Here is a 57671-nt window from a genome sequence, read left to right on the forward strand (position 1 = left end):
CATGATTGATATTGATTTCTTTAAGCAATATAACGATCACTATGGTCACCCAGCGGGTGATCTGGCACTGCAAACGGTTTCCAACACACTCAAGAGTGTATTTTTGCGGCTGACTGATTTACCTGCTCGAATCGGCGGAGAAGAATTTGCCGTTCTGCTGCCCAATACCGACGAAGCCGGTGCCCTACAAATTGCCCGCACGTTGCAAGCCAGCCTCAAACACTGCGCAATCCCTCATAAAGCTTCTAAAGTCAGCAATATACTAACTATCAGCATGGGCCTAGCTATCCACAGGCCACAACAAGCACAAACTGCTGCAGAACTTATTGCACACGCAGATCAGCTGCTTTATCAAGCAAAAAAGGCAGGCCGTAACCAAATCTGTACTCACTTAAATGACCCAAGCCTAGATTCAATCAGCTAGCTTATTTTTTATCTAAAAATCATTAACTTAACATTACAAAAAATAAGTATGCCTTGTAGATATTTACACAATAATGTACTTGTACTACGTAATTTACACCTATATTATTTGTAGTAATACTACATATTTTCGAGAGTTATCATGATGAACTTACTAAGCAGCCTATACAATTTATTCTTTTCTGCATCACAAAACATTGCAATCCATAGCCGGGTAAATCGGATTGCCACAGTAGATGGCTCAGAAAAAATTGATGGCTTAGTAATGAAGATAGAAGGTAATAGTGCGCGGGTTTGCTGGAGTAAGGGCGAGAAAACACAGGAAAACATTGGCAATCTAGTGGCCATTATTGATTAATGAGCAAGGCACAGCATGCCGTATGCCTACATTCTGCTCACAAAAAAGGCTGATAAAAATCAGCCTTTTTTATATTTAAGAAACCGCTTTTACCCTTCTTGCCATCCATATCGCTGCTAAGCCAAAGACGCAGCTTAAATATCCAACCCAATCAAAATTTAAGATTCGGCCATCTGCGGCCTGAGTCATGATCAAGCCAGCTAAAAGAGCCGCGAAGCCAGAGGCAAAGTTCTGTGTTGCCGAATTAAACGCCATCAAGCGCCCGCGCATTTGTGGTGCAGTTGCCCCCGTAACCATCGCCGTTGCAGGAATAAACCGGCCACTGACAAAAATAAAAAAGAGTGTTGAAAACAGCAACTGCCACGCCACAGAAAGCGAAAAGGTTTGCGTTACCAAGATCAAGGGAATAAAACTTGCCAGCACCAAGTAAGCCAAAATACGCCGTGGGCTATGCCGATCAATCAAGCCACCAATCACCGGCCTAGAAAACAAAGTTGCCACCCCGCCTAGCAAATACATATAAACCAAATCATGCGTACTTAAACCAGAATTGCTGACCATCGTTGAGGCAATGTAGGGAATCACGCAAAAACCCGATAAGGTGAGTAAAGCCGTTACCCCACACGCCCACCAGTGATTACGATCTGCAAATAGCTCTTTATACCCAGCCAACATGCCCTGTGCAGACGGCCCCTCACTCAAATGCCCTTTCACAGCGGGCAATAGGTAAAAAACACCAACCCAGATTAAAGTGCACATCACCGATAAAGCCACAAACGGCATCCGCCAATTAGAGTGCGCCGCAATAAACAAGCCCAATGGCACACCCGCCACTGCCGATAAAGAAAAGCCTAGCATCACCCAACTCATGGCCCAACCGCGCCGCTCAGGTGGGATTAAATCGCCCACGATGGCAAAGATAATCGAACCAATCACTCCGCCAAACACACCCGCTAAACATCGCGCGAGCAGGAGGCTGTAAAAGCCCGTAGCTAAAGAGCAAGCAAGCGTAGCCAGCACCAAACCCGCATAGCAAAACAATAAGGCCTGCCGCCGATCAAAACGATCCGCAAGCGATGCCGCCAATAAAGACGCCACACCAGCCGCCAAAGAATAGGCTGAAACCAACAAACCAAAACGCGCCGTATCAATATGCATTTCGTGCATTAAATCTGGGGCCAGCGGCATCAAAATCATAAAGTCGGCGATGGAGGTAAACATCACCAGCATCAAAACCAAAAGCATGGCTTGAGTGCGGCGTTCTGGGTTAAGCGATTTCAGCATGCAAAAAGTCCTGAAAAAAATAAATAAAACAGTAACTGCCATTCTAGCAGCCTGTTAAGGCTAAGACGGTTTGGCTCATTGTTCAAAATGAGTAACTGCCTAAAGAATCCCACCACTCCGCCGATAAGAGATAAAACCCCACTGAGAATTGGCCATGAATCCACTCTCCCAACTCAATAGCCGCATGGCTCCTAGCTATATGCCAAGCAGCTCGGCGGCAAACAAACCTGCGCCTACGGAGCAAGCACTACAGAGTGGTAGCGATCTTCTGGCCAAGCGTAGCCAAGAGCTAGGTAGCGCCACCACCGATCTGGCACAAAACCTAATGCAAAGCTTTGCTAAGCAACTGTTTGGTGATGCTGCCAAGGGCATGACTTTTAGCTTTGATAAAACCGAACTAAGCAGCTCCTCTAACTTTGCCGCCGCCACACAGCAAAGCGCTGAAGGCTCAGCAGCAGGATTTAGGCTAGAGGACAGCAGCCACTTTAATGGCAAAGGTAAACTCTATACTGCAGATGGCCGCCAATTTGATTTTGAAATAGACGTGCGTTACCAATCGATTGTAGAAGCCGCTTCAGCCAGCACCGCCACACAGCAAGCTAAGCAGCCAAGCACAAACCCAAACCCAAACCCAAACAATGCCTTGAGCGGAATCAATCAACAATTTGCCGGCACAGCCGAAGACTTGCTCAAGCACTTAAGTAGCAAGCCAAGCTACCAACCCTTCCAGCTTCTGCAGCAGAGTGATGATGGGCAATCGCTATTAAAATTACTGGGGGAAATGAGTATGCAATTACTTAATCTACCCGGTGGAGCAAGACACCTAGATTTATCAAATAAAGCGGCAGGACCGCGTTTTCAAGAGCAAGCTTAGCTCGGCGCACTAGCGCTCTTCTACCCTAGGCATTCCGTGCGCTACCTTGGCATGCACGTAAGCAGCGCCCCATATTATTCTACAAATAAGTAAATTGATTCTTATCCTCAGTTTAACTTAATTGAGTCAATATTAGAAATGATTCTCAATACGATAATATGGCGTACAGCTATAAAATACTAATGCCGCTGCCTACCCCCTCCCCTGCTCTGCCCACCCTTTTGCTTGGCAAGGAAAATTCTGCGCGGCTGCGAAGGCCAATCAGCATGGCCGCCCTCTGCTTATTCTGCAGATTCGCAAAAAATAATAGTTACTGAATACTCCGTTGAGGTACGGCACAAAATTTTTAATAGCTATCAAATCGAGATTCAGCAACTTACTTGGCCATATTATTTAGCCAAAGTGCAAAAAGGGGGTATTACCCAGCCACTTGAATGACCTTGTCCCACGATGGCTCATTACCAAAGCGCTCAGCCAAAAAATCTAATAAGCTGCGCAAAATAATCGGCATATGCCGGCGCGATGTATACAAGCCATAAATACCAAGCTCATCCGAATGATAATCAGCTAAAAGCTGCACTAATTCACCCGACTCTAAATAAGGTGCTGCACTAAAGGTGGGTTGATGGGCAATGCCAGCCCCTGCCAATGCAGCTTGCAAAATAACATTTGCATCATTCGCGCTAATTGCACCACTCACAGGCACCAAAAAAGCTTGGCCATCCTTAGAAAAGCGCCAACCATTTTTACCAAAAAATGCATGATTTAAGCATTGATGCCGTAATAAATCATCAGGCTGCTGCGGCATACCGTGCTCAGCAATATACGCTGGGGCTGCGCAGACGACGGAGCGACAAATACTTAATTTTCGGGCAATCAGATTAGGGTCTAGATCATTGGTGATGCGAATCGCCAAATCGATGCGCTCATCCACTAGATTAATACTTCTATCTCCTACAATCAGCTCAAGCTGCGTTTGCGGATACTTGGCGACAAACGCAGCGGCGGCGGCAGCCAAATGTGATTGTGCAAATGAATTACTACTCGCCACGCGAATCAAGCCATGCGGTGCAGCATTTTGATTCAGGGTGATTCCCTGCACATCTTCGGCCAATTCCAGCATTTTACGGCAACGTGGCAAAGCTTCTTGCCCGGCACTACTTAAGCCAACGCTACGCGTAGAGCGATGCAATAAGCGCACCCCTAGCCAGCTTTCCAACTCCGCCAAATAACGCGACACCATCGCCCGCGACATATCCAGCTTATCCGCCGCTGCCGTTAAGCTACCTTGATCCACCACCTCAATAAACACCCGCATCGCGCTTAATCTATCCATCCCCAGCCGCCCTTGAAAACTTCGATTAGATCGAATTATGCAACAAACTAGCGCCTGATTTGGGGTTTTTCTGCGCACGGTATACAACTAATCTAGCGTCCATTGCTAGACCACACTTAATACAGGAAATACACCATGTTCAAACCAGCCGCTGTTTTATCCACACTCGCACTTGCGCTTGGCGTAGCCACCACGGCTCAAGCCGCTGAAGCACCTTTGAAGCTAGAAGTTTATGCCAACCCAGATCCAAGCACCTTTGGTGTAGCGTCTACCCTGATCACAGGTAAAACAGAAGCCATTCTGATCGATGCTCAATTCACTTTGGCCGATGCGCACCGCGTGGTGGCTAATGTGTTAGCCAGCGGCAAAAAACTGACTACGGTTTACATCAGCCATGGTGACCCTGATTACTACTTTGGCTTAGAAGTCATTACCCAAGCATTTCCAGGTGTAAAAGTGGTGGCGAGCGCACCAACCATCGCGCATATCAAACAAACCCTAGCAAAGAAAATTGCTTACTGGGGCCCAATCTTAGGCACAAATGCACCTACGAAACCCCGTGTTCCTGATCAGCTATCAGGTAATACATTGACTATTGATGGCGAAAAACTAGAAGTAATGGGCTTAGATGGCGATAACGCAGAGCACAGCTTTGTCTGGATTCCATCAATCAGAACCATTGCAGGTGGCGTATCGGTATTTGGTAATTTCCACCTATGGACAGCCGATGATGCATCCGTGGCTAAGCGCGCTCAATGGCTAAAAGTGCTAGATAAGATGGAAGACCTGAAGCCTGAGGTGGTGATTCCTGGCCACTTTAAAGCCGGCACTACTTTCACCGTTGAGCACTTGCAATACAACCGTGAATACCTCAAAGCCTACGATCTTGAATTAGCCAAAGCAAAAGATTCGGCGGCACTGATTGCGGCCATGAAAAAACGCTATCCAAATGCTGGCCTTGGCATGGCACTAGAAATTGGCGCTAAAGTAAACAAAGGCGAAATGAAGTGGTAAAACCACGGCTTAATTAGTTTAAGCCATGTAAAAGGCCCAGCAGTAGCTGGGGCTTTTTGCTGAACAAGTAATATTACGCAGCATGAGGGTTTCTTATTCAGAATGGGCGCAGCAAACGGCGCCCCTACGATATTTACAGGTCTTTCGATGGCATGTAGACCGTGTTTTTATGCACTGCGTTTTATCAGCATGCAAGCTAGCTTAATGGTGTGCCAATGGGCTCACTTCTTTGGGCCGCGCTTTAATCACGGCTGAATGCACGGCATCGTCTTGCAAACCTTTCCAGAAAACATGCGCTGCCACGGCGTGGCTATGATCGTTAATTTGCTGCCAAGCCCTTACCGCGTCGCTCGCTAGCTCAAACATCACAATGGAGTGATGCACCTCCACCGCCTGTGCAACCGTGATCATTCCTGCATCACTTAGATAATCAATTAAAGCACTGCGAGATTTTGTAGTGCGCTCATCTGTTGTATCGTAGGTAAGGAATAAAACAGCATCGCTCATCGTTGAGGATGCCATACGAATAAATTCAACGCGGGACATAATACTGACATTGCCACGTGGACTCTTAATATCCATGATAAATCTCCCTAAAAAGGAACAACTCTTACTATGTTCTAGCAGATTTAAACTCCCCCACCGTGAATGAGAAATTAACCCATTCACCCCGCAAGAGATTTATGGCATTGCAGCAAGATTTATCTAAAGGTATAAGTAAGGAAACCTTTCAAAAGAGACAGTTATGGCACGCACAGCATTAATCATTAGTGGAGGCGCACCCAACGCCACCTTGCTTGCAGGCGCTTTAGAAGCCTTTCATGAGCTAGGTGTTCATGTTGATGTGATCTCTACGGCGGGGGCAGGCGGTTTACTGGGTTTAATGTATATTGCCCCGAAGAACGGTGATGTTGTAAGCACTTTGCGTAGCTTAAAAGAAATGGGTGTAGCAGACTTTATCTACCGCGCTTTTCCAGTGAATTTCAAGGTTTTTCATAAGCCTGGCCCAATGGCAGAAGCATACCGCCAAGCACTTAACACCAATCCAGTACTGCAAATGATGCAGCAATGGCCTGCAACTCATACCTTGGCACAAACGCTTAAAGATGGAGCCAGCCTTGCACTCGCTAGCGCTAGCCCAAGTAATTTAAGCAGCGATTCACTTGGCCTGTGTGCCCATATTCCCTTTGCCGACCAAATCATCGACTTTAATGCCCTGCAGCAAGCTGGCCCCGATTTTTGGATAAATGCCTATAACCTTAGCCAGCATCAAATGGAAAACTGGTCGCGCAGCCAAATAGATGTACTCCATTTACAAGCCGCTCTATCTTTCCCCTATTTATATCCACCCACTGAAATAAACGGTGATTTCTATATTGAAGGTGCAGCGATTGATTGCTTAAATTTTAAAGATTTACGCAAAAACTACCCAGAATTAGAAGAAATTATTGTTTTTGATTTATTGGGTGCAGAAAAACTGTTGCGTAAACCTAAAGACCTTTACGACGCTTGGGTGATGTCTATTATTACCCCGCTGGTAGAAATTGCCCGTGATGATATTAAATTATTTGAAGCATTACATAGTGATGGCATTACCTTACACAAGGTGCCTTTGATCGATGCCATTGCTGAAGAGCACTTACCCGATGTGTTTGATTGGTCAAGAAGCAATATGGATAGGCTTTATCAAACTGGATATGAAGCGGCTAAGCGCTATGCCAAAAAAAATCTAGAGCATTTATTTAAATAAATGACTTTATACTTTCATTACCCTGATTATGCCTCTTACTCAATAAATGCACGGATTTCACCCGCCCTACGATATTGATGATGAAGGTGAACAAGAGACATAATCAGCTTCATGATTAAAATAAGCGGCACTGCAAAGTATTTGCCTGTGCCGCTTATAACAATCAATAAAAAAATTATTAATAATCACTTATCCTCATTAAACATCAATCACTTCCCATAAAACTGACATTGCGCTTAGTCAGTTTAAGCAGGACTCTCACCCATTAATTCTATTGCCCGATGATAGATGAAGCTAAAATAAATCATCCTTTTAGCCGCTCAGAGCGTAATTAACGCAAAGACTACATACAGTTTTGTCTAGGATAAAAGTTCAGCATCATCTAGGTGTCTCACGCGATGAACTACTTAATCCGCTTTATGCGCTCACTAAGCTATCCCGCTCGATTTGCCGTAATGGGCTTAGTTATCGCCTTTGGTATTTGTTTTTTGGGCTACTCACTTTATCAAGTGACAGAAACCAATCGCGCATTTTCAGCAAAAGAGCAGCAAGGAATGGCATATATCCAGCCATGGCTTAGCTTGCAATCAAAATTACAACCTTTACGCGCCAATAAAGTAGCAGGATTAGCTAGCGACAATAGTGCGTGGATTAGTGAGTTTGAAAAAACCCTTAGTAGCGCCGAGCAATTACAGCAGGTTAAAGACTTAGGCTTTGAAGCACAGCGCAGCGCGCTCCACCAAGCATGGGATGCCTTTCGCACCGAAAATAGTAGCGATCCCAAAAGTATTGAGCAAAGCTACGCTAAATTATCCAGCAGCCTAACCCAGCATATTTCTGACGCATGCGATCAATCCAACCTTACCCTTGATCCAGATATCGATACCTATTATTTAATGGATAGCGTTTGCTTTCGCTTACCTGCTTATCAAGATTTATTAGGCGAGCATATGAGCCGTGGTGCGCTTTCGCTAAAGACTGATCTAGCCGAGCAATTAACTCGATTAATCGAGCTACGCCCACTTGCCCTGCAAAATTTTGACCTAATCACAGGTAATTTAATTCGGGTTGGTAAATACAACGACTCCATGAACAAACGCTTTGATAGCGCCGTAGCAGCAATGAGCACGCAATATAGTAAGCTGCAAGCCGAATTAAGCCCAAAAACATTAGAAAACCATCCAACAGAAACTTTACCCGCTTTATTAAAAGAGCAAGATCAAGGCAGTAAAGCGCAACTCGAGCTAAACGAAAAACTAATTGCCTCACTCAATACGCTTTTGCAAGTGCGAGTAGATGGCCTTACCGAGCAGCGTAATCGCTATGTAGGCGCTGCCATTGTAGCGCTGATCTTAACCACTTTATTGGGCTGGGCATTTTATCGTGCGCTCAGTATGCAGCTTGGCAGCGATCCCAATACCGTGGTCACCCTTGTAAAGTTAATTGCCGAAGGCAATTTGGCAGTACCGATTCCCGCATCCGCAGATGGCAGTTTGTTGCAAGCTATTGATAGCATGCAACATGATTTACGCAGCATGGTGGCAGAAACCCAAATTGCCACCACCTTGCTAGGTGATATCGCCATTGAATACGCCAAAACCGTAGCAAGCATCGCAGATATGGCCATAAGGCAAAGTGATGCAACACAAATGGTCTCAAGCTCTGTAGAGCAACTTTCTACCAGCATTGCAGAAAGTGCATCTTACGCTGAACGTGCACTCACATTAGGCGCGGAATCAGAAGAGCAGGCTATCCAAAGCGTTACAGAGGTCAACTCTGCCTTTGGACAAATGAAAAATATCGCCAGCAGCATCAATACGGCCTCAGAAAGCATTAACCATCTCAGCCAAGAATCTTCCAGAATCTCCTCATTAGTAGGGGTGATTAGAGAAATTGCCGATCAGACTAATTTACTCGCCCTCAATGCGGCCATTGAGGCGGCAAGGGCAGGAGAACAAGGCCGCGGCTTTGCCGTGGTTGCCGATGAAGTTAGAAAACTAGCCGAGCGTACATCAAGCTCCTCCGCAGAAATTGTGGGTGTATTAAGTAAAGTACAACACTCCACCCAAGATGCGGTGAGCTGCATGAATCTAAGCGTCAATGAGGTAGAAAGAAACAGCAATATGGCGCAAACAGTTAGCTCTTCAGTTAATGCAATGCGCGAAAAAATGGGCGGAGTAGTCGGCGAATTGCGAGCCATTAGCAGCACCTTGGCGGAGCAAAGAGTCGCCAGCGAACATGTGGCTCTGCACGTTGAAGCAATTGCCAGAGAAGCCGATGGCAGCCGTGCCTATACAGAGAAAGGCTTGCAAGCCTCTGAAGAGCTACAGAATGTAGCGTCTAGGCTGCATGAAAGCGTCAGCAAGCTAAAGATTTAAGCACGCCAAGCAACCTGTTTAAGTGGCTTTACGCTGGAACACCCACACACCCGCTTTTAGCTCTGGTGGCAGCACAAGCTTGCTAAGTGTGAGTGCTTCCTGCCAATCAAAGGCTATTTGCGCCTCGTAATCCGCCCAGTTTCCAGTGATAAAACGTGAATGGCTGCCGATCACAATATATGTCTCTACACCCTGCTTGCGAAAAATCTGCTTTTCAAACCGATTGCCCGAGGGCGGCCATGAGCAAATCACCACCTGTGGATTAATACGAGCGATCGCCGCCGTGGCATCCAAGCACTGCACCGATTCTGGATATTGCAGCACTTTTCCCCAGCTAAAATCATCGCTAGCCGTAATATCCACCCCCGCATCGCTTAAAAACCGGCTTAGCGTGCCATCGCCAGCCGCAATTTCTACGCAACGACGTTGGCCAATGATTGTTGCTAATTCAGCAATCAGCTCTTGGCTATAAAAGCAGTAAATACCACGCTTTTCCACCAGCGGCATCAATAGCCGTTTTTGCCATAACAGCGGCCAAATAAACTTAAAAGATCGCATCGAAACGGGTTTTCTAACTAAATCGTGCTGAAACAATAATTTTTGCGCCAACACTCCATTAAAAAAATTAAATCTTACCTTGCCAGTGTGCACGCCGGTTGCGGCAGAAAATGCATATTGGCGCAGCGCCAGCTCATTCATCCGCTGACGAATTTGCACACGCACAAAATCAGCAAAAGCACGGCCATTTCTCTCCCCTGATAAAAACCGCGCATCTGGCTTGACCCGCTTTGATGCTTTCTGCACCAGCTGCTTCAGCTCTACAGGATCACGCCGTGCAAATACAGCGGTTAACTCATCTCTAACCAGCAGCCAATCCTCTGGAAAGGCCTCACTTAAGGCCTTTAAGCCTGGGCCTTTTTGTAGCCACTGCCACTGCTGCTCGGGGGTTTTAGGGCTCAAGAATAGACTCCAAATCATTTATCTCAACGGCAGGCATCATCCACTATTCTGACATCAGTTTTACGTCGGCCCATAAAAAAATGCAAACTGGCGAACCAGTTTGCATCAAAGGAGAGAACTACAACCCAGCCGAAGCTGGGGTACAACTTACTTACCGCCGAGGGTTTCCAATACTTCCCACTTACCGCCTTTCACTTTATAGACAGTAAGACTACCGTCTTGCAAATCGCCTTTATCATCAAAGCTAATATTGCTAGATGTCACACCGCTATGCTTAATTTTAGCCAGCACCGGTAGATATTTAGCAGGGCTAGCCGAGCCAGCAGACTGCATTGCCGCCAGCATCAGGCGGGTAGAGTCGTAGCCATATGGGGTGTAGATTTCTAACTCGCCATATTTAGCTTTATAACGCGCAGCAAAGTCTTTACCACCTGGCATCGCATCCAAAGGCTGGCCAGCCAATGCAGCAATCGTGCCTTCTGCATCTGGGCCTGCAAGTTTTAAGAAGGTATCTGAGCGGGTCATTTCGCCGGAAACAATCGGCACATTAATGGCTAAGCGTTTCTTTTGGCGTGCCATAGGGCCGGATTGTGCATCGGTGCCACCATAGAAAATCACATCAGGCTTTGCGCCTTTGATTGAGGTGAGAATCGAGGTGAAGTCGGTTTCTTTATCGCTAGTGAATTCGCGTTTAACGATTTCAGCGCCCGCAGCCTTAGCCGCTTTTTCAAACTCATCAGCCAAGCCTTGGCCGTAAGCGGAGCGATCATCGATAATGGCGATTTTTTTGGCGCCTAGCTTTTCTACCGTGTATTTACCAATCACCGAGCCAAGCTGTGAATCAGAAGTGAGCGAGCGGAATGTGGTTTTAAAACCTTGAGCGGTATAGGCAGGCGCAGTTGCCATGGCAATTTGTGGCAGGCCAGCATCAGAATAAATCTTGGAGGCAGGAATCGCACAACCCGAATTAAAGTGGCCGATAATCCCAGCTACTTTTGCATCAACAAATTTCTCGGCCACTTGGGTGGCGGTTTTTGGATCGGCCATATCGTCTTCGGCCACCAGCTCAAATTTAACCGGCTTACCATCCAGAGTAGGTTTGCTTTCGTTTACGTCATCAATCGCCAGCTGTACGCCGTTTTGGTAGCCCTTACCATAATGAGCTTGTGGCCCAGTTAGGGGAGCCGCAAAACCGATTTTTACCACGGATGAATCAGCCACAGCAGCAGCCGGAGCAGAGGCAGGTGCTGCAGTATTAGTTTCTGTTTTTTGCCCACAAGCGGTAAGCGCTAAAGCGAGAGCTGCAGATAATACAGCCGATTTTTGAACAAATTGCATAAACAAGACCCCTCGAATGTGTTTATGCAATGTGGGCGTGTTCAATTTTTACAGCAATCGGGGGTTTCCTGAACAGGGTTTCGATTCAGTCAATAAGTTAACGTCAGTAGCATGTAATCGCAGCTTATAACGCCGTTAAAAACAGCTTAATACGTAGCGATTTGCAGCTAACCATGCACTTTTTTACCAAAGACACAAACCACCAATCAGCTACAGTAGTTGACTTAATTGCTCAATACTTGGTGCAAAAAATGCACCTCCTGTCACGGCTCTTGTGAAATTCAACATATGATCGACTCTTCCATCCGAAGTGGGTGCAATCATTCGAGTGAGCATTTTTTCAAATACCCGTGGCGTTTTACAGTAAGCAATAAAATAGAGCCCTTTATCCCCTCCAGGCTGACCATAAGGCATGGAGTGGCGTAGTAGCGCTAATTCTTCGCCATCTTCTTCAATAATCACACGGCTAATATGTGCTGTATGCGGGCGATCTTCGTCAGGCAGCTCTTCGTTGCTTTCCTTGGTTCTACCTATTACCGTTTCTTGCTGGCGAACCGGCAGTTGTTGCCATTGGTCCATACGATGTACATAGCGCTGCAGATGAATATAGCTTCCCCCTTCCCAATCCTGATCACAGGAATCAACCAAGGCCACTTCTGCTCGCTCATCATCCTGCGGGTTTTCTGTGCCATCCACAAAACCGGTTAAATCACGGCCATCCCGATAGCGAAAACCGTGCACGGTTTCTATAGGCTCCAGCCACTCCGCCATATCCGCCGTGATCAAATCGGCTAGCTCATACAGTAAATCAAAGCGCTCTCCACGTAGATGCAGTAGCACATCCGCATCAGAGCTAGGGGCAGGATGAATGGCGCCAGAAATAAAAGGAAATTGGCGCAGCTCTGCGGGCTTTTTGCTGTAAAGCTCAGGCCAAACTTTAGGACTAAATGCAATCACACCCAAAGCCAAGCTATCTTCTTTTTGTAAACGCGCAATACGCTCAGGAAAACTGGCGAGTAACGCTTTAAGCCGTGTATCCGCGCGCCTACCCAGTCTGCGCCGTAGTAATACAAATAGGGCGTGGCCATTAGCCGCCGGCAATATTCCGCTTTGTGGGGTCATGCAGAGAATCCTTAAGCAATCAATAGATAAAACAAGATCTTCTTTAAATTAGAGCAAATGCTGACTCAACAGATTACACGAGCGACTTGCCTTGGGCAAAGCGCCAGATCTCTGGCAACCAAGGTTCAAAATCCACAAATCCATGATTGCCACCTTCAATAATTGTTTGACGACAACCTGAATAAAAATTTACTCCGGCCTGATAATCTAAAACTTCATCACCCGTTTGTGTCAGCAACCAATAGCGCTCAAACTTTGAGGGCCGCCGCTCAAAAGCTTGCAATTGCTCAGAAAAACAGGGATCTATCATATGAATCTCACCGGTTTGATAATTTTTCTGCGGCCCTAAATACTCATTAATTCTTTGATAAGGATGCACCGCAGGATTAATCAAAACAACACGGCAGCCAAAGGTTTCTGCCGCCCAAGTGGCAAAAAAGCCACCGAGCGAGCTGCCCACAACACAAATATCTTCATGCGCCAGCTTAAAAAACAAGCCATGTAATAAAACGCCAGCTTCATTAGGGTGCATAGGTAGTTGCGGGCAATGAAAATAATGCTGCAATCCCTGTTGCTCCATCCACGCGGCCATATCTTGCGCTTTTTGCGACAAGGGGCTGGATAAGAAGCCATGTAGATAAATAATGTGTGGGTGATGAATAAGCATGGTGCTAGGCTCTATTGAGATTTGTTTTCCGGCTATACCGGTACAGTTATTCATATAAATCAAAGCGTTATAATTAATTTATGCTGAACTAATATAAACAAAAAACAACGCAGAACCACACAGATTAAACCCGCAACAAGGTAGAACCTTGGGTCTTGCGTAGCGCTAAGTCTTGGTGGGCCTTAGCCGCGTCTTTTAGAGCATAACTCTGGCCAATTTCAGGCTTAATAAAACCACGACTGACAGCATGGAAATAATCCGCAGCGGTTGCCATCAGCTCAGCCCTAGTCAAGGTGTAATGTCCCAGTGTAGGACGTGTAAAGAAAAGCGAACCTTTTTGTGCCAAAATTGCGGGCTCAAATGCCGGAACCGGGCCAGATGCGTTGCCAAAACTCACCAGCATGCCGCGTGGCGCTAAGCAATCTAGCGAGCCTGCAAATGTATCCGCGCCTACTCCGTCATACACCACCGCCACACCTTTGCCAGCAGTAATTTCACGCACCCGCTCTACAAAATCACTGGTTTTATAATTAATCACATGATCGCAATATTGGCTGGCAATCGCGGCCTTTTCATCACTACCCACCGTACCAATCACAATAGCACCTAGCTCGCGGGCCCATTGGCAGGCTATTTGCCCAACACCACCGGCGGCGGCATGAAATAAAATAGTTTGCCCAATGTGTACTGGGAAAGTACGTTTCAGCAAATATTGCGCCGTCATTCCCCGCAATAAAGTACCCGCAGCAATTTCATCGCTAATTTTTGCGGGTACCAATACCAGTTTATCCGCAGGCAGCACGCGGTAAGAGGCATAAGCACCCACTGCGCCACCCGCATAAGCCACTCTATCCCCAAGCTTAAACTCTGTAACACCCTCACCTAGCGCCTCAACCACACCGCAAGCTTCTACGCCCAAGCCTGAAGGCATCGTTTGCGGATACAAACCCGAGCGATGATAGGTATCAATATAATTCACGCCGATCGCAGTTTGGCGCAATAACACCTCACCCGCCTGCGGCTCTGCCAAAGTATGCATTTCAAGCTGCATTACACTGCTATCACCATGGCTATGGATACGAATCGTCTGAGTTTGCATCATTATTTCCCTTATATAACGCCAGAAGCTGACAAAACTATCCAGCTAGTAGAAAAAAAACAAAAGATAACAATATAACTATTGCAAGCTTGCTGCACCGGAATTAATAGTAGCAAGTGAATAGCAAACTAATGCCACGGTTTCGCGTGGTAAAATTGCCGACTTTGCAGCCGCATTACTTAGACATCCAAGGTATAAGCCCATGACCCGCCCCCTGAGTCTTCATTCCCAATTACATCATCAACTCACCCAGCGCATTCTGATTTTGGATGGCGGCATGGGTACGATGATTCAGGCTTACGATCTGCAAGAAGCAGATTACCGTGGAGCGCGCTTTGCTGACTGGGCTTGCGATGTAAAAGGCAATAACGATTTACTGGTGCTAAGCCAGCCACACATTATCGAAGAAATTCATCAGGCTTACCTTGATGCGGGTGCGGATATTCTCGAGACCAATACCTTTAACGGCACCTCGATCGCCATGGCCGATTACGAGATGGAAAGCTTGGTCTGGGAGCTAAACTTTGCTGCAGCCAAGCTGGTTAAAGAACTATGCGTGGCCCAAACCGCCAAAACACCCCATAAACCGCGCTACTGTGCTGGGGTATTAGGCCCCACCAACCGCACTTGCTCGATCAGCCCCGATGTAAACGACCCCGGCTATCGTAATGTGACCTTTGATGCGCTGGTTGAAAGCTATTTAGAAGCGATTGACGGCCTAGTGAAAGGCGGCGCGGATATTCTGCTGGTTGAAACGATTTTCGACACGCTAAATGCTAAAGCCGCGGTATTCGCGATTAAGCAGTATTTCCGCAGAAATAATATTGCCAAAGAAGATCAGCTGCCGGTGATGGTTTCCGGCACGATTACCGACCAATCTGGCCGCACCTTAACCGGCCAGACCACCGAAGCGTTTTACAACAGCCTGCACCACGCAGACGCCATCAGCTACGGGCTGAATTGTGCGCTGGGGCCAGATTTGCTACGTCAGTATGTAGAAGAAATGAGCCGTATTTCTGACAGCTTTGTTTCGGTACACGCCAATGCAGGCTTGCCTAATGCCTTTGGCGGCTACGACTTAGACCCTGAGATGATGGCCGAGTCGATCAAAGAGTGGGCGGCATCGGGCCTGATCAATATCGTTGGTGGCTGTTGCGGCACCACGCCAGCCCATATTGCCGCCATGTACCAAGTAGTAAAAGACATCGCACCGCGCGCCCTGCCTAAGATTGAGGCCAAATGCCGCCTCTCTGGCCTAGAGCCCTTTAATATTGGGGATGAAGATTTATTTGTGAATGTGGGTGAGCGCACCAACGTCACCGGCTCCAAAGCCTTTGCGCGGCTGATTTTAAATGGCGATTATCCACAGGCGCTGGTCGTCGCCCGTCAGCAGGTAGAAAACGGCGCGCAAGTGATCGACATCAATATGGACGAGGGCATGTTGGATGCCCATAAGGCCATGGTCACCTTTCTGAACTTAATCGCTGCCGAGCCAGATATCTCACGCGTACCGATTATGATCGACTCATCTAAATGGGATGTGATCGAGGCGGGTCTAAAGTGCGTGCAGGGCAAGTGCATTGTGAATTCGATCTCGATGAAAGAAGGCGTAGAAGCCTTTAAACACCACGCTCGCTTAGTCAAAGACTACGGTGCAGCGGTGATCGTGATGGCTTTTGATGAAGTAGGTCAGGCCGATACTTACGCCCGCAAGATCGAAATCTGTGAAAAGAGCTACCGCATTCTGGTCGATGAAGTGGGCATGGATTCGGCCGATATTATTTTCGACCCCAATATCTTTGCCGTGGCCACAGGGATTGAAGAGCACGCCCGCTACGGCCTCGACTTTATCGAAGCCACCGGCTGGATTCACCAAAATCTACCACACGCCAAGGTGAGCGGCGGCGTATCGAATGTCTCGTTCTCTTTCCGAGGCAATAATAAGGTGCGCGAAGCCATCCACGCCGTTTTCCTCTATCACGCCATTAAAAAAGGCATGACGATGGGGATTGTGAACGCGGGTGCGCTAGAAGTTTACGAAGAAGTGCCACGCGAATTACGTGATTTAATCGAAGACGTGGTACTGATGTTGCCCGCTGGCACCAGCGCCGGAGCGCCACTCACCGAGGGCAATCTGGACGTTACTGAACGCCTGATCGAAATTGCCGAGCGCTTTAAAGGCGACGCAAATCAAGCCAAGGGTGAGGATTTAAGCTGGCGCAATGGCACGCTGCAAGAGCGCATTACCCACGCGCTGGTACGCGGCAATACCACTTTTATTCTGGAAGACGCCGAAGAAGCGCGGCTCGCCGTAGAGCGCCCTATCCATGTGATCGAAGGCGTGCTCATGAACGGCATGAACCACGTAGGCGATTTATTTGGTTCCGGCCAGATGTTTCTGCCGCAGGTGGTGAAATCCGCCCGCGTGATGAAGGCCGCCGTGGCCCACCTAGAGCCGTTTATTGAGGCAGAAAAAATCGCCATGGGCCTGCAAGACGCGCCCGCCAAGGGCAATATCGTGATGGCAACGGTGAAAGGCGATGTACACGATATCGGCAAGAATATTGTGGGCGTGGTACTGCGCTGCAATAACTACAAGGTGACCGACCTTGGCGTGATGGTACCGGCACAAAAGATTCTGGACACCGCCAAAGAAATCGGCGCAGATATGATTGGCCTATCCGGCCTGATTACCCCAAGCCTAGAAGAAATGAGCCATGTGGCCAAAGAAATGCAGCGCCAAGGCTTTGATATTCCGCTGCTGATTGGCGGAGCCACCACCTCAAAAGTACACACCGCGGTCAAGATTGAGCCGGGCTACGCCAATGGCCCCGTGGTGTATGTGCCGGACGCCAGCCGCGCGGTAGGCGTATGCTCCAATCTATTAAGCGACGAGCTAAAGCCCGCCTTTATGCAAAAGTTGCGCGCCGAATACCAGAATATCCGCACCATTCATGAGAACAAAGGCAAGAGCAAGCTACTACCGATTGCCACCGCCCGCGCCAATAAATTTGAAATAGACTGGGCAAGCTACACCCCGCCCAAGCCTAAGCAGCTGGGCGTGCTGCGCTTTGAAAAAGTGCCTCTACGTGATATCGCCCCCTATATCGACTGGAGCCCGTTCTTTAATGCATGGGAGCTGGCCGGTAAATATCCACGCATTCTGACTGACGAAGTGGTTGGCGAGGCCGCTACGGCCCTATTTGCCGACGCCCAAGTGCTGTTGGCGCAAATGATAGAAGGCGAGTGGGTGCAAGCCAATGGCGTAATCGGCTTGTTCCCCGCCCATAGCGTGGAGGACGATATTGAAATCTATCACCCAGAAAATGGCGAGCGGCTGATGACTTGGCATAATCTACGCCAGCAAAACGCCAAAGCGGCTGGTAAGCCTAACTGGTGCTTAGCTGACTTTATCGCCCCTAAAGACAGCGGTGTGGTTGACTATATCGGCGCATTTGCCGTCACCGGTGGGCTGAATATCGACCAACATGTAGCGCGTTTCGAGCTCGCGAGCGACGATTACAACGCCATCATGGTAAAAGCCTTGGCTGACCGTTTTGCCGAAGGCTTTGCCGAATATATGCACGAGAAAATCCGCAAGGAGCTATGGGGCTATGTGCCGGATGAAAACCTGCATGTGGATGATTTAACCGATGAAAAATACCAAGGCATCCGCCCCGCCCCCGGCTACCCCGCCTGCCCAGATCACACGCCCAAAACCGGCTTATTTAATTTGATCGACCCAGCCACCATCGGCATGAGCCTCACCGAGGGCTACGCCATGCTGCCTACCGCTGCGGTAAGCGGCTTCTACTTTAGCCACCCACAAGCACAATACTTTGCCGTGGGTAAAATCGAGAAGGATCAGGTAGAAAGCTACGCAACACGCCGCGGGGTAACAATCGAGCAAGCCGAGCGCGATTTAGCGCCTAATCTGGGATATAACGCCTGATTTTGTGGGTGGATAATTTACTCAAAACAAACCCAAGTCTTGAACCACGGAGGGCACAGAGAACGCGGAGTTTCACGGAGGAAAACTATGCGTGAGTTATGTTACCTTTTGGGTTTTGAGTGCTGTAAAGCCCAGCAATTAAGATTCATATCGCAGTTAGTGGCACGGGGCTTAAATCTCCCCTTGAAACACGCAAGCTCCGAACAAGCGGGGCGGGGGATCGCTTGGCAGCGAGGCAGCGAGCCAATCCCGCCCGCCGCCGACTCGATTGTCCGCAGCGCAGGGGCCTTCGTGTTTTTGAGTTTGTGGCTTGGCTTCGTTTCTTGGCCGCACAAGAAAGGAAGGTCCAGCGGGACGCCCGCACCTAAATCAACCTGCCGAAGGCACTAAAAAGATATACATGGCGCTGCATCAGTTATTCACAAAGAGCAAACAAATATCTACAGCAATGCCTCATCGATTCATAATGAACAATCAAATTAAGTGGAGCAGGCAATGTCTCTTCTTTTAATGAAACAAGCCTATATCGCAAGCACTCGGCTCAGCAATTACAACGCCAGCCTTAAACTGGAAGGTTCTGCTCCTGTGCAAGCTCGCCCTAGCTCCAATGACTTGCATGCATACAAAGCAGCCCTCATCGCAAAATACAAAGCAAATGCCCATGGCAAATAAATAAGGATAAAAAATGCAGCTCAGTGAATGGGAAACACAATTTGAAAATAAGATGGCTACCATCGCAACAAGTGACGACCCAGCTCATGATCTGCTGCACTTTAAGAGAGTCGTTCAACTTGCTAAAAAAATAGGCAAAGAAGAAAATGCCCAATTAGAAGTTATTATCCCTGCGGCATGGCTGCATGATTTTGTGATTGTGCCCAAAGACAGCCCACTGCGCAGCCGTGCTTCCAAATTATCTGCCGAGGGTGCTATTGAGTTTCTTAGCTTAATTCAATATCCAGCAGAATTTTACCCAGCGATTGCCCATGCCATTGAAGGGCATAGTTTTAGCGCTAATATTGAAGTCACCACACTAGAAGCCCAAATTGTTCAAGACGCCGACAGGCTGGATGGCCTTGGTGCAATAGGCATCGCCCGATGCTTTGCAACTGCAGGCTTATTGAAAAGAGCTTTTTACGCTGATCATGATCCCTTCTGCGCCATAAGAGCGCCAGATGATGCTCAATTCACCATTGATCATTTCTATAAAAAATTATTCAAAACAGCTGAAACTTTAAAAACAAAAGCAGGTAAAGCAGAAGGCCTAAGACGAATTGAAATCATGAAAAACTATTTAGCCGCCTTAGAAACAGAAATTCTCTAAGATGGATTAAAGCCACACCGCCTAGCCACGCACCAACAATCCCACCACCAGCCTCGGACTCCCCATGCCCAACTCACACCGTTTTTTAGAGAGCGAAATCGAAAGCCTGACTCGGCTGATGAGCCAGCGGCGGGATATTCGCCAGTTTAAAGCGGGCGCTTTGCCAGATGGTTTGATGCCAAGGCTGATTGAAGCCGCGCAAATGGCGCCTTCGGTGGGCTTTATGCAGCCTTGGCGCTTTTTGCACATCACCGATGGCAAGCTACGCCAGCAAGTGCATGCCTTGGTGGATGCCGAGCGTGAACGCACCTCGGCGGCGCTGCCTAGCCGTCAGCAAGAGTTTATGAAGCTTAAAGTAGATGGCTTAGCCGAATGCGCCGAAGTATTAGTGGTGGCGTTAATGGATGGGCGGGAAAAGCACATCTTTGGCCGCCGCACCCTGCCAGAAATGGATTTAGCCTCCGCCTCCTGCGCTATCCAGAATATGTGGCTGCTAGCGCGTGCCGAAGGAATCGGTATGGGCTGGGTGTCGATCTTTGACCCAGCTGATTTAGCCAAGCTGCTGAAGATGCCAGAAGGTGCAAAGCCGATTGCCATTCTGTGCTTGGGGCAAGTTGAAGCCTTCCCAGAAAAACCCACATTGGAACGCCTAGGCTGGGGCTGCCGCTTAGAGCAGGAGCAAATCTTTTTTGAAAATAGCTGGCCCGAAGGCGATCACAGCACACCGATCAGTTATTAAGCGCGATTGCCTCTACCCGCTTTCAACATTCCAAATCGATTGTCACCCTGCTGGATCCCCGATAAAAACACTCGGGAATGACACTTTAGCCCCCAAAGCAACTAATATTCAGACGTAAAAAAGCCGCTTTTAAGCGGCTATTTTGATCTCTGGCAGGGGAAGAAGGATTCGAACCTTCGCATGTCGGAATCAAAATCCGATGCCTTAACCAACTTGGCGACTCCCCTGAAGAGAGCGGCATAGTACATGAAGCATTTCTATTTGGGAAGAGGTAAACCACATTTTGTAAGCACGAAGTAGAAAAAACCTTGTTGCTTAAGCATTTAGCCTGCGCTAACTCATCATCCTCAGCCATTTTTAGCCCTAAAAGCACAATGAAATAAAATTTTAATATAAATGTCACATGTAAGTTTTATGCTGCGCGGCCTGCCTTGCTTACAAGTTACTCCTCATGCTCCGACTTTCAGCTTCTTTTATTTTTTGCCTTATCTCCCTCCCCTCATTTGCCAATCTCACCATCGGCTTGGTGGCAACCCGCAGCGAAGCAGAAACCTTAAGCCATTGGCAGCCTGTGCTCGATGATATGGAAAAATCCTTAGGGACTCCGGTAAAAGCGCTCGCTTTTAATAAATACGATGATTTACTCCAAGCGATTAAAAATGGCGATGTGCAAATCGCACGGCTAGGCAGCAAATTGGCCATGGAGGCGATAGAAAACAGTAATACCGAGATTTTTGCACGGCTGGTGCTTGCTGGTGGGGTAGAAACCTATCGCTCGGTGCTATTAGCTCAAAAAGACAGTAAATTTCAAAACTTGACGGATGTATTACGTGAAAGCGGTAGATTGCGCTATGCAGGCGGCAAAGCTAGCTCTACTTCTGGTTTTTTAATCCCGCAGTACTACGCCTTCCTTAAAAATAATATTTTGTATGAGCAACATTTCAAATCGCTCAGCGTAGGCAGCCACCAAGATAACTTTTTAGCCCTTGCCCAGAAAAAAACCGATATTGCCACCAACAATACCGACGATTTAGCTCAATTAAAAAAGAAATACCCCAAGGAATACGCGCAGGTAAAAGTGATCTGGGAATCACCCCCTGTAACCTTTGATCCCATCATCCAGCGCCGAGATCTAAGCCCCGAGCTTAAGCAAAAAATTGCTGCTTTCTTTTTAAACTATGGCAAAACGGGCGGCAATATTGTGGAACAAAAACGCAAGCTCAACGAAGCCGATCAACTTGATGGATTTTTACCCTCGAGTAATGCCCAGCTGCGCCCTGTTTCTGACTTACAGTTATTTCACGATCGCTTTCGCTTAAGCTTAAATACTAAGGTAAGTGATGCAGAAAAATTCAGCCAAGAAAAAGCCATGTATCAGCGTTATGAAAAACTAGCCAAGATCTTGGCACGCTGATATTGCTGCGAATAAACAAAACACATGGCAAGTGTCACAAGGAATCCACAAGACTAGCTGTCTTCGGACTTTCACTTGCCGTTTAAAACACTTTCAATATACCATCATAAAAACACAAACAATGCTGGTGGGATATGGATCAGACCGATGATTTAGAAGCGTTTTTTAAACGTTTTGCCATGGCCTATACACGTCTAGACGTAGATGGGGTAAGTGATTTATTTTGCTTACCCTTTTTTACGCTAATCAATGGGGAAAAAACCAACTGGCCTAAATTAGAAGAGCTATATCACACCACTTGCATTCTTTTTGACTGGTATAAGCAACAGGGCTTTTATGATGCCCGCTATAGTATTGTGAGTATGCTGAAGCTGAGTCGTGATTTAGCCACCGCTAGATTACGTTGGCGGGTTATTTTGAACGATGGCAGCCCTTGGGAATACTGCACCAGCTATCAGCTCAAGCGCATTGATGGCGAATGGCGGCTTGCAGGTGTCATTCAGTTTGAAGAAAAGATGCATCCCCAGCAAGATCCCGCACAATTAGCCCATCCTTTAAAGCGCGCAGAAAAGGCTTTAAGACATTTAATTGATATTCCAGAGCAAATCGAAATTCAATTAAATGACGTGGTGTTGGCGGAGCCCAGCGTAGATCGATATTTGGGGTAAAATCGCCTTTTGCCCGCTTGACTATCATGACGCCGCTGCCTTCACCCTGTATTAGCCAATGTAAATTAGATGCCGAACAAAACTGTATTGGCTGCCGCCGCAGCTTAGATGAAATTCGCCTCTGGTCTAAGGCCAGCGAAGCCGAGAAAAAACAAATCTGGCAACGCCTACTTGCCCTGCCCATGCTTGAGAAGCGCAAGCAATGCCAGCGCTGCAGCACAGAATTTAGCTGTGGCAGCGGCGGCAAGCAAGGCTGTTGGTGCATGGATTTCCCTCCGGTTTTATCCGTCACCACCGCCACAGGGGATTGTTATTGTCCAACTTGCTTGGCGGCGGTGATTGCAGAGCGTGAGCTTGCTCAGATTAAATAATCCAAAACCCGCAACGCCTCAGGCCGATAGTGCCGGCGGCTGGCTAAAGCCGCCAGCTGGCCTTGCCCAACATCTAAATCATATAAATGCCATAGCGCACTCTGCTCTTCACATACCGTCATCGCCCGCATCCGCTGTGCCTGCCCTAGTGGCAGCACCACTTGCGACATCGGCAAGCTTAAACCCCGCCCCAAAGCCTTGAGCACCGCCTCTTTGCGCACCCACAGCCTAAGCGCTTGCTCAGGGCTTAAAGGCTGCTGCATTCGCTTTAACTCGGCGGGGCTCCAGCACTCACTAAACCAGCTGATATCGGTGTCTTTGCTGCTTAACTCAATATCAACGCCTAGCGGCACATCGGGCTGCAATGCAATCAAAGCCAGACCGCCACTATGGCTCAGCGAAAACTGCAGGCCTTGCCGCAGCCAAGGCTTGCCCCAAGGATTTTGCAGATATTGGATATCACTCGGCAAGCACATCAGCTCGCTGGCTAAGATGCTGCGTAAAGCGGTATGCGCTGCAGCATAGCGATGTGCATCTTTACGTAAACGCTGCCAACGATTAGTTTCTTTTTGATCTAAGCAAGCCAAGCGGCTGGGGTGAAGATGGGCCGGATCATCCAGCTGCACCCGCCAAATTTTTAACATGCGCTTTTAAACTCCGAGTGTAGCGCCACCGTCTACGCATAAATTATGCATCGTGATTTGGCGAGCAGCGGCAGATAGTAAAAACAATACCGGCGCTACAATATCATCAACATCGGCAATTCGGCCTAGCGGAATCCCCGTGCGATAGCCCGCTAAAGAGCCTGCAATTACTTTTTGCTTATCGCTATCATCCTGCCAAAGCTGGCGCTGCATCGCCGTATCGGTTGAGCCTGGCGACACAATATTGCAGCGAATGCCGTATTCTGCCAGCTCCAAACCTAAACACTTACTAAAGTGATTTAGCGCCGCTTTAGAAGCCGCATAAGCCGCCATTTGCAGACGTGGCACTTCAGCAGCATTAGACCCCACCGTAACAATCGCGCCACTCTGGCGTGGAATCATCCGCCGTGCCACCGCCCTGGATAAATAAAATGGGCCATGGGTATTCACCGCAAAAGTATTCTCCCAATCTTCATCGCTTAAATCGCAAATAGTGCCCATACGCAAAATACCTGCCGCATTCACCAGATAGGCAATCGGCCCCAGCTCTGCCTCAATCTGCTCCACCACCGCCGCCAGTTGGCTACTACTGCGCATATCCACAGCGTATGGCTGAACGTGTAGGCCTGCGGCTTGGTATTCCAGCGCTAAAGCGGCTAGTTTTTCTTGCTGAATATCCAGCGCTGCAACTAATGCCCCTTGTTCACTCAAGCTTTTAACAATTGCCGCACCAATACCCTGTGCGGCCCCTGTGACGACGGCAACCTTGCCGCGGAATTCCTGATTTTGCATAAAATTTATTCCTGATTACTTATGGAAGATTGCAGCCGCTTGGCGAGCGCCCTGCCAATGGCGGCCATTGGCGCAGGATCGCTCATGCCAAAGTGATTGCAATCGAGCTCTACGCACTCAAACTGGCCCTGCACATAGGGATGCCAAGAGGCAGGCTGTGGGGCGTCGTCTGGATTTTGCCCAGCATGAAACAGCAGCAAATCACCTTGATAGCTGGCCGTTTGGCTGCGGCGAAATAGCTGCATGCCATGCAAAGCAGACTCCGCCAAACGCTCTAATGCGCTGCGCCCTAAAGTGGCAAGGGGGCTGCCAGGACGTAGCAAGCGTTGATAAATAGCCTCTTGGCTCAACGATAAACCTTGGCTATCGGTATCCACTTCGCCATTCACGCTCAGCACCGTGATTAAGGCATCGTGCATGGTGGGTAAAGGACGCTGCTGCCAAGCGGCAACAGGGTAGCTATCCATCAGGGCCAATAGCTCCACTTGCTCACCTGCTGCTTGTAATTGCACCGCCATGGCTTGTGCCAATCCACCGCCTAAAGACCATCCCAAAAGGCGATAAGGGCCGGTGGCTTGTTGTTGGCGAACGCGCTGCACGTATTCACTCACCATGGCATCAAAGCTGCTGGGCAGGCTGGTTTCAATACCGGTAGCTTGCAAGCCGTAAATGGCAGTATCTGGCAAATATCGCGCTAAGCCCAGATAGCACCAAGACAACCCTTCGGCGGGATGCAGGCAAAACAGCGCTGGTAGGCTGCCACGCTGAATCGTCAGCAAAGGGGAAAAAGCGTGATCTTCCGCCGCAGCCGGAGGGCGATGTGCCGCAGGCGCGTTCAAGGCTTTAGCCAAGGCGTGCACGGTATTATGGTTAAACAAGGCAGAGACGGTGATATCCCGCTGTAATTCACGCCCCAGCTGCCCTGCTACCTGAATCGCTTGCAGCGATTTACCACCCAGCTCAAAAAAATTGCAATGGATGCTGGCAGGCATTACCCCCAGCACCTGATACCACACTTGCATGATTTTTTGCTCTAGCAAGCTGGCCTCAGGCATCAAAGGCGCGGCGCGCTCGCTCAGCAAGCTGGCAAGTTGCTTGCGATCGATCTTGCCATTCACATTACGCGGTAAGTTATCCACAAAAAACCAATGATCTGGGATGGCGGCCATCGGCAAAATATCCGCCAATTGGCTGTGTAGCTCTGCCTGCAAGCCATCATGCGTTGCAACAAGATATGCAGCTAAACCACCGCGCTCTACCCCCACCACCGCCACTTCGCGTATTGCTGGGTGGCTAAGGATGGCGTTTTCAATTTCGGCTGGATCAATGCGCAGGCCACTGATTTTTAACTCATGATCTAAGCGCCCCAAGAAGTAGAGTTGACCATTTTGTAAGCAAGCTCTATCCCCCGTGCGATAAGCACGCGGCTGGCCCGGCAAGCTATGCAATTGAATAAAGCGGCTCGCACTCAACGCCTGCTGATTGCTATAACCCAGCGCCAAGGCATCGCCACAAATTAATAACTCGCCAGGCTGGCCTGCTGCCACGGGGTATAAAGACTCATCCACGATCACCACCGTCACCCCTGCACGCGGTAAGCCAATAGGCAGGCGATCGCTCCCATCCCATACCGCAGCTTGGCCACTCAGCACGGCACTGCTTGCGATAATCGAGGCCTCGGTAGGGCCATAGCTATTGAGCAAAACACTATCAGCGAGCAAAGCTTGCCAACGGCCTGCCCGCTCCGGCTGCGCGGCTTCACCCCCAATAATGGTTAACCTTAGCCCCGCTAGCTGAGCCGCCATAGGCGCAGTCAGGGCATGGGCTAATTCATGCCAAAAAGCGGTCGGTAAATCGAGCACGCTGATTTGCAGCTGCTCAATACTGCTCACAAAAGTAGCCATGGAATCCAGCATGGCCTCATTACGCAGCACTAAAGTTGCGCCGTAGCAAAGGGCGAGGAAAATCTCTTCAATACTTGCGTCAAAATGCAGAGGGGCAAATTGCAAGATGCGCTCGTTGGCGCTGATTTGATAAAGCTGGCCAGCACTGGCCACAAAATGCGCCAATGCACCATGCCCAAGCAATACGCCATTCGGCTTGCCGGTCGAGCCCGAGGTATAGAGCAAATAGGCCGGCTGCTCTGCCTGCATTAGGCAAGGCGGCTGCAGGTTTACTGGTGAATCGCTAGGCAAATCCAAATACAAGGCGGCGCGCTTGCCTACCTTATCCGCCCAGCACTGCAAGCTTAAAATAAGCCGTGGCTTGGCATCATCCAACACCATGGTTAAACGGCTACTTGGCCCTTGTGGATCGAGCGGTACATAGCAAGCCCCAGCCCATAGCGTTGCCAGAATCGCAATAATGGCTTGCGGGCTACGCGGCAACAAAATCACCACTCGCTCTTCTGCTTGCAAACCCTCTAGCTGTAAGCGTGCCGCCAGCGTTTGCACTTCGGCCAGCAATTGCTGATAGCTGATCTGCACGCCTTCATGCTCTAGCGCAATCGCCTGTGGCCTACTGATCGCTTGATCCATGATGCGTTGCATCACTGGGCTAGCCGCTTGTTCCAAAACGGGGCCATGCAGCACCGATAAAGGTGGCAAATCTTGCAGCAAGGGGGACATGCCACTTTGCGCCGGATGCGCCGCTAGGATAAATAGCCACTGCTGTAAATCTTCATGCAATTGGGCCAGCTTGGCCGCTGGATAGGCGTTTGGGTTTGCCTCAAGGCTGAGCCGCCATTGGGCATTGAGCACCGAAACGCTGATATTTAAATCTTTAACCGGCCCCGCGCTAATAGGATGAATCAGGCTAGTTAAGCCAGCAAATGGCGCGTGCCGATCGAAAGGCATCAGGTTTACAGCTTGGTTAAATAAATGCTTTTGCACATCCATCAGGCCTAAATCTTGGCGAATCCAGCCATAGCGATAAGCTAAATGCGGGCGAATGGCCCGCATGCTATCGGCCACTTGCTTACTCAGCGTTTGCATGTCTTGCTCTGGATCGATAGCGACGCTAAACGGCACAATATTCATCGCCATGCACGGCACGCCCAAAGCTGGTGTACCCAGGCGATTCATCACCGGCAAGCCAAAAGTCAGCTGCCGCTGCCCAGATTGCTTAGCTAACCAGCAGCCAATCGCCGCCAGCATCCAGCTCCCCCAATCTTGCCCACACTGGCGCGCTGCCAGCTCAAACACGCCAATCTGCGCAGGGCTTAGAAGTTGGCTGTGGCGAATCACTTCATCAGAAAATTCTTGGGCTGCAGCCAGCGTAGAGGCGCTGGGGGCATGAGCTAAATGCTGCAACCAAAACTGCTTGCTGGTTTGAAACTTATCGGCTTTTTGATAGTTTTGCTCTGCCAAGATAATTTTATCTAGCGACCAATCCGCCAGCGCGGGCAATGGCTGGTTTTGTACTCGAGCGCTATAACGCGCTGCCACGGCCTGCGCCAACACGCTATAGCCGAAGCCATCCAAGGCAATATGATGCACTTGCAAATACCATTGATACTGCTTATCCGCCGTTTGCAATAAGGCCGTTTGGTAAAGCGGATCACACGTTGGATTGCAGAGCGTGCCTAAAGAACGCTGCATCCATTGCTGCGCCGCAGCCTGTGGATTGGGCTGATCGCGTAAATCATAAAGCTGTAGCGGTGCCTCACTTGGCATTTGTGGCAGCTGCCAGAGCTGCTCGCCATCTAATTGAAACCGCATATGCAGCGATTTAGCGTTGTTTAACACCTCAATCACGCTCTGGCTAAAGGCGCTAACATCTAGCTCGCCATTTAGCTCTATGACTTCGGCTGTTAGGTAAGCGGGGCTATCTGGCACCATTTGCTGCCCCATCCATATTCCATACTGGGCAGCACTAAGCGGCAAACGGGGGGAGATTTGATTCATGGGAGGTCCTGATAGAAAAGCTTGCAGCTCAGCGCGAGCGGCTGGCAAAGTCCACAACTCGCCGTGCGCCGTGCATCAACATATCGTAATGATCATGCGCTGGCAGGCATTGGTACTCTGTAGCAATACCCGCTTCGTTTAAGGTTTGAGCAAAGCGCTCTGCACTATCCACCATGCGCCGCTCGGCCAATTTTTGCTGCAGCGCTGCAGCGGCATCAGAAGGAGGATCTTGCTCCTGCGCCCCCACCGTAATCATCACTTGCCAATCGGCTTGGCTAAATTGGCTTTTCAGCTGATCTAGCCTAAGCGGTAACTGGCTTAAAGTATGGTGATTGCCAAACCACAGCGAGGGACTGGCCGCCCAATAACGCTGAAAATACTGGGGCGCGGTGCTTAAGGTATGCAGGGTAAACAAGCCGCCATAAGAAAATCCAAACAAGGTATGGCGGCGTGCATCCATCGCAAAGTGCTGCGCCAATAAAGGCCGTAATTCCTGCGTGAGAAAACTCAAAAACGCAGCCGCACCGCCGTGCCTTGGTGAAAAAGCATCACCCGCGCCAGCAATCTGCGGCGTGTAATCCAGCGCCCTAGCATGCACATCAATCGGCTCGCCGCTGGCATAAGCAATCGCCACAATCAATAAAGCGGCTTGCTCACCCACCCGCGCGCGCCATTGAGGGCTCTCCTCCCCAGTGACAGGCTTGGGGCGAGCAAACTCCATAATGGGCAAGCTAGCCTGCCCATCTAAGGCCCAAAGCACGGGATAGCCCGCTGGCTCTGGTGCTTGGTGTGGCAGGCCCAGCAAAATGCGATAACGCTGGCCGGTATAAGCCGAATCGATCTCAAAACTCAGGCTTCTAGATAGCGCTGCGCTTTGCCAATTTGGCGGGAATGTTTGATCTGTAAACAATGGCATCGATACGTCCTACATCTGCCAATCGAGCGCAAGCTCTGGATTACGCACCATCAAGCCAAGGTGCTCATCCATCACCAATTCAATCTTTGCCAGCTTCTCTGCCGTATCGGCAAGGCAGTGTATAAACAACGTTTCTTGCTCGCGGCGAATATGGCATTCACCCATGGCAAAAGGGATATAAGCACGTTCGCTATCAAACTCTACGGGGATCTTGAGCGCGTAATGCTTACATAGTTTGTACAAGACTTTATCGGCCAAGGGGACCGTTAATTGGCTACGGCTATTTAGCATTTTATTTCCTGAGGTTTAAGCATGAGCGGTAATGGGTACTAGGCTGCTTGCGCCAATAAACGCCACCACGCTGCCAGTGTTGGCTGCTCAGCCAGCGTCATAAAATTAAGCGTTACCCCTGCTCTGCGCCACGTTTCTAGCCAGCTCATAATCCGAATTGAATCCAAGCCCCAATCCAGCAAGTTGTCATCATCACGCAAATCAGAAGCGGGCATTTGCAAGCTGCTGGCAATGATTTGCCTTAATTCATCGATAGACGTGGGTAGCCCAGCTCCCTGCAAGCCGGAGATCAGATCCGCGGTAGAGGTGGTAAAGCCGCAGCGCTGCGCTACGTAATCCAGCGCCATTAAGTGTTCTTTTTCTGAGAAATCTGCCAGCGCATCGCCCACAAAAAACGCTTGGATATCATGCATAAAGGCATCGCAAGCGCTCATCATGCAGCCAATATGCGCATAAACGCCGCAAATAATCAGCTGGTCTCGCCCTTGCCCGCACATGATTTCTAGCAAGTTTGAACGCTGAAACGCGCTATAGCGCCATTTAGGCAACACGGTGTCTTGGGGCGTAGGCGCTAGCGCCGCCACAATGTCTTTTCGATCTGGGCGCGCCACCAAACCTGGGCCCCACATATCCTGCAATAAGCCACGCTCTGCTAAGGTTTGCTCTGGGGTTTGGGCGGTGTAAACCACGGGGATGCCCAGCTTAGCCGCCAAATCTAAAATCCGCCGAGTATTAGCGATCAACTCAGGAATAGGCGCGGCGGTGCCGTCATAAAAATCTAGAAAATAATCCTGCATATCGTGAATCAGCAGCACCGCGCGCTTGGCATCGGGCTGCCAGCTCACACGGTTAGCAGGAAACTGGTTTGGCATTGGGTAGGCGCTGATTTTTGGAATAGCCATTGGCTTATGTCTTCTTATTAATGGATGGTTTATTTTTTAGTGCCTTCGGCACTGCTGTTTTGCTGCGGGAGCCCCCGCGCGGGCCATCGAGGTGGCGGCGATTCAACTTGCTACGCTCAAACACGAATCGCCGACTTCCCCACCCCGCTTGTTCCTCGCTCGGCTTGTCTCAAGGGGCTACAGCCCTATGCCAAGATCAGTGAGGAAAACTCAGATAGCTGAATTTAAAATTTTCTGAAAAACCACCGGAGAACAGCGAGATTTACCTTCATTTTCTCTCTGTGAAACTCAGTGTTCTCTGTGTTCTCTGTGGTTTAAGATTTTGCGAGGGCTATCTCTTACGCTGCGATATATTAGGAAGATACAAGTAGCCGCTGCTCTATCATTTGCCGCAGGATTTTCTTGCTGACTTTACCTACGCCGGTTTTTGGAAAGGCTTCGATAAACTCAATCCGGTCAGGGATTTTGTAAGCGGCAAGGCCTAGTTGGCGCAGGTAGCCGTTGAGATCGACCGCGCGTAGGCTAGGATCGCGCCGGATGATAAATGCGCAGCTTTTCTCACCTAAAAAAGCATCTGGCATGGCAACAATTGCCACGTCTTGCACGCCTTTGTGTGCAAGCAGCTGATGCTCTACTTCTTCCGCAGAGATTTTCTCGCCGCCACGGTTGATCTGATCTTTTGCCCGCCCTTCTACCACTAGATAGCCTTCTGCCGTTTGCCTAACTAAATCGCCGGTACGGTAAAAACCATCTTCGGTAAAGGCTCGGCTATTGTGTTCGGCAGCTTTGTAATAGCCGTGAATGGTGTAAGGGCCGCGCGTAAGCAGATGGCCTATTTCACCCACGGGCAGCGGCTGGTCTTCATCGTCCACCACCCGCACTTCGTCATCAGGCGAGATCGGCCTGCCTTGGGTTTGCAAAATCAGTGCTTCAGCATCATCAAGGCGGGTGTAATTCACCAGCCCTTCGGCCATACCAAATACCTGCTGCAAAGTGCAGCCCAGCTCTCGCACCAGCCGTGCCGCCATCTCACTATTAAACCGAGCACCGCCCACCTGCACCAACTGCAGGCTGGATAAATCAGGCTGCAGACTAGCGGCGGCATCTAGCCATACTGGCACCAGCGGTGGAACCAAGGCGGTAATGGTGACGCGCTCGCGGCTAATCAGCGGGAACACTTGATCTGGGCTGGCGCTGCTGCTCAGCACCACCGTGCCTCCCGCATAAAAAACCCCCAGTGAGCCAGGGGAGCTAAGGGCAAAATTATGCCCAGCAGGCAGCACGCAAAGATAAACGCTGGCGGGGCTTAGGCCGCAGATTTCTGCACTGCCACGCAGGCTGTAAATATAATCATCGTGGGTACGCGGGATCAGCTTAGGCGTGCCGGTACTGCCGCCAGAGAGCTGAAAAAACGCCACATCGCTAGCCTGCGGCGGCGCAGGCAAGATGGCTTGGGTGTTTAAGGTTTGCAAAGCCGTAAATGGCCCCGCATCACCCAGTACCAGCACATGCTGCAAGCTGGGTGAAATGGCTTTCACTTCGCTGGCAAGTTGGTGGTAATCAAAGCCGCCATGCTGATCGGCAATAATATAAGCTACCGCTTCGGCATGCTGGCAGAAGTAGCTGATTTCTAATTTTCGGTGTGCGGGCAGGGCAAACACCGGTAAAGCCCCTAGCCTAAACAAGGCAAAGATCACGGCAAAAAACTCGGCGCAGTTAGGCAGTTGCACCACAACGCGATCATTTTTAGTAATGCCCAGCGCGGTGAAAGCCTGAGCCAGTCTATCGGCTTCTTGTGCCAGCTGGCGGTAAGTCCAGCGTGTTGCGCCACTCACAATCGCCAGATGATCGCCATCCTGCTCTACCCTCAGTGCCAACAAATCACTGAAGGTCTGCCCCTGCCAATAACCCTTGCTGCGGTAATCTGCCGCCAGTGCCACTGGCCACGGGGTGCAATGCGCTAGCAATGAGCTCATTACACCTCCCCCGCATGCACTAAGCCCATGCCGTTGAGCATGGTGCGAAATTTAGCCGAGGTTTCGGCCAGCTCACTGGCTGGCGAAGACGCCGCCACAATCCCTGCTCCGGCAAAAAGACGCAGCGTATTACCGGCAATCTCGGCACAGCGAATAGTGATAATCCACTCCCCATCGCCTTTGGCATCGCACCAGCCCACCATGCCGGTGTAAAAACCACGGTCAAATGGCTCGATTTGCGCGATCAGATCACGCGCAGCCTGGTTGGGATATCCACACACGGCAGGCGTTGGGTGCAGGGCCGCAGCCAGCGTCAGCGATGTTGTTGCTTCATCAATCAGCTCGCCGCTGATCTCCGTGGATAAATGCCACATGGTTTCGGTATGCAGTAGCACAGGATGCGCCGGTACATTCAGCGTGCTGCAAAAAGGCCTTAGCCCAGCGGCAACCGCCTCTACCACCACTTTATGCTCATGCAAATCTTTGGCGGATTGCAGCAGGGCCTCACCACGCTGGCGGTCTTCTACCGGATCGCTACTGCGGGCTGCAGAGCCTGCCAGTGGATTAGAAAACACCAACTTGCCCTGCTTACGTAGCAGCAGCTCTGGGCTTGCACCAATTAAAATACGCGGCTCGGGGCTGGCGGAAAGATTGACCGCAAAGGTGTAACCATGCGCATTACGCTGCGCCAAGGTCAGTAATAATTTAGGGATATCAATGACTTGAGCGGCGGTTAAATCCAACGCACGTGCCAGCACCACTTTATCTAGATCTTTATTTTTTAAATGCTCAACCGCCTTCGCCACGCCATCGGCGTAGGTTTGCGGCTCTGGCAGCGATTTAATCGTGCATGGCACGGCTTGTGGATTAAGCCGAGCAAGGCTTTGGGGCAAAGGGCCAGCGCGTAATACGCTACTTGGAATACTCAGGCAAGCAGGATTTTGCCCATCAAATGGGATCGCCCCAACCACTATAGGATCAGGATGACCCGTTGCCTTGGCTTGCTTTATTGCAGCAAGTACAGCGTGATTGAGCGCTTCTAGGCTTTGGGCCGGAGCAACACTTGAGTAATGCCCTTGGGCCAGCATCGTATGCCGTGCACTAGCAAAGAAAATAGGCGCATCGGTTTGGTAGCCCGAAAGTAAATACTGAGCCTGTGTACGTAATTCACCGCGAAAAATATCATTCATAACAGAGCATCTCTTTTAAAGAGTGAACAAACAGCCAACCTTCCAATTACACATCGCCAATCTCCTCAAAATAATAATGAGAATTATTAACATTTAAGCTCAAAAATATTCCATAGCTGTGGGTAGGACTTAGTGTCCGTAAGACTATGTGGATAGAACCACTTCATCTCGCCAATTCTATTGCGTAGCGCATATGGCGTTTCACCAGCCATACGTAAGTACATGCACTTAAAGTTAATTACAAACTCAAACTTACAAAACAAGCAGCCCTGCATATGCAAGGGCTGCTTATCAGTTGCTTAGAAGTTTGCTTCCAGCTTCATCCAGTAACGACGGCCTTCATCCACCATCCAGTTGCCATCTAAGCCTTGAAGACGGGCACGGGTATCAACGGGGACAATCTTGTCAGTCAAGTTCATCATTGCCAAGCTTACAGCGAAGGTTTTGTTGATTTCATAACGGCCACCCACATCAAATGTGAGTGTGCTTGGGCGCTCGCGCGGGCCAACTGCGCCATTACGGAAAGCCGCCCAAGTTTCTTTGCCGGTGTAAGTAGCATGGGTATAAGCCGATAGCTTTTCTAATGGCTTCCAGTTCAACTGCGCATTAGCTAAGTGCTCAGGCGTTTTACCCAGTGGAGCGCCATCTAAAGAGCCACCACTAAATGAGCGCTCGGTCCCCCCTTCACGGCGTGATTGGGTATAGGTGTAATTGCCCGAAAGGCTAAGCTCGCGGCTTAAAGGCCAGCTAGCGGCTAGCTCTGCACCACGCATAACAACTTGGTCAAGATTGTCGTAAACATAGGTATTGAGTTTGGGATTGCTGGGGTCTTTTTTACCAGTATCAAAACTCACTACTTTATTTTTGAAATTATTATTAAAGACCGTCATAGAGAATGACTCGCCCTTAGTGCCGTCATAACGCACGCCAATTTCTTCGGTTACGCTTTCTTCAGGCTTCAAATTTGGATTGCCACACAAGGAGCCTCGGATCGAAGTGCCGCCGCCCGACGTCATGCAGTAGCCAGCTGTAGTCTGGCGTAATGCAGGCGCTCTAAAGGCGCTCGCAACTCCGCCACGAACCGTCCATGCATCATTGATTTGATACACGGCATATAAACGCGGGCTCCAATGCGAGCCATAACGATCCGCATCATCCATGCGAATACCGCCAGTTAAAGACAATTTGCTAGTTAATGCATATTCATCTTCTAAAAACAGCGCCCATGTTCTTGCGCTTGCTTCATCAGGGCTCACACCATGGCCAGCAACAGGCGATTCACCCGCAATAGAAGACAAGCGGCCATGATTAATCTGCGCGCCCGTTTTAAGCACGTGCTGATCAAACGGTAGCGTAATCAAAGCATCCAGCACCGTATTTACAATTTTTGGCTCGCTGGCTTTTTTCTTACCGTCTTCCCATGCTTCCAGCTTGCCAACTTCTTGATACAAGGCCAGCTTGCTTATGCCAAAGCCCCAGCGGCCGTTATGCGTAATGCCCCAGCTATCTCTGCTATGCGTGGTTTCCACCACTTCATCCGCATTGGTTTTGCCTGCAGTGCTTTTATTGGTTAAATCATTACGGCCGACTTCCAGCACCACATCTTGCTGCTCATTTGGCACAATCGTCAGCTTTGCACCCAGATTGCGATTACGCTCGCCATATGCACCTTGAGTGAGGTTGCTTGGATAAAAAATTTCATCTTCAGCACGGTCACTGTAATTACCAAACACTTGCAAGCCAACCACGCCTTCTTTCAAAGGGCCGCTTAACCAGAAATCACCTTGAGCGGTATTACCGTAAGCCGAATCACCCTGTAAAGTGCCACCCACGCTTACCGAACCCTGCCACTGCTTCCCCACTTTACGCGTAATGATATTGATCACGCCGCCCATTGCATCTGAGCCATATAAAGAAGACATCGGGCCGCGAATCACTTCAACACGCTCAATAGCTGCCAGCGGAGGAATCAACGATGACTGCACACCACCGGTGCCGCGGTTCATCGTTTCACGCGTGCCTTGCCGCTTGCCATCCACCAGAATCAGCGTGTATTCGCCCGTCATGCCTCGAATAGAAATATCCTTATCATTTGGATCTGAGCCGGTAATGCTCACCCCTTCCACTTGGCGCACGGCGTCTTCAAGATTCATATAAGGCTTAGCTGCAAGCTGCTCACGAGTAATCACCGAAATACTGGCTGGCGCTTCTTTAATTTGCTGCTCAAAACCAGAAGCAGTAACAACTATAGAATCTAGCGTAACTTCATTTTGCGCAAAAACAGGCAAGCTAGTTATTGTAAGCAAGCTTAAAAATAAGGGGAGTGGGCGGGGTGTAAAGCGAATCAAAACAGCCTCCAGTTTCTGGGCGAGTGGGTCTGGGAAAAGTCTACCGGATAAAATGATAATGAGAATAAGTGCTATTCACATGACGGATGTGAGTATGTCACAAGCAGAATCGGTAAGCAATATGGATGACATCGCTAGAAATTGACTGTCTTATGTAGAAAGAATAAAGGAGAGGCGCAGAAAATAACGCTAAGCTGCGTCAAAAATACAGAGCGAATTTTGGAGAGAATAGTGCGTAAACAGTGCGATTTGCTGCTCACGCAAGCAGGTTTAGCTAAACAGCATTATCGCTAGATAGAACCGCTTAGGCTCATAGGTAAGCCCAGCAGCGGCGGAGTTCACCATTTATGGATGAACTCCGCATTTCAAAAATTAACCCAATAACAAAGCATCGTCATCAATTTTTTCGCCGCGTGTTTTTTCAAACATCGCCAGCAAATCGCCCACCTCCATGGTGTGGCGCTTATCCCCCGCCACATCCAGTACTACTTGGCCCTGATGCAACATCACGGTACGGTGGCCGTGATCCAGTGCTTGGCGCATAGAGTGCGTCACCATGAGGGCGGTTAAGTTGTTTTCTTTAACGATACGATCCGTCAGCTGCAATACAAAAGCCGCTGTTTTAGGATCGAGTGCGGCGGTGTGCTCGTCCAGCAACAACAAACGTGATGGCTGCAAAGACGCCATTAAGAGGCTCACTGCCTGCCTTTGTCCACCAGAGAGCAAATCCATACGGTCGCCAAGGCGGTTTTCTAAGCCCAGCTCTAAGGTAGCAAGTTTGTCGCGAAAAATCGCCCGCTGCTCGTTTTTTACCGCACGGCCAAAACCACGCTTTTTGCCACGTTGCCAAGCTAGCGCCATGTTTTCTTCAATGCTCAGCCCTTCGCAAGTGCCTGCCATTGGGTCTTGAAACACCCGCGCCACCATGCCCGCCCGCTGCCAAGCAGAAAGCCGTGTCACATCCTGCCCATCGATATGAATGCTGCCGCTATCCATTTGTAAATCGCCAGAAATGGCATTCAGAAAAGTCGATTTACCCGCACCATTGCTGCCAATCACGGTAATAAATTGCCCTGATTCAATAGTAAGCGATAATCCCCGCAATACTAGATTCTCAATAGGCGTACCGGGGTTAAAGGTTTTATATAAATCACGGACTTCCATCATGATTTTTTCCCCTTTTTACGGAATAGTTTAGCTTTTAATTTTGGCAACACCAAGGCAAAGCCAACTAATACGGCGGTAATCAGATTTAAATCTTGGGCCTTTAAGCCAATAAAATCGGCATTTAACGCCAAGGCAATCAATAAACGATACAGCAAAGCGCCTAATACGGTAGCTAGCGTAATTACCCAAAGCTTGCGCGATGGCAAAAGCGTTTCGCCAATAATCACCGCCGCCAAGCCCACCACAATGGTGCCCACGCCCATAGACACATCCGCGCCGCCTTGGGTTTGCACATAGAGCGCACCGGCAAAGGCAATCAGCGCGTTAGAGAGCGCCATTCCTACCAAGATCATTCTATCGGTAGCAATCCCTTGCGCCCTTGCCATACGTGGATTTGCCCCTGTAGCCCGCATGGCTAGGCCCGCTTGCGAGGCAAAAAAGAAATCCATGCCTAGCTTGGCCAGCACAATAATCACTGCCAATACCGCTGGCTGCACCAGCCAACCCCGCTCAAATTGCTCACCAATAAACGGTGCAAACACCGTAGGCGATCCAATCAAAGGCAAATTAGGCGCGCCCATAATGCGTAAATTAATAGAGTAAAGCCCAATCATCACCAAGATACTGGCTAAGAGCTGCAAGATATTCAGCCGCACATTCAGCCAAGCCGTTAACCAGCCCGAAGCCGCCCCTGCCAGCACCGCCATTGCACAGGCAAACCAAGGATCATGCCCGCCAGTAATTAAAGTGGCCGCAACTGCGCCACCCAAAGGGAAGCTACCATCGGCAGTTAAATCTGGGAAATTCAGCAGGCGAAAAGAAATCAGCACCCCAAGCGCCACCAGCGCAAAGATCAAGCCAATTTCCAATGCACCCATCAGGGCAATGGGAGTCATAAGTATTCCAGGGAGCAACAATCAAATCTGAAAACCCAAACCTTAAAACACGGAGGAAAGGAGAACACGGAGGAGCACGGAGACAAACCCAACAAGATTTTCTCTGTGAAACTCTGTGTACTTCGTGTTCTCTGTGGTTCAAGATTTGGGTTTTGACGCATTTTTTTACTTCACCACTTCTTTAGCTTCTTTTAGCAGTGCTGCAGATAGCGTTACGCCTTGTTTCTTTGCGGCGGTGGTGTTCACCATCAATTCTTTCTTAGAGCCTACTTCGGGTGCAATATCGCCTGCTTTTTCGCCTTTCAAGATACGCACGACCATCTTGCCGGTTTGACGGCCTAGCTCGTAGTAGCTCATCCCCATCGCAGCAATTGCACCGCGTTTTACTAAGCTGGCATCGCCAGAAATCAAAGGAATTTGCGCTTGCTGTGCCACGCCTACTAAGGATTCGTAGCTAGAAACCACATTGTTATCCGTATTGGTGTAAATCACGTCCACTTTGCCAACCAAGCTTTTCGCCGCAGTAGAAATATCTACCGTGCGGGCCGCAGGCGCTTCTACCAGCGTCATGCCGCGCTTAGCCAATTCGGCCTTTAACTCTTTAGCCACGATGGTTGAATTAACTTCACCTGGGCTATACACCATGCCAACACGCTTGGCGTTTGGTTTTACTTTTAAGATTAAATCGATTTGTGGCGACAGCTCTAACATATCCGACACGCCGGTTACATTATCGTTACCTGTCTTCCAGCTTTTAACCAGCTTGGCGGCCACCGGATCAGTCACTGCAGTAAACACTACTGGAATACTGCGAGTAGCCGCTACGACAGCCTGTGCACTAGGTGTGGCGATCGCAACAATCACATCAGGCTGATCGCCAACAAATTTGCGGGCAATTTGTGCTGCGGTGGCGGTATTGCCCTGAGCACTTTGAAATTGATACTTAATTTGCTTGCCCGGCTCAAAGCCCGCTGCTTTTAATTCGTCCTCTACTCCTTTGCGTGCGGCATCAAGCGCAGGGTGATCAACAATCGCCGTTACCGCCACCGATTTCATTTCTGCGGCACCCGAAGTTGGAGCCAAGCTAAGGGCCAAAAGAGTAGCCAAAAGAGTAGGTTTAAATAATTTAAGCATCGACCAAATCCTTATTTCAAAGTGATTGTGGAGCTGGATAAAAAGAAGCCGAGAAATTTCAAATAGAAAATACGCGCATTTGCATATAAAACAACTGTTTTATCTTTTCAAACTGATGACGAATAAATAGCCAAGCACGGCATTTACTACGCAAATACCAATAAATGAAATATCAGAAATATAAGCGCACAACGGTGTGAGTTACGCCAAAGATAATAGAGGTAAGTCGCCTAAAGAGACAAAGCGGGGATATCCCTAATAGAGGGCTTTTGCTGTAATTATGATTAATAAACGACAGCTTAAAATACTGTGGATAACTTTGTGGGTAAGATCGTTATTCAGCGCAATTAGGCAAGCACTAAATAAGACTAAAAGGTGATATAAATCAAGAAAAAACAAGGCTAAAACCCAAGCCTGTTCTCATTTGAAGGATAAAACTGCAAAAACAAAGTAGGAAGGTAAAATCAGGCCACAAGCACAATCACGGCCTGTGTGTAAAGCCCCAAGGCGAGCACTTATTTGCAGCAAAAATCGCTACACAAAATGTCATTCACACTACAAATTTTAAGATGTTTTAAGTCAACACACGGCGATCCAGAAAGTTGCTTATCAGCCTAGTTCACATAAATGACATTTTCCAGAAATATCTAAGTAAAACACAGCCCCAAGGCGAGGAACGGTAAAGCCCCTTAAAAATCAAGATGCTTAGGCCAGTCGCCTCATCACTCACTGCGTGCTTGGCAGTATTTTAGCGGCTGCTTAAGACAAAAAAATAGGCGGAAAGCCCCCTCAGCAAAGTTTTGCTGCAGGGGTTTTCCGCCTGATATAAAAATAAGAACTACAGCACGTAACGCGCTAAATCTTCATCCGCAGCAATGCCGCCTAACTTGCTGCTTACAAATTCAGCATCCACCACAATCTTACCGCTCTTGGCATCAAAAGAGATTTCTTCTAGCAAACGCTCCATCACGGTGTATAAACGCCGCGCTCCGATGTTTTCAGTGCTTTCATTTACCTGCCAAGCAATTTCGGCCATGCGTTTTACGCCGTCATCCGTGAAATCAAGCTCAACTTCTTCTGTTGCCAGTAAAGCCTGATATTGCTTCACAAGGCAGGCATCCGTGCCAGTTAAGATGCTAGCAAAATCATCCACAGTCAGTGAGTTAAGCTCTACCCGAATCGGAAACCGCCCTTGCAGCTCTGGAATCAAATCTGATGGTTTGGCTAAATGGAATGCGCCGCTGGCAATAAACAGAATGTGATCGGTTTTAACCATGCCGTATTTAGTGGTGACCGTGGTGCCTTCTACCAGTGGCAATAAATCGCGCTGCACGCCTTGGCGGCTGACTTCGCCACTACCCGCCTCGGCGCGGCTGGTGACCTTATCAATTTCATCAATAAACACGATACCGTTTTGCTCAACCGCAAACAGGGCCTCGGTTTTAGCGTCTTCTTCATTCACCAGCTTGCCCGCTTCTTCTTCGGTGAGCAGCTTCATGGCTTCAGCAACTTTAAGCTTTTGCGATTTTTTTTTATCGGAAAACGCCCCCTTAAACATTTGCTGAATTTGGCTAGAAAAGTCTTCCATGCCCGGCGGGCTCATCACCTCCATGGTGGGCACGCTTGCTGCCACTTCAATTTCAATCTCTTTTTCGTCCAACTTACCTTCACGCAACATCTTGCGGAATTTTTGGCGAGTATCCGAATCATCGCTGCCGCCAGGCGGCAGCAATACGTCAAGAATGCGCTCTTCTGCCGCATCTGACGCTCGAACACGATTACGGCTAATGGCTTTATCCCGCACTTGCTTAACGGCTACCTCAACCAAATCACGAATAATGCTGTCTACATCTTTACCAACGTAACCCACTTCGGTGAATTTAGTCGCCTCTACTTTAATAAAGGGCGCGTCAGATAATTTAGCCAAGCGACGGGCAATTTCGGTTTTACCCACACCGGTTGGCCCAATCATCAAAATATTCTTTGGGGTAATTTCATTTCTAAGCGGCTCTGCCACTTGTTGCCTGCGCCAACGATTACGCAGCGCAATCGCCACGGCCTTTTTAGCCGCAGTTTGGCCAACAATATGTTTATCTAGCTCGTGAACAATTTCCCGCGGAGTCATTTGGCTCATGATCAATCCTTAACAAAATATACAAAGCAGATGGCGACACTGGCGCTAAATTTAAAGACTAAGGCATAGATATTTCACTATTACCCTACTCAAACAGGGTGCTCGGCTAAGCGTATTTATTAAAAGGCAAAAAAACATTCATCTCCTATCAAAGCACACGATAAGTTCTACAATAATAATGAACTAAGCTTACGCAGAGAGAAATATGAACGATAACGATGACTGGCTAGATGAAGATAGTGAAGAAACATCTACCAGCACCAATGGCAAGCTATGGACAATTCTAGTGGTTGACGATGAACCTGACATTCATCATGTCACTCGGCTTGCACTCGCCAATATCGAATTCTTAGGCCGAAGGCTAGAAATTTTATCCTGTTATTCTGCAGCAGAAAGCTTGGAGCTACTTCGCTCTCGTAATGATATTGCGCTGGTTTTACTCGACGTAGTGATGGAGCAAGAAGATTCTGGCCTGCAAGTAGCCCATGCAATCCGTGAAATATTAGGTAATCACCAAATTCGTATTATCTTACGCACCGGTCAGCCCGGTGTAGCACCCGAGCGGCATGTGATTGAAAGCTACGATATCAATGATTACAAAGCCAAAACAGAGCTAACCCGCGATAAGCTTTACACCGCCATCTTAGGCACTTTACGCTCGTATAAAGACATTATGCTGCTAGAGCATCAGCGCCAAATGTTAGCGGCTAATCGCCGTGGCTTAATTAAAGTGATTGAAGCATCCGCCAGTATTTTTAAACAACAATCTATTCAAAATTTTGCCCAAGGCGTGCTGGAGCAATTGCAATCTCTGCTGTTTTTTGAGCAAGAGGCTTTATATATTGTGGTGCAAGGCGGAATGGCCGCTTTATCCCAAAATGGGGGGATTCAAGTGATGTATGCTACAGGCGGTTATCAAGCGCTTTGTGGCAAAAAACTAGAATATAGCGAGCTGGCGCAGTTTGATGCATCCATTAAGCAGGCCATCCATGACGAAAGCAGCGTGTATGCTGCAGATCATTTTGTCGGTTTTTTCCATACCGAACGTGGGCCAGTCAATTTACTGATTATCGATGGGCCTGTGGCTTTATCTAATCCAGATAAAGAATTGATCGAATTATTCTGCCGCAATGTCAGCATCGCGTTTGAAAACCTAATGATGAATAAAGAGATTCAAGAGTTGCGAAGCGATCATTAATTAGTTAATAAAATCAATATGCTATCGTGCATAACTAAATAAAATAACTCAGCCATTTTATAAAAAATGTCCTGATTAAGTCTCTTGCTCACACTCATCATCCCTATCGTAGGGCGGGTGCAACCCGCGTTTTTTCAGCATCGCTCGCGGGTTGCACCCGCCTTACGCTATTAATAATGGATATAGCTTGCTCAGCACCAAGCCACTCTTCATCTCTACGGCAAAATACAGCTAAACATATCTTAGGCAATCTAATATTTGAATGGCTTATTTTTCGTATCTTTAGTGCTTTTCGTATATAAAAATTTGTTTTATCTAACGTGCTGATTAAATCTTCCCTCATCCACCGCCCATTTAGCAGTTTCAGCGGTAGAATCAATGATCCCTCTCACCAACCCGTCTAAAGCTATGTCGAAAGATTATCTGGAAAGTATCATCAAAGCCCGTGTCTACGACGTGGCTATTGAATCTCCGCTAGAGTTCGCCCCTAATCTATCGCGTCGTATCGGCAATAAAGTGCTGTTTAAGCGCGAAGATATGCAGCCGGTGTTTTCGTTTAAAATTCGCGGTGCGTATAACAAAATGGTCAAGCTCACGCATGCCGAGCTAGCACGCGGCGTAGTTGCAGCATCTGCGGGCAACCATGCCCAAGGCGTGGCAATGGCCGCGCAATACTTAAAATGCCGCGCCACCATTGTGATGCCCACCACCGCTCCTCGCATCAAGGTAGATGCGGTGACGCGCCGTGGCGCAGAGGCGGTGCTCATTGGTGATTCTTACTCTGATTGCTATCAGCACGCACTTAATTTATCCGAGCAAACCGGCGCTACGCTGATTCATCCCTTTGATGATCCTGACGTTATCGCTGGCCAAGGCACGGTGGCAATGGAAATCTTGCGCCAGTATCCCGATCATATTGACGCGATTTTTGTTCCCGTTGGCGGTGGTGGCTTATTAGCTGGGATGGCGGCCTATATCAAACGCCTGCGCCCAGAAATTAAAATTATCGGTGTAGAGCCCACCGACGCCAATGCCATGTATTTAAGCCTAAAGCTAGGCGAGCGCATTACCCTGCCGCAGGTTGGCATCTTTGCCGATGGCGTGGCGGTAAAGCAGGTTGGGGAAGAGACTTTCCGCCTATGCCGCCAGTTTGTGGATGACGTGATTCTGGTTGATACCGACGCAATGTGCGCGGCGATTAAAGATGTATTTGAAGACAATCGCTCGATTTTAGAACCCGCAGGCGCGCTGGCCATTGCTGGCCTTAAAGCCTGGGCTAAGCGTGAAGGCAAGCAAGACGCCACCCTGATCGCCGTGGCATCTGGCGCAAATATGAATTTTGACCGCCTGCGCTATATCGCCGAGCAAGCCGAAATGGGCGAACAGCGTGAAGCGATTGTGGCGGTAACGATTCCAGAGCAGCCCGGCTCTTTCCGTACTTTCTGTAAGCTAATTGGTGCGCGCAATATCACCGAATTTAACTATCGCTACTCCACCGCCAGCGAAGCGCATGTGTTTGTTGGCCTATCGATTAACGATCGCAGTGAAGTGATTGAGCTGATTGGCGAGCTGGCTACCGCAAAAATCGCCGCCGTCGATCTTACCGATAACGAGCTAGCCAAGCTGCATATTCGCCATCTAGTGGGCGGCAAAGCCCCCAATGTGCAAAACGAGCGGCTGATGCGCTTTGAGTTTCCGGAACGCCCAGGCGCTCTACTCGACTTTTTAAATGGCATGAGTGGCGAGTGGAATATCAGCCTCTTCCATTACCGCAACCACGGTGCAGATTACGGGCGGATTTTGGTGGGCATTCAAGTGCCCCCACAAGACGACGACGCCTTTGCCGCCTTCCTACAAAAACTCGGCTATATGCACTGGGATGAGAGCGATAACCCCGCTTATAACCTATTTCTAAGCGCATAAGCAAAAAGGCCGTCACAATGACGGCCTTTTTCTTGCAAGGAATGTGGCTCGAAATAACCCCTGCAATGAGGTATCAACACCAAACCGTCTTCCCCGAATGTATTTATCGGGGATCCAGTAGCGCAGCTGGATTCCCGATAAATACACGCGGGAATGACGGGAGTTCATCGCAGGAAGAGAACCTAGTCCTTAGCTAATTACAGCAGATTACGCGCCGCTTCAATCACGATATCTACGGCGGTATGCTCAGCCAACTTCATCGCTTCTGCATCTGGGATTTCTTGCTGGGTGCGGTTTACGATCACACCCGCTACCATGCCTGCACGCCAGCCTTGGGTTGCGCACATAGTGAGTAGCGTGGCGGATTCCATTTCGTAATTCATCACGCCCATCGCCTGCCATTCTTTCATCGAACCTTGCATGCTGCTCACTACACGGCCACTGCAAGTATCGTAACGCTCTTGGCCTGGATAGAAAGTATCTGATGAAGCGGTTACGCCGATATGCAGTGGTTTACCGGCTTTTTTAGCGGCATTCACCAGCGCCGTAGTGCAATCAAAATCAGCCACAGCAGGGAAGCTCATCGGGGCAAAGTGCAAGCTGGCACCATCCAGACGAACCGAACCGGTGGTCACCAGCACGTCGCCCACATTGATATGCGATTGAATCGCACCGGTTGTACCCACGCGCAGGAAGGTATTGATCCCCAGCTGAGCCAGCTCTTCTACCGCAATCGAAGTAGAAGGGCCGCCAATACCGGTAGAGCAAATCACAATCGGCTTGCCATCTAGCTCAGCAAGGTAGGTGGTGAATTCACGATGGCTGGCCAGCAACTTGGCATTGCCCATTTTTTCAGCAATACGCTGCACACGGGCAGGATCACCCGGCACAATCGCCAGAGTGGCACCGGCTAAATCGCTTTTAGCGAGACCTAAATGGAAAACTTCTGATTTAGACATGATGAGTCCTTCAATTAAAAAAACGAACCCAAACCTTGAACCACAGAGGACACGGAGGCTCGCAGAGAAAAACGAATTTCTTCTCCGATTAACGCCTCTTCTCATCAATTCTGCATTTTATAGTTTGAGTTTAAATTTGAGATGTAATCGTAGGGCGGGTGAAACCCGCCCTACGATTTTGATATTTACAGCGCGGGCGTATCTTTTGGGTCTAGGTAAAAAGCACCCGGCAACAGATCGCCTGCGGTGGTGATTTCCATATCTTCTTTCATATTGCCCAAGATTACCGGCAGCGCGGGTGTGCCGATTTCTATCATTACCTGACGGCAAGCGCCACATGGTGCGATCGGGCCAGGAGTATCGCCCACTACGGCAATAGCAGAAAAATCACCCGGCTTATAGCCATTGGCTACCGCGCTAAATAGCACCGTGCGCTCTGCACAATTGCACAGGCCATACGAAGCGTTTTCTACATTGCAGCCATGAAATACGCGGCCATCTTTAGTAATGAGCGCAGCGCCCACTAAAAAGCGCGAATACGGCGCATAGGCTGAAGTGCGGGCAATACGGGCTTGATCGAGTAATTCTCTTGCATCGAGTTCTTCACGCGTCATCATCATCTCCAAAGTATTTCAACCCCGCTTGCGGGGAAAACCAAACCCATAAGAAACAAAGAAAAACATCTTGGTTTCTATATGGAGAATTACTCTAAAAAGGCTTTCCCAACAGGGAAGGAAGAAAGATTGAACCAGTTAGCCAAGCTCTGACCCACGTCGGCAAAAGATTCGCGAATACCAAGGCTACCAGCCGGAACGCACTTGCCGTAGACCAACACCGGCACATGCTCGCGGGTATGTTCGGTGCCCGGCCAAGTTGGATCGCAGCCATGATCGGCCGAGATAATCAGGATGTCGTCGTCTTTAAGCAGAGCGAGCATTTCTGGCAGGCGCTTATCGAATAATTCCAAGCCACGGGCATAGCCCGCTACATCACGGCGATGGCCAAATTTCTCGTCAAAATCCACAAAATTAGTCATCACAATGCTGTTATCCGGCGCTTCCGTGGTGGCTTTAAGCGTGGCATCCCACAGCGCAGTTAAACCGCTGGCTTTAATACCCTTGGTGATGCCGCAATGCGCATAAATATCCGCAATTTTGCCGATAGAAACCACGGTACCACCTGCATCGGTCAGCTTCTCCAATACCGTTTTAGCGGGCGGTGCAACGGCGTAATCATGGCGATTGCCAGTGCGAGCGTAAGTGGCAGGTGTTTCACCATCAAACGGACGGGCAATCACGCGGCAAATATTGTATTGCAGCATTTCTTCATGGGCGATCTGGCATAGCTCGTAGAGTTTTTCTAAACCAAAGCTTTCTTCGTGCGCAGCAATCTGGAATACCGAATCGGCCGAGGTATAAAAAATCGGCTTGCCCGTAGCGCGATGCTCATCACCCAGCTTGGCAATGATATCGGTACCCGAAGCATGGCAGTTGCCCAAATAACCGGGCAGGCCAGCACGTTTTACCAAGGTTTCCAGCAGCTCTGGCGGGAAAGTATCGGTTTTTTTAGTGAAATAGCCCCAGTCAAACAAAACCGGCACACCGGCTAATTCCCAGTGGCCCGATGGCGTGTCTTTACCGGATGAAATCTCGAATGCTGCGCCATAAGCCGCAATCGGCTTAATAGTGGCAGATAAGCCAGCAGGCACTTTGCCGCTGGCTAGGCCACAAGCCAGCCCCATTCCCAGCTCTTCAAGATGAGGAATTTTCAGCGGGCCGCTGCGTTCAATATCGGCCTCGCCATTAAAACAACGCTCTGCAATATGGCCGAGGGTGTTGGAGCCTACATCACCAAACTTATCTGCATCGGGTGCAGCACCTACACCAAGTGAATCCATAATCAGGAAGATGGCACGCATGGCTGACTCCTTAGGACGGGTGTACCCGTCAAAATATTAATTAATAAACATAACAACTCAGGTATGCGAACAAAACCCAAATCTTGAACCACAGAGGACACAGAGTTACACGGAAAAACCATGCACAATCATTCCTTGTATTCGTCATGGCCGAGCGACTTTGCAATCCGATTATTTATGCATAAATAATCGGATTACTGGCAACGGCAACTAAACCGTATGTAAACGCAGCCTGTATTTCTTGCATGGCCATTTCTGCCGCATGACTTGTTTGTGCATGCACAATCGCCAATGGCTCACCCACTCTGACTTCTTGGCCTAAACCCATCATTTGTGTAATCCCTACCGCGTAATCAAGTGCATCACCCGGCTTACGACGGCCACCGCCTAGGCTGACCACAGCCATACCTAGCGCACGGGTATCTATAGCCACAATAAAACCATTCTGCGCCGCTGGCACCGCAATTTGTAGCGCGGCCTGTGGCAAATATTGATCAGGCTTTTCTATAAAATCAGCTGGCCCACCAAGGCTAGCAATCATACGGCCAAAGATTTCTGCTGCACGGCCACTATTCAAAGCGGCCATTAACTTACTTTCTGCCTCAGCCACATTCGCCGCCAGCTTACCCAGCACCAGCATTTCGCTGCAGAGTGCCATTGTTACTTGATGCAAACGCGCAGGGCGATATTTACCGCTGAGGTAATCCAAGGCACAGCGTACTTCAATAGCATTACCCGCACAGGGGGCGAGTGGTTCATTCATATCGGTGAGCAGCGCGGCGGTTGGCAGGCCTGCGCCATTGCCCACTTCTACAATGCTGTCTGCCAGCTCGCGCGATGCAGCCAGATTTGGCATAAATGCCCCGCTGCCTACTTTGATATCCATCACCAGCGCATCCAGCCCTGCCGATAATTTTTTCGACAGAATCGAGCTGGTAATCATCGCCACCGATTCCACTGTGGCGGTTACATCGCGAATCGCATAAAGGCGCTTATCGGCGGGGGCTAAATCACCGGTCTGACCGATAATCGCCACGCCTACTTCACGTACGGTTTTGCGAAATAGCTCAATCGTTGGCTCGGTGTTGTAGCCTGGAATAGCATCAAACTTATCTAAAGTACCGCCGGTGTGGCCCAAGCCTCGGCCAGAAATCATTGGCACAAAACCACCACAAGCCGCAATCATTGGCCCCAGCAGCAGGGAGACTAAATCGCCCACGCCGCCGGTTGAATGTTTATCCAGCACGGGGCCAGGTAAATCTAAGCTGCGCCAATCCAAAACCTGCCCCGAATCACGCATCGCAAGGGTCAGCGCTACCCGCTCGTCAAGCGTCATGCCTTTAAAGTACACCGCCATCGCAAGGGCAGCGATCTGCCCCTCAGAAATGCTCTGATCGCTTATCCCGCGTACAAAAAAACGAATTTCATCACCACTTAAAACATCGCCATTACGCTTTTTACGGATGATTTCTTGGGGCAAGAACATATAAACCTCTTTAATGCCATAACAAGCATTGATTCATCGTAGGGCGGGTGAAACCCGCTTTTTTTCAACATCACTCGCGGGTTTCACCCGCCCTACAAATACCAAGCCATCAATACGCCGATTTAGCCGTTGCACCTGCATCGTGGCCTAGGGTGGTCAGCAAGCTGCCCATCAGGCTGGATGCGCCAAAACGGAAAGTCGCCGCCTGAGCCCAATCTGGCCCCATGATGCGATCAGCAATCCCTAGGTATTCCAATGCATCTTGAGCGGTACGCACGCCACCAGCCGCCTTAAAGCCCACGGCTTTACCGCTGTCTTTAATCGCCTGAATCATGATTTCTGCGGCTTCTTGCGTAGCATTCACCGGCACTTTACCGGTAGAGGTCTTAATAAAATGCGCGCCTGCGGCAATAGAGATCTCACTGGCTTTACGAATCAGTGCTGGCGTTTTTAGCTCGCCGCTTTCGATAATCACTTTCAAAATTTTGTCGCCAACGGCTGCGCGGCTTTGCGCAACCACATCAAAGCCAACTTGCTCGTCCCCTGCCATCAGGGCACGCCATGGGAACACCACGTCCACCTCATCTGCACCATTAGCAATGGCAGCGGCAGTTTCAGCCGCAGCTTCAGCCGGTGTTGGCTCGCCATTTGGGAAATTAGTTACGGTTGCCACGGGGATATTCAAACCCAGAGCCGCCAATGCCGCTTTTGCAGTTGGCACAAATTGCGCATAAACACAGAGCGCAGCCGGATTACCCACAGGGGTTTTGGCCGATGCAGCCAAAGCTTCAATCGAAGCCACGGTGTCTGTATCGTTCAGCGCGGTTAAATCCATTAAATGCAAACCACGCAGGGCTGCAGCACAGAGTTGATTTTGAGTTGCCATGATTGTTCCTTTAACAAATATTTGGATGGTTCGCCTCAAAGATGAAGCGTTGTCTTGATCTGAGCATGTTGGGTTAGCTGGTTTATATAGGCAAAACGCCAACAACCCAGCTAAACCAAACTACCCAATAGAAATTCATATGAGCCAAGCCATTACTTTACGAATAAAACATTTCCGTAGAAGCCGCCTGAGCATGTTGGGTTACGCTGCTTTGTTGGTACAAAACGACCAACAAAGCAGCTAACCCAACCTACGCCGCTGTTGACTGACTTCACAAGGGAACAAATCAACAGAGCCGGCTTTAAAACTTAAGCCATGCTAATAAACAAACCAGCAATGGTTGCGCTCATCAAATTAGACAGCGTTGCAGCAGCCACTACGCGCAAGCCATAACGGCTTACTTCGGAACGGCGCTCTGGGGCTACCGAGCCAAAACCACCGGCCAAAATTGCAATTGATGAGAAATTGGCAAAACCACACAGGGCAAAAGACAAAATCGCCAGTGTTTTAGCATCCAATACCTGCAAACCCGCTGCCGTTACAGATGCCGCGTCTTTAAGGTAAGGAGCCAAGCCAACAAAGGCTACAAACTCATTCAGAATCATTTTCTGGCCGAGGAAGTTACCCGCCAGCGCCGCATGTTCCCAAGGCACACCAATCAAGTAAGCCAATGGCGAGAACACATAACCCAGAATCAATTCCAGATTGTATTCAGGATGGCCAAACAAGCCGCCCACACCAGCAACCAAGCCATTGACCAGCGCAATCAAGCCAATAAACGCCAACAACATCGCGCCTACATTCAGTGCAATCTTCAGACCCACCGATGCACCTGCCGCACCCGCTTCGATCAAATTAGCTGGGCGCTCGTCATCAAAAGTCAGGTCTTTAATTTCTACCGTACTCTCTTCAGTGCTTGGGCAAATGATTTTGGCAAATAACAAACCACCTGGAATCGCCATAAAGGAAGCGGCAATCAGGTATTCCATACGTACGCCAAGACCGGCATAACCCGCCAATACCGAGCCTGCAATTGCAGCCATACCGCTAGACATCACCGCAAACAGCTCGGGGCCGCTCATGGTTTTCATAAACGGCTTAACCACCGCTGGCATTTCGCTTTGGCCCAAGAAAATGGTCGTTACGGCTGAAAAAGATTCCAGCTTGCTTACGCCCAACAGCTTTTGGAAGATGGTCCCTAGAATGGTCACGATCCAGCGCATCACACCAAGGTAGTAAAGCACTGAAATAAATGAGGTCATAAAAATAATCATCGGTAACACGCGGAATGCAAACACAAATCCGCCGTTGCCAAATACCTCAAACATTTTTTTATCGACTAAACCGCCGAATAAAAAGGAGATACCATGATTGCCATATTCCAATACATGATTCACAGCATTAGCCACACTCAGTAAAATATCTTTACCAAGAGGGATAAACAGCACAATTGCACCAATAGAAATCTGGGTTAATAATGCGGCAATAATAATGCGTGGTTTAATTGCTTTTCGATTCATTGAAAGCGCAAAAGCAATCAACAATAGAACAGCGATACCGATTAGGCTGCGTCCAACTTCAAACATCTTCGTCTCCTGAAATTTCACGTACCGCTTTATTTAGCGTGCGCTGCGGCTTGTTTTTTACGGGTTTTCACTCAGCCTGCAATATAGGCTTGGCAATATTTGAAGAAATAAGGTGTTTCACTTATATGTCGACACCAAAAAACAGAATGAATGTTTAGCAAATCAACTTATGTAAGCGAAATGGCTTGTTTTCTAAAAAAGAGACAGATATTAAGGTTTTTCATGCAGAAAACTAAATTTATCTACCCATTACTAGTGAAAAATCAATTTTCTCTGTTGTATGTTTTCAAAATTCGTAAGCAACAGGATTTGCTGTTTTATTTGAGAGATATCAAAAAAGGCGCAAGCTTTGCAGCTAGCGCCTTTTTTCGAGCGATTAAATACGCCCTATGTTTTTAGACCAAAGCAAACTGCAACGTACCATTTAAAAAACGAATGAATTAAATTCAATATCCTGATTAAATCTAATTCAACGATTATTTTTAACCCATTCCAGCCAAGGCTTAAATAAGGATGGGCAACGCGCTGCCACTACCGATCTTTGCCAGATATGATCTTGCCAATAATTATCATGATGAATACTGGCGATTTGCCCGCCAGATTCCAGTAATATCAATACACCAGCAGCGTAATCCCATAATTTTTGTGAGCCATGCAGCATTAAATCAGTGCGCCCTGCCGCCAGCCAACACCAGTCTATGGTGGACGAGCCGTAATTACGCAGGCTGCTAAAAGGGGCCACGCTCACCACCCGTGCTGGCAAGCGTCCGCCTAAATACTTAGGCTCCACTGCCGCTACCGCCTCACACAAAGACTTGGGTATTTCGCTGCGTAGCGGTAAAGATCGCCCATTCATCCACGCACCATAACCTGCGGCAGCTGAAAAGCACTCATCCAAAGCGGGCACATACACCACGCCCAACACCGGCCGCCCTTGGCGAAATAAGGCGATAGACACCGAAAAATGCGGCAAGCCGTGCACAAAATTGGTTGTGCCATCAATGGGATCAACAATCCACAAGCCATCCGCATGATTTTCCCACAGTGCTTTTTGCTCGGCTACGCTCATTTCCTCGCCCAGCACAGGGCAATTTACAATTTTAGGGAGCTCACGCTGCAAAGCCGCTTGCGATGCCATATCGGCCTCGGTAAAGAGGCTGCCATCCTGTTTACGGCTTGACGCCACCAGCTGGAAACGCGGCATAATTTCTTCTGTAGCCACACGGCGAGCCAAAGCCACCAGATCAGATAAACGCTCAAAATCGCTCACAGCTTTCTCCCTTGTTTACCCCCCATTGTAAGACAGTAAGATGACTTTGTTGCATGTGCACATAAAAAAACGCTGGGGAATAAGTGTAGGAAGGGTGAAAGCACACTTGCGCGCTAAGCAAAGTCAAAAAGACCTTTTTTATTAGTGCCTTCGGCACGTTGATTTTGGAGCGGTTAGCCACCGCGGGGCCTTCCTTTCTTGCTTCGCCAAGAAACGAAGCCAAAGAAGGCGACCCCACGAAACACGAAAGCCCCTACGCTGCGGACAATCGAGTCGGCGGCAGGCGGGATTGGCTCGCTGCCTCGCTCCCTGGCCGAAACCCCGCCCCGCTTGTTCCTCGCTCCGGCGTGTTTCAAGGGGACTTTAAAAAGCCCTATGCAAAGTGCGTCGTTGTTATGCTTTTTCGCTGTTTGCTAATGAAAAAAATCTGCTTAATACGCATAGGGTTTCACCCGCCCTACAAAAGATCCCAACCATAAAAAAACCGCTCCCCCATCAGGAAAGCGGTTTTTGTGGGTTTTAATCAGCTAAACACCGCTAATTAATAAGGCCACTTCCAGTTTTTAACTTCTGGCATATCGTCGCCGTGCTCAGCAATATATTGGCCGTGTTCTACCAATTTATCCGACAGTTTTTGACGAACATGCGCGCCAATTTTTTGTAGCTGCGGTACACGGTCAATCACATCAATGGCTAGGTTGTAACGATCCAGCTTATTCACCACCACCATATCAAACGGGGTAGAGGTTGAGCCTTCTTCGATATAACCACGCGCATGGATATTGCTATGACCATTGCGGCGGTAGGTTAGGCGGTGAATCAGCCATGGGTAGCCGTGGAAGGCAAACATCACCGGCTTATCGGTAGTAAACAGCGAATCAAACTCACGATCTGATAAGCCGTGTGAGTGCTCTTCTTCTGGCTGCAAGGTCATCAAATCGCAGACGTTTACAAAGCGGATTTTCAGATCAGGGAAGTGCTGGCGCAGCAAATCAGTTGCAGCCAAAGCTTCCATGGTCGGTACTTCACCCGCGCAAGCCATCACTACATCTGGCTCGCCGCCTTGATCGTTAGACGCCCAGTCCCAAATCCCCAGACCCTTAGTGCAATGGGTAATGGCTTGATCCATGGTCAGGTATTGCAGCGCTGGCTGCTTACCTGCAACCACTACGTTTACATAGTGACGGCTGCGTAATACATGATCGGTTACGCTAAGCAGGGTGTTGGCATCTGCTGGCAGGTAAACGCGGATCACTTCGGCACGTTTGTTGATCACATGATCAAGGAAACCTGGATCTTGATGTGAGAAACCGTTGTGATCCTGACGCCATACGTGCGATGTGAGCAGGTAATTGAGCGATGGCAACGGTTTACGCCAGTTGATGCTGCGGGTTGTTTTCAGCCATTTTGCGTGCTGGTTAAACATCGAATCAATCACATGGATAAACGCTTCGTAGCAGCTAAAGAAGCCGTGACGACCGGTTAAGTTGTACGCTTCCAGCCAGCCTTGGCAGGTGTGCTCCGACAAGATCTCCATCACGCGGCCATCTTGCGCCAAGAAGTCGTTGTTTTTATCGGCTTCTAGGTAATCAGCAAACCAAGTTTTGCCAGATACATCAAACACATCATTCCAGCGGTTAGACGCGGTTTCATCCGGCCCAAAGATGCGGAAATTCTTTTGCTCTTCGTTTTCTACCATCACATCGCGCAGGAATTTACCCATTACGCGAGTGGCTTCGGCATTTACAGTACCTGGCTTGTCAAACGTCACCGCATATTTGCGGAAATCTGGCATGCGCAGATCTTTAGACTCTTGGCCGTGCACCACGGGGTTAGAACCCATACGCAGCAAGCCTTCAGGGGCTAGCTCGGCCAGCTCGGCCTTAAATGTGCCGTTAGCATCAAACAATTCTTCTGGACGATAGCTCTTCATCCAGTTTTCTAAGTTGTGGACGTTTTCTTCATCGATATCAGAGAACGGCACTTGATGGCTGCGCCAGTAATCCTCAACCTTCTTACCCTTAATTTCTTTCGGGCCAGTCCAGCCCTTAGGGGTACGCATCACAATCATTGGATAACGTGGGCGAACAATAGGCTGGCCGGCATCCATTTCAGCCTGCGCCTTAGCACGAATCGCATCCAGCTCGGCCATACACAGATCCATGGTGGCAGCCATTTTTTGGTGGATCTCGGTAAACGATTCATTCTTTTCATTGAATGTTTCGGTTTTTAGCTCAACAAAATGCGGTTTGTAGCCAAAGCCCTCAAACATTTTGGTGATTTCTTCGTGGCTAATACGGGACAGCAGGGTTGGATTGGCAATTTTATAGCCATTCAAATGCAAGATCGGCAGCACAAAGCCATCATTCACTGGGTGCAGGTATTTATTAGAGTGCCAAGAAGCCGCCAGTGGGCCAGTTTCTGCCTCGCCATCGCCCACCACCGCAATCACGGTTTGTGTTGGATTATCAAAAGCTGCGCCAAAAGCGTGTGAAAGCGAATAACCCAACTCGCCGCCCTCATGCATCGAGCCTGGCGTTTCTGGGGCAACGTGCGAAGGAATACCGCGTGGGAAGGAGAATTGCTTAAACAGGCGCTGCATACCGGCAGCAGTGCGGTCGATATGTGGATAGAATTCTTCGTAGCTGCCTTCCAAATACGTATTTGCCACCAAACCTGGGCCGCCATGGCCAGGGCCGGTGATATAAATCATCGGGCTTTTACGTTGTTTAATAATGCGATTGGCGTGAACATAAATAAAATTCAGACCGGGCGTCGTGCCCCAGTGGCCCAACAGGCGTGGCTTGATGTGAGCAAACTTCAGTTGTTCGGTAAGAAGCGGGTTATCTAGTAAATAGATTTGGCCAACAGAAAGGTAGTTAGCCGCACGCCAGTAAGCGTGCATTTTGTCGATTTGTGCAAGAGATAGCGGTTGAGTCACGTAACACCTCGTCTAGAATTGCTGATCGGAAAATCTTTTTATCAAGCATTTAAATGAGCACCTAAGCTAGACCTTTGTCATCACTGTACGTTCCCATTTGTTAACTTTTTGACACTTATTCCTTGCCCACCTGTTAAAGCCAATGGTTGTTCTAGCTTCTTCACAAACGACTATACACAGAGCTTCATTTCAAACATCTGACTAAGGTCAATGCTTTACCTTTTTGACTAATAAATATTTATCACTTCGCCAAAAATCATTTAGAGCTAATTCATCCCATCATCACGCCCGAAAGACTAACGTCACACTTTACACTAACTTACATACAAAGAAAAAATCATAAAAAAGCATTGCTAAATAGCCAAGATTACGTGTTGCAATCTACTCTTAGCTTGCAACATCAAGCCTTCGGCGCAAATAGCGCTCTACTTATTTCAGGCCGCAAATATTTATCGCCTATAAATTAGTAATATAAAGACGAAAAAATGGGCACTTGCCAAGCAAGTGCCCATTTTCAATCATAAAACATGAATGTTAATTTAAAATGAATGGTTAAAAAACACCAAAGTCATCACTATAAATAACGGTAATAATATCGCGCAAGACCAAGCCATATAACCAAAGAAGCTTGGCATTTTAATACCACGATCTTCCGCTACCGCTTTCACCATAAAATTAGGCGCATTACCAATATAACTAAGCGCGCCCATAAACACCGCACCTGCTGAAATAGCCAATAAAGTGGATGCCATTGGCCCCATCATATGGGCCGCATCACCATGCGCCAAATTAAAGAACACTAAATAAGTTGGTGCATTATCTAAAAATGCCGATAACAAGCCGGTCATCCAAAAATACATATAGTCAACCGGACCACCACTGGCATTTGAAACAGTATTAACTAAAGGCGCTAAGTGCCCAGCCTCGCCCGCCCGCAAGATAGCAATTGCAGGCGCCATCACAATAAAGATGCCAGCAAAAAGCTTAGCCACTTCTAAGATAGGGCCCCAGTTAAAATCATTGCCCGCACGTATTGGTTTTGGCGTAAATTTTAATGAAACCAAGGCAATGGTTAGCAGTAGTAAATCACGCATTAAATCTTGGATCGCCAGCTCAGTGCCTGCAATATGCCAAGAAATACCTGGTTTCCAAATACCCGACATCACCACGCTAGCCACAACAGCGGCAATTAAAAAGAAATTGAACTTGCCATGAATTTTAATCGGCGTGTCTTTAGTTGGGTCACGCGGCAATACGCCTTCCTTTTTAAAGTAATAGCTATCGATAAAATAAAATACCGTTAGCAATACGCCTGCGGCAAAGGCCACCAAGGGCAACATATGGCTAAAGGTCCAGAAAAAATCAACGCCTTTTAAAAAGCCAAGAAATAAAGGCGGATCGCCCAATGGAGTTAAACCACCGCCAATATTTGCCACTAAGAAAATAAAGAACACCACCACGTGTACATTATGCTTGCGATTATCATTTGCCTTAATCAAAGGGCGAATAAGCAGCATAGCCGCACCAGTAGTTCCCATAATGGAAGCAAGCACAGTGCCTAAAGCCAAGATCCCAGTATTTAACTTGGGGGAGCCATGTAAATTACCCCAAACCAAAATGCCACCAGATATGGTGTACAAGGCAAATAGAATCAGGATAAAGGGAATGTACTCATCAATCATGGCATGAGCGATCACCCCCAGCGAGGTAGACACGCCAAACACCGCGGTAAAAGGCAGCAAAAAACACGCGGCCCAAAACGCTGTTATTTTACCAAAGTGTAAATGCCAAAAGTGCGGCGCAAATAAGGGGAATAGCGCAATAGAGAGCAAAATACCCACAAAAGGCAGCGCCCAAGCCAAGCTTAAATCTGCACCATTAAAATCAGCGGCCAGCGCAAAGGCTGGCAACGCACTTAAAACTGCAAAGAGGATTTTTTTCATTTTTGAATAAATTCTATTTTGTAACCATCAGGATCTTCAACAAAGGCAATCACCGTGCTGCCATGCTTCATAGGGCCTGGCTCGCGCACAACCTTGCCACCCTTTTGACGAACATCTTCACAACAGGCGTAAATATCGTCGATTTCAATCGCGATATGCCCATAAGCGTTGCCCAAATCGTATTGCGTGGTATCCCAG

Annotated in this window: 46 protein-coding genes and 1 tRNA gene (2 of these 47 cut by a window edge); 15 read left to right on the forward strand and 32 right to left on the reverse strand. The window is 48.8% G+C overall.

The window, feature by feature from the left end; genetic code table 11:
* Positions 1-424, forward strand: partial view of a diguanylate cyclase domain-containing protein gene (locus R6242_RS06570; protein ID WP_318425302.1) — the 3' end only. Its footprint begins 1115 nt before the window's first position; 424 of the gene's 1539 nt are visible here — the last part of the coding sequence; its start codon lies beyond the left edge, outside the window; the stop codon is at positions 422-424.
* Positions 425-565: 141 nt separating this feature from the next.
* Positions 566-781 carry a hypothetical protein gene (locus R6242_RS06575; RefSeq protein WP_318425305.1) on the forward strand — a complete coding sequence of 72 codons (216 nt, stop codon included), beginning with the start codon at positions 566-568 and terminating at the stop codon, positions 779-781.
* Between the two features lie 75 nt (positions 782-856).
* Here the strand turns inward: R6242_RS06575 and R6242_RS06580 are convergent, their stop codons facing one another.
* Positions 857-2065, reverse strand: a complete 1209-nt coding sequence (locus R6242_RS06580) for an MFS transporter (protein WP_318425307.1) — start codon at positions 2063-2065, stop codon at positions 857-859.
* Between the two features lie 154 nt (positions 2066-2219).
* On the opposite strand from R6242_RS06580, the gene R6242_RS06585 reads away from it, so the two are divergent.
* Positions 2220-2939: a hypothetical protein gene (locus R6242_RS06585; RefSeq protein WP_318425311.1), complete on the forward strand. Its 720-nt coding sequence runs from the start codon at positions 2220-2222 to the stop codon at positions 2937-2939.
* Between the two features lie 418 nt (positions 2940-3357).
* Here the strand turns inward: R6242_RS06585 and R6242_RS06590 are convergent, their stop codons facing one another.
* Positions 3358-4275, reverse strand: coding sequence for a LysR family transcriptional regulator (locus R6242_RS06590; RefSeq protein WP_318425313.1), 918 nt, complete (start codon positions 4273-4275; stop codon positions 3358-3360).
* Positions 4276-4410: 135 nt separating this feature from the next.
* Between R6242_RS06590 and R6242_RS06595 the strand changes: the two genes are divergently transcribed.
* Complete coding sequence (locus R6242_RS06595; protein WP_318425316.1) at positions 4411-5289, forward strand: MBL fold metallo-hydrolase; 879 nt, start codon at positions 4411-4413, stop codon at positions 5287-5289.
* A gap of 201 nt (positions 5290-5490) precedes the next feature.
* Here R6242_RS06595 and R6242_RS06600 read toward each other — a convergent pair whose 3' ends face one another.
* Complete coding sequence (locus R6242_RS06600; RefSeq protein ID WP_318425319.1) at positions 5491-5871, reverse strand: hypothetical protein; 381 nt, start codon at positions 5869-5871, stop codon at positions 5491-5493.
* Positions 5872-6034: 163 nt separating this feature from the next.
* Here R6242_RS06600 and R6242_RS06605 point away from each other — a divergent pair, with 163 nt between their 5' ends.
* Entirely contained in the window at positions 6035-7039 is a 1005-nt protein-coding gene (locus R6242_RS06605; protein ID WP_318425321.1) for a patatin-like phospholipase family protein, read from the forward strand.
* Positions 7040-7437: 398 nt separating this feature from the next.
* A complete protein-coding gene (locus tag R6242_RS06610; RefSeq protein ID WP_318425323.1) occupies positions 7438-9417 on the forward strand; it encodes a methyl-accepting chemotaxis protein in 1980 nt (659 codons plus the stop codon).
* An 18-nt stretch (positions 9418-9435) separates the two neighbouring features.
* Here R6242_RS06610 and R6242_RS06615 read toward each other — a convergent pair whose 3' ends face one another.
* From R6242_RS06615 to R6242_RS06635, 5 genes are all read right to left on the reverse strand, one after another.
* A complete protein-coding gene (locus R6242_RS06615; RefSeq protein ID WP_318425326.1) occupies positions 9436-10377 on the reverse strand; it encodes a hypothetical protein in 942 nt (313 codons plus the stop codon).
* A gap of 147 nt (positions 10378-10524) precedes the next feature.
* Complete coding sequence (locus R6242_RS06620) at positions 10525-11715, reverse strand: branched-chain amino acid ABC transporter substrate-binding protein (protein ID WP_318425327.1); 1191 nt, start codon at positions 11713-11715, stop codon at positions 10525-10527.
* Positions 11716-11925: 210 nt separating this feature from the next.
* On the reverse strand, positions 11926-12837 hold the full coding sequence (locus R6242_RS06625) for a Dyp-type peroxidase (protein WP_293931469.1): 912 nt from the start codon (positions 12835-12837) through the stop codon (positions 11926-11928).
* A 73-nt stretch (positions 12838-12910) separates the two neighbouring features.
* Entirely contained in the window at positions 12911-13504 is a 594-nt protein-coding gene (locus R6242_RS06630) for a YqiA/YcfP family alpha/beta fold hydrolase (RefSeq protein ID WP_318425331.1), read from the reverse strand.
* 124 nt (positions 13505-13628) lie between these two features.
* Positions 13629-14606 (reverse strand): quinone oxidoreductase, encoded by a 978-nt coding sequence (locus R6242_RS06635; RefSeq protein ID WP_318425333.1) that lies wholly within the window; start codon positions 14604-14606, stop codon positions 13629-13631.
* A gap of 199 nt (positions 14607-14805) precedes the next feature.
* Between R6242_RS06635 and metH the strand changes: the two genes are divergently transcribed.
* From metH to bluB, 4 genes are all read left to right on the forward strand, one after another.
* Positions 14806-18555 (forward strand): methionine synthase, encoded by a 3750-nt coding sequence (metH, locus tag R6242_RS06640; RefSeq protein ID WP_318425336.1) that lies wholly within the window; start codon positions 14806-14808, stop codon positions 18553-18555.
* A gap of 495 nt (positions 18556-19050) precedes the next feature.
* The gene (locus R6242_RS06645; protein ID WP_318425339.1) at positions 19051-19227 is read left to right on the forward strand and encodes a YhfG family protein; all 177 of its coding nucleotides are present in this window, start codon (positions 19051-19053) and stop codon (positions 19225-19227) included.
* A gap of 13 nt (positions 19228-19240) precedes the next feature.
* A complete protein-coding gene (locus R6242_RS06650; protein WP_318425342.1) occupies positions 19241-19876 on the forward strand; it encodes an HD domain-containing protein in 636 nt (211 codons plus the stop codon).
* A gap of 64 nt (positions 19877-19940) precedes the next feature.
* A complete protein-coding gene (gene bluB / locus R6242_RS06655) occupies positions 19941-20615 on the forward strand; it encodes a 5,6-dimethylbenzimidazole synthase (protein WP_318425345.1) in 675 nt (224 codons plus the stop codon).
* Between the two features lie 150 nt (positions 20616-20765).
* Here the strand turns inward: bluB and R6242_RS06660 are convergent.
* Positions 20766-20842: transfer RNA gene (locus R6242_RS06660), tRNA-Gln, on the reverse strand.
* Positions 20843-21066: 224 nt separating this feature from the next.
* On the opposite strand from R6242_RS06660, the gene phnD reads away from it, so the two are divergent.
* The 3 genes from phnD (at position 21067) to R6242_RS06675 (ending at position 23068) form a co-directional block, all read left to right on the forward strand.
* Complete coding sequence (gene phnD / locus R6242_RS06665; protein ID WP_318425349.1) at positions 21067-22029, forward strand: phosphate/phosphite/phosphonate ABC transporter substrate-binding protein; 963 nt, start codon at positions 21067-21069, stop codon at positions 22027-22029.
* Between the two features lie 134 nt (positions 22030-22163).
* A complete protein-coding gene (locus tag R6242_RS06670; protein WP_318425352.1) occupies positions 22164-22697 on the forward strand; it encodes a hypothetical protein in 534 nt (177 codons plus the stop codon).
* A 26-nt stretch (positions 22698-22723) separates the two neighbouring features.
* Entirely contained in the window at positions 22724-23068 is a 345-nt protein-coding gene (locus R6242_RS06675) for a DUF1289 domain-containing protein (RefSeq protein WP_318425354.1), read from the forward strand.
* Here the strand turns inward: R6242_RS06675 and R6242_RS06680 are convergent.
* The 13 genes from R6242_RS06680 to hslU form a co-directional block, all read right to left on the reverse strand.
* Positions 23056-23712, reverse strand: a complete 657-nt coding sequence (locus tag R6242_RS06680; protein ID WP_318425356.1) for a 4'-phosphopantetheinyl transferase family protein — start codon at positions 23710-23712, stop codon at positions 23056-23058. The genes R6242_RS06675 and R6242_RS06680 overlap by 13 nt on opposite strands.
* A gap of 6 nt (positions 23713-23718) precedes the next feature.
* Entirely contained in the window at positions 23719-24504 is a 786-nt protein-coding gene (locus tag R6242_RS06685; RefSeq protein WP_318425358.1) for a 2,3-dihydro-2,3-dihydroxybenzoate dehydrogenase, read from the reverse strand.
* Between the two features lie 5 nt (positions 24505-24509).
* A complete protein-coding gene (locus tag R6242_RS06690) occupies positions 24510-28409 on the reverse strand; it encodes an amino acid adenylation domain-containing protein (RefSeq protein ID WP_318425361.1) in 3900 nt (1299 codons plus the stop codon).
* Positions 28410-28437: 28 nt separating this feature from the next.
* Entirely contained in the window at positions 28438-29325 is an 888-nt protein-coding gene (locus R6242_RS06695) for an alpha/beta hydrolase (protein WP_318425363.1), read from the reverse strand.
* Between the two features lie 9 nt (positions 29326-29334).
* Positions 29335-29616 (reverse strand): DUF2218 domain-containing protein, encoded by a 282-nt coding sequence (locus R6242_RS06700; protein ID WP_318425366.1) that lies wholly within the window; start codon positions 29614-29616, stop codon positions 29335-29337.
* Positions 29617-29654: 38 nt separating this feature from the next.
* On the reverse strand, positions 29655-30518 hold the full coding sequence (locus R6242_RS06705; protein ID WP_318425369.1) for an isochorismatase family protein: 864 nt from the start codon (positions 30516-30518) through the stop codon (positions 29655-29657).
* Positions 30519-30871: 353 nt separating this feature from the next.
* The gene (locus R6242_RS06710) at positions 30872-32494 is read right to left on the reverse strand and encodes a (2,3-dihydroxybenzoyl)adenylate synthase (protein WP_318425373.1); all 1623 of its coding nucleotides are present in this window, start codon (positions 32492-32494) and stop codon (positions 30872-30874) included.
* A complete protein-coding gene (gene dhbC, locus R6242_RS06715) occupies positions 32494-33684 on the reverse strand; it encodes an isochorismate synthase DhbC (RefSeq protein WP_318425376.1) in 1191 nt (396 codons plus the stop codon). The genes R6242_RS06710 and dhbC overlap by 1 nt, the downstream gene beginning before the upstream one ends.
* 299 nt (positions 33685-33983) lie before the next feature.
* On the reverse strand, positions 33984-36032 hold the full coding sequence (locus R6242_RS06720) for a TonB-dependent receptor domain-containing protein (RefSeq protein ID WP_293935016.1): 2049 nt from the start codon (positions 36030-36032) through the stop codon (positions 33984-33986).
* Positions 36033-36404: 372 nt separating this feature from the next.
* On the reverse strand, positions 36405-37199 hold the full coding sequence (locus tag R6242_RS06725; RefSeq protein WP_293935019.1) for an ABC transporter ATP-binding protein: 795 nt from the start codon (positions 37197-37199) through the stop codon (positions 36405-36407).
* A complete protein-coding gene (locus tag R6242_RS06730) occupies positions 37196-38095 on the reverse strand; it encodes an ABC transporter permease (protein ID WP_318425381.1) in 900 nt (299 codons plus the stop codon). Before R6242_RS06730 ends, R6242_RS06725 begins: the two co-directional genes overlap by 4 nt.
* Before the next feature lie 165 nt (positions 38096-38260).
* The gene (locus R6242_RS06735; RefSeq protein WP_293935024.1) at positions 38261-39229 is read right to left on the reverse strand and encodes an ABC transporter substrate-binding protein; all 969 of its coding nucleotides are present in this window, start codon (positions 39227-39229) and stop codon (positions 38261-38263) included.
* 838 nt (positions 39230-40067) lie between these two features.
* A complete protein-coding gene (gene hslU, locus R6242_RS06740) occupies positions 40068-41363 on the reverse strand; it encodes an ATP-dependent protease ATPase subunit HslU (RefSeq protein WP_293935026.1) in 1296 nt (431 codons plus the stop codon).
* 205 nt (positions 41364-41568) lie between these two features.
* On the opposite strand from hslU, the gene R6242_RS06745 reads away from it, so the two are divergent.
* Both R6242_RS06745 and ilvA read left to right on the forward strand, forming a co-directional pair.
* Complete coding sequence (locus R6242_RS06745; protein WP_318425384.1) at positions 41569-42561, forward strand: DUF3369 domain-containing protein; 993 nt, start codon at positions 41569-41571, stop codon at positions 42559-42561.
* Positions 42562-42939: 378 nt separating this feature from the next.
* Positions 42940-44484, forward strand: coding sequence for a threonine ammonia-lyase, biosynthetic (gene ilvA, locus R6242_RS06750; protein WP_293935032.1), 1545 nt, complete (start codon positions 42940-42942; stop codon positions 44482-44484).
* Between the two features lie 197 nt (positions 44485-44681).
* On the opposite strand, the gene udp is transcribed toward ilvA, so the two are convergent.
* The 10 genes from udp to gloA form a co-directional block, all read right to left on the reverse strand.
* Positions 44682-45443: a uridine phosphorylase gene (udp, locus tag R6242_RS06755; RefSeq protein WP_318425387.1), complete on the reverse strand. Its 762-nt coding sequence runs from the start codon at positions 45441-45443 to the stop codon at positions 44682-44684.
* Between the two features lie 185 nt (positions 45444-45628).
* On the reverse strand, positions 45629-46057 hold the full coding sequence (locus R6242_RS06760; RefSeq protein ID WP_046353666.1) for a cytidine deaminase: 429 nt from the start codon (positions 46055-46057) through the stop codon (positions 45629-45631).
* An 89-nt stretch (positions 46058-46146) separates the two neighbouring features.
* Positions 46147-47361 carry a phosphopentomutase gene (locus tag R6242_RS06765; protein ID WP_318425392.1) on the reverse strand — a complete coding sequence of 405 codons (1215 nt, stop codon included), beginning with the start codon at positions 47359-47361 and terminating at the stop codon, positions 46147-46149.
* Between the two features lie 175 nt (positions 47362-47536).
* Positions 47537-48847 carry a thymidine phosphorylase gene (gene deoA, locus R6242_RS06770; RefSeq protein WP_318425395.1) on the reverse strand — a complete coding sequence of 437 codons (1311 nt, stop codon included), beginning with the start codon at positions 48845-48847 and terminating at the stop codon, positions 47537-47539.
* Between the two features lie 109 nt (positions 48848-48956).
* Positions 48957-49733 carry a deoxyribose-phosphate aldolase gene (gene deoC / locus R6242_RS06775; RefSeq protein WP_318425398.1) on the reverse strand — a complete coding sequence of 259 codons (777 nt, stop codon included), beginning with the start codon at positions 49731-49733 and terminating at the stop codon, positions 48957-48959.
* Between the two features lie 308 nt (positions 49734-50041).
* Positions 50042-51319: a NupC/NupG family nucleoside CNT transporter gene (locus tag R6242_RS06780; RefSeq protein ID WP_318425401.1), complete on the reverse strand. Its 1278-nt coding sequence runs from the start codon at positions 51317-51319 to the stop codon at positions 50042-50044.
* Between the two features lie 469 nt (positions 51320-51788).
* Entirely contained in the window at positions 51789-52589 is an 801-nt protein-coding gene (locus tag R6242_RS06785; protein ID WP_318425404.1) for an inositol monophosphatase family protein, read from the reverse strand.
* Positions 52590-53130: 541 nt separating this feature from the next.
* Positions 53131-55530, reverse strand: coding sequence for a phosphoketolase family protein (locus R6242_RS06790; RefSeq protein ID WP_318425406.1), 2400 nt, complete (start codon positions 55528-55530; stop codon positions 53131-53133).
* Positions 55531-56069: 539 nt separating this feature from the next.
* A complete protein-coding gene (locus R6242_RS06795) occupies positions 56070-57473 on the reverse strand; it encodes a sodium:proton antiporter (RefSeq protein ID WP_318425409.1) in 1404 nt (467 codons plus the stop codon).
* Positions 57470-57671, reverse strand: the 3' portion of a protein-coding gene (gene gloA / locus R6242_RS06800; RefSeq protein ID WP_293937527.1) for a lactoylglutathione lyase. The gene runs 179 nt beyond the window's last position; 202 of the gene's 381 nt are visible here — the last part of the coding sequence; its start codon lies beyond the right edge, outside the window; the stop codon is at positions 57470-57472. The genes R6242_RS06795 and gloA overlap by 4 nt, the downstream gene beginning before the upstream one ends.

Source organism: Iodobacter sp. CM08 (assembly GCF_033446605.1).
GTDB lineage: Bacteria > Pseudomonadota > Gammaproteobacteria > Burkholderiales > Chitinibacteraceae > Iodobacter.

Bases quoted from the DNA above. Each gene is read 5' to 3' on its own strand.
- R6242_RS06575 (WP_318425305.1), top strand. From the start codon at position 566: ATGATGAACTTACTAAGCAGCCTATACAATTTATTCTTTTCTGCATCA.
- R6242_RS06580 (WP_318425307.1), bottom strand. From the start codon at position 2,065: ATGCTGAAATCGCTTAACCCAGAACGCCGCACTCAAGCCATGCTTTTG.
- R6242_RS06585 (WP_318425311.1), top strand. From the start codon at position 2,220: ATGAATCCACTCTCCCAACTCAATAGCCGCATGGCTCCTAGCTATATG.
- R6242_RS06590 (WP_318425313.1), bottom strand. From the start codon at position 4,275: ATGGATAGATTAAGCGCGATGCGGGTGTTTATTGAGGTGGTGGATCAA.
- R6242_RS06595 (WP_318425316.1), top strand. From the start codon at position 4,411: ATGTTCAAACCAGCCGCTGTTTTATCCACACTCGCACTTGCGCTTGGC.
- R6242_RS06600 (WP_318425319.1), bottom strand. From the start codon at position 5,871: ATGGATATTAAGAGTCCACGTGGCAATGTCAGTATTATGTCCCGCGTT.
- R6242_RS06605 (WP_318425321.1), top strand. From the start codon at position 6,035: ATGGCACGCACAGCATTAATCATTAGTGGAGGCGCACCCAACGCCACC.
- R6242_RS06610 (WP_318425323.1), top strand. From the start codon at position 7,438: ATGAACTACTTAATCCGCTTTATGCGCTCACTAAGCTATCCCGCTCGA.
- R6242_RS06620 (WP_318425327.1), bottom strand. From the start codon at position 11,715: ATGCAATTTGTTCAAAAATCGGCTGTATTATCTGCAGCTCTCGCTTTA.
- R6242_RS06625 (WP_293931469.1), bottom strand. From the start codon at position 12,837: ATGACCCCACAAAGCGGAATATTGCCGGCGGCTAATGGCCACGCCCTA.
- R6242_RS06630 (WP_318425331.1), bottom strand. From the start codon at position 13,504: ATGCTTATTCATCACCCACACATTATTTATCTACATGGCTTCTTATCC.
- R6242_RS06635 (WP_318425333.1), bottom strand. From the start codon at position 14,606: ATGATGCAAACTCAGACGATTCGTATCCATAGCCATGGTGATAGCAGT.
- metH (WP_318425336.1), top strand. From the start codon at position 14,806: ATGACCCGCCCCCTGAGTCTTCATTCCCAATTACATCATCAACTCACC.
- R6242_RS06645 (WP_318425339.1), top strand. From the start codon at position 19,051: ATGTCTCTTCTTTTAATGAAACAAGCCTATATCGCAAGCACTCGGCTC.
- R6242_RS06650 (WP_318425342.1), top strand. From the start codon at position 19,241: ATGCAGCTCAGTGAATGGGAAACACAATTTGAAAATAAGATGGCTACC.
- bluB (WP_318425345.1), top strand. From the start codon at position 19,941: ATGCCCAACTCACACCGTTTTTTAGAGAGCGAAATCGAAAGCCTGACT.
- phnD (WP_318425349.1), top strand. From the start codon at position 21,067: ATGCTCCGACTTTCAGCTTCTTTTATTTTTTGCCTTATCTCCCTCCCC.
- R6242_RS06670 (WP_318425352.1), top strand. From the start codon at position 22,164: ATGGATCAGACCGATGATTTAGAAGCGTTTTTTAAACGTTTTGCCATG.
- R6242_RS06675 (WP_318425354.1), top strand. From the start codon at position 22,724: ATGACGCCGCTGCCTTCACCCTGTATTAGCCAATGTAAATTAGATGCC.
- R6242_RS06680 (WP_318425356.1), bottom strand. From the start codon at position 23,712: ATGTTAAAAATTTGGCGGGTGCAGCTGGATGATCCGGCCCATCTTCAC.
- R6242_RS06685 (WP_318425358.1), bottom strand. From the start codon at position 24,504: ATGCAAAATCAGGAATTCCGCGGCAAGGTTGCCGTCGTCACAGGGGCC.
- R6242_RS06690 (WP_318425361.1), bottom strand. From the start codon at position 28,409: ATGAATCAAATCTCCCCCCGTTTGCCGCTTAGTGCTGCCCAGTATGGA.
- R6242_RS06695 (WP_318425363.1), bottom strand. From the start codon at position 29,325: ATGCCATTGTTTACAGATCAAACATTCCCGCCAAATTGGCAAAGCGCA.
- R6242_RS06700 (WP_318425366.1), bottom strand. From the start codon at position 29,616: ATGCTAAATAGCCGTAGCCAATTAACGGTCCCCTTGGCCGATAAAGTC.
- R6242_RS06705 (WP_318425369.1), bottom strand. From the start codon at position 30,518: ATGGCTATTCCAAAAATCAGCGCCTACCCAATGCCAAACCAGTTTCCT.
- R6242_RS06710 (WP_318425373.1), bottom strand. From the start codon at position 32,494: ATGAGCTCATTGCTAGCGCATTGCACCCCGTGGCCAGTGGCACTGGCG.
- dhbC (WP_318425376.1), bottom strand. From the start codon at position 33,684: ATGAATGATATTTTTCGCGGTGAATTACGTACACAGGCTCAGTATTTA.
- R6242_RS06725 (WP_293935019.1), bottom strand. From the start codon at position 37,199: ATGATGGAAGTCCGTGATTTATATAAAACCTTTAACCCCGGTACGCCT.
- R6242_RS06730 (WP_318425381.1), bottom strand. From the start codon at position 38,095: ATGACTCCCATTGCCCTGATGGGTGCATTGGAAATTGGCTTGATCTTT.
- R6242_RS06735 (WP_293935024.1), bottom strand. From the start codon at position 39,229: ATGCTTAAATTATTTAAACCTACTCTTTTGGCTACTCTTTTGGCCCTT.
- hslU (WP_293935026.1), bottom strand. From the start codon at position 41,363: ATGAGCCAAATGACTCCGCGGGAAATTGTTCACGAGCTAGATAAACAT.
- R6242_RS06745 (WP_318425384.1), top strand. From the start codon at position 41,569: ATGAACGATAACGATGACTGGCTAGATGAAGATAGTGAAGAAACATCT.
- ilvA (WP_293935032.1), top strand. From the start codon at position 42,940: ATGATCCCTCTCACCAACCCGTCTAAAGCTATGTCGAAAGATTATCTG.
- udp (WP_318425387.1), bottom strand. From the start codon at position 45,443: ATGTCTAAATCAGAAGTTTTCCATTTAGGTCTCGCTAAAAGCGATTTA.
- R6242_RS06760 (WP_046353666.1), bottom strand. From the start codon at position 46,057: ATGACGCGTGAAGAACTCGATGCAAGAGAATTACTCGATCAAGCCCGT.
- R6242_RS06765 (WP_318425392.1), bottom strand. From the start codon at position 47,361: ATGCGTGCCATCTTCCTGATTATGGATTCACTTGGTGTAGGTGCTGCA.
- deoA (WP_318425395.1), bottom strand. From the start codon at position 48,847: ATGTTCTTGCCCCAAGAAATCATCCGTAAAAAGCGTAATGGCGATGTT.
- deoC (WP_318425398.1), bottom strand. From the start codon at position 49,733: ATGGCAACTCAAAATCAACTCTGTGCTGCAGCCCTGCGTGGTTTGCAT.
- R6242_RS06780 (WP_318425401.1), bottom strand. From the start codon at position 51,319: ATGTTTGAAGTTGGACGCAGCCTAATCGGTATCGCTGTTCTATTGTTG.
- R6242_RS06795 (WP_318425409.1), bottom strand. From the start codon at position 57,473: ATGAAAAAAATCCTCTTTGCAGTTTTAAGTGCGTTGCCAGCCTTTGCG.